Origin of the sequence: Providencia sp. 21OH12SH02B-Prov, from assembly GCF_027362595.1 — a bacterium.
Classification (GTDB): domain Bacteria; phylum Pseudomonadota; class Gammaproteobacteria; order Enterobacterales; family Enterobacteriaceae; genus Providencia; species Providencia zhejiangensis.
In genome coordinates, this window is record NZ_CP114796.1 from 4,037,009 (window position 1) to 4,094,679 (window position 57,671).

The window sequence follows — 57,671 nt, forward strand, 5'->3', positions numbered from 1 at the left end:
TGTTTTCTCTTCATTACAAATTCGCCGTGGCGTTCGCGTTTTGCTGGACAATGCCACCGCGACAATCAACCCAGGTCAAAAAGTTGGGTTAGTGGGTAAAAACGGCTGTGGAAAATCAACCCTGCTTGCATTGCTAAAAGGCGAATTACAAGCAGAAGCAGGTTCGGCTACCTTCCCAAATACATGGGCGCTCGCTTGGGTTAACCAAGAAACCCCCGCCCTCGATCAGCCTGCACTTGAGTATGTGATAGATGGTGATCGCGAATTTCGTACTCTCGAACAACAACTGCAATTGGCCAATGACAAGAATGATGGCCATAAAATAGCCGCCTTACATGGTCAACTTGATGCAATTAATGCTTGGAGTATCCGTTCACGCGCTGCAAGTCTGTTACATGGCCTTGGTTTCAATCAACACCAATTACAAGAACCGGTAAAATCATTTTCAGGTGGCTGGCGCATGCGCCTTAACCTTGCGCAAGCATTGCTATGCCGTTCTGATTTATTATTACTGGATGAACCAACGAACCACCTTGATTTAGATGCCGTCATCTGGTTAGAGAAATGGCTGAAAAGCTATCCTGGCACATTAATATTAATTTCTCATGACCGAGATTTCCTCGATCCGATCATTGATAAAGTATTGCATATTGAGCAAGAAAGTATGTTCGAATATACCGGCAACTATTCTTCCTTTGAACGGCAACGCGCCACCAAACTGGCTCAGCAACAATCTTTATATGAGAGTCAGCAAGCTAAAGCAGCCCACCTACAAAGCTATATCGATCGCTTTAGGGCACAGGCAACCAAAGCGAAACAAGCTCAAAGCCGTATTAAAATGTTAGAGCGGATGGAAATGGTGGCACCGGCCCATGTCGACAATCCCTTTCATTTTTCCTTCCGTAAGCCTGAAAGCTTGCCAAATCCATTACTGAAAATGGAAAAAGTCAGTGCCGGTTATGGTGATACCATCATCTTAAAATCGATTAAATTGAATCTGGTTCCCGGTTCGCGTATTGGTTTGTTAGGCCGCAACGGTGCGGGTAAATCGACACTGATTAAACTACTTGCTGGAGACTTACAGCCATTACAAGGCACTGTTTCGTTAGCTAAAGGTATTAAATTAGGCTATTTCGCGCAGCATCAGTTAGAGTATTTGCATGCTGACGAATCCCCTTTGCAACATCTCGCAAGACTGGCACCACAAGAAACCGAGCAGCAATTACGTGATTATTTAGGTGGGTTTGGTTTTAAAGGGGATCAAGTGACTGACCCAAGTGGCCGTTTTTCTGGCGGCGAAAAAGCCCGTTTGGTACTCGCCTTAATTGTTTGGCAACGACCTAATTTGTTACTGCTTGATGAGCCCACGAACCACCTAGATTTAGATATGCGTCAAGCGCTGACAGAAGCATTGATTGATTTCGAAGGGGCCTTGGTTGTGGTATCTCATGATAGGCACTTATTACGTTCCACAACCGATGACTTATATTTAGTGCATGATGGTTTGGTTGAACCTTTTGATGGTGATTTAGAGGATTACCAACAATGGCTAGCCGAACAAAATAAAATGGAGTTACAGCAGGCTCGCGATCAACAAGAAAAAGAACGCCCAGCGAACACAACGACAGTCACTGCGCAAGATAGAAAAGATCAAAAACGCCGCGAAGCCGAGTTTCGCCAGCAGACTCAACCTATTCGTAAAAAGTTGGTGGAGTTGGAAAAGAAAATGGAGAAGCACGCTAGCGCCTTAGCCGAACTGGAAGCGATGCTTTCTGATGCCTCCATCTATGAGCATGCTCGCAAGAATGAGCTATCAGAATGTTTGAAAAGCCAAACCGAGCAAAAAAATGCGTTAGAAGAGGTGGAAATGGCATGGATGGAACTGCAAGAGCAGCTCGAAGCCATGACCACTGAATTCGAATCCAACGCGTAGCCGATTGATTTATCTCTTCCAAAGAACCGTAGTGGGAACAAATAGGTGTTGAATAAACAGACATTCACCTCGTTGTTCCCTCGGTTCTCTAAAGATAGCGCGTTAATATTCGCGCTCCCCTATTTCACTTATTGCTCTCGTGCTGTCACACACATCACATGATATCGGCCATCAATAACTTCCGTGCCTTCAGTTTCATGCTCAAAACCAGGGAACGCACTATCCCATGCCTGTAAACCTTGTAAATAACGAATATGGGGGCTATTTTCATCACCAAAGTTTTCCCCCGATAAAAGCATTGGGATACCGGGTGGATAAGGAATAATCGAGTTAGCGGCCACTCTACCGACTAATTGATCAACCGGAACCGCTTCAACACGATTCGCCACAATTTCTTGATAAGCATCTCGCGGGCTCATCATCACCTGAGGTAAATGCGAATACGCCTGATTGAGTAATCCGCCTGGGTTATTTTTCTGTAAATAAGCAAACATATTATCCCCTAGGTCACGTAACCCCATTTCACCATAAATTTCAGGGGCAGACTGCACAACCTCAGGGAGCACCTTTTTCAACGCGGTATTACTATCATAGTGACGCTTAAAGGAAAGCAGGGTATTCACTAATGTTCCCCACTTCCCTTTGGTGATCCCCATCGAAAAGAGAAACATGATTTGAAAGTCAGTAGTGCGTGTCGGCACAATGCCATAATGATTGAGCCACGCGGTCACCAGTGCAGCAGGCACCCCTGTATCCAATAAGTTACCATCATCCCCCATCCCAGGAGAGAGAATACTCACTTTAATAGGGTCTAACATGGCCCAATTATCAGGAATATCATTAAAGCCGTGCCATTTATCCTCTGGATGCATGACCCAACAGCTTTGCTCTTTCATGAGTAGTTCAACAGGGGCATCTTCAAAGGCATATCGTTTACCCGTGGCAGGGTCTTTCACCATTTCCTGATTCCAAGGCTTAAAGAACCATTCCCCATCATTGATAAATTCTTTATACAAATAAGCCAAAGACTGCCTAAAATCGATAGATTCACGGATCACCTCATCGGTCAGTGACCGCCCGCTATTACCATCCATCATATCCGCGGCGATATCATTGGATGCACAAATCGCGTATAGCGGTGAGGTGGTTGAGTGCATTAAATAGGCTTGATTGAAACGATTAAAATCAATCGCGTTACGACCATTACGTACGTGAATAAAAGAGGCTTGTGATAAGGCATTCAGTAACTTATGCGTAGAATGCGTGGCAAAAATAGTGGGCTGGTTTTCTGTTCTTTCTTCATCACGCATTGCGAAATGGTCACGATAAATAGGGTTAAAACGCGCATAGCCATACCAAGCTTCGTCAAAATGAATACGGTCTAAAGAGCCATCCAGCAAGTCTTGTACCTTACGTGCGTTATAACAAACGCCATCATATGTACAATTGGTCACAACACTATAAGCCGGTTTCTGTTTAACTTTCGCCTTCGTAAGCGGGTTATGCGCGATTTTAAATTTAATCGCATCTGGCGTCATTTCTTTGGGATAAATTGGCCCAATAATGCCATAACGATTGCGACTCGGGATCATATAGACGGGTTTCGCCCCCGTTAATATTAATCCTTGCTCAATAGATTTATGACAATTACGGTCAATCACCACGACATCTTCATCCGTCATGCAGGCTTGCATAATTGTTCGGTTAGAGCCGGAGGTGCCCACAACCACAGAATAAGACTGGTCAGCACCAAACACACGAGCTGCATTCTTTTCACACTCGCCGAATGCCCCTGTATGGTCAAGTAACGATCCGACAGCCACGCGCTCTATTCCGATATCTGTACGGAAAAGATTTTCCCCAAAAAAATCATGATAAATACGCCCTGCTGGCGTTTTGGTAAACCCTACACCGCCTTGGTGACCCGGCGCTGCCCATGAGTATTCATGCACATCGCTGTACTTGATTAGGCTTTTCATTAACGGTGGGAGCAATTGAGAGCGATAGCGTTGAATAGCCGCCAGTACTCGGCCTGCAATGAAGTCGGCTGAATCTTCTAAGATCCAAGCAAATTCATCAACTTGCTCCATCATATTACGATCAAAAGCAACCAGCGCTTCTTCACGATCACTGAGCAAGAAGACGGGAACATCTTCTTGCCTACGATGTAATTGGGTAATTAAGCGATGCGCTTGAACCTGTTCATCACGGTCAGACATATCTCGACCGTACAATAAGCAATCAATACTGGTATTTGAGCGGATATAAGCGAGGCCGTCTTCAAAGTCGCGAATGATGACTGTTTCGACATGTTCATCATTGAGTTCACTGGCAAGTCTTGCTACTGCATGGCTAATGACGGAGTCGTCATCCGTTAGCTCCGTATAAACAATTAATGCCCTCATTAATAATGCCCTTATTATATTGCGTCATATTATTTATTCATTATATTAGTCTTAACTCAAATAAGGGCATTTTGCAAAGAACAAGCAAGTGACTTATTGATAAAAAACAATTTTACCTTTACTCGTCTAATTTATTGATCATGACTCGCGCATTCATTACCAACATTTTCGCTCGTGCTTCACGTTTTTGGAGCAAAGCCATAAACAGTAGATCTGTCAGCGTATTTTGAGCCGTTCTCGATGAAATTGATGAGCTACGCCATTCGTTTTCTTCCGCAATACTTTCCAGTACATAATCTGACAATTGTGCTAAAGGAGAAAGCCTACTACGCGTAATTGCCACCACATTAGCGCCTTGTTTACGGGCAATGCTGGCAGCAGTCAGCATATCTTTACGCTTACCTGTAAACGAAATCACAATTTGAGTATCCTGCGGGGTCAAGGTCAGTGCGGCTGCAATTTGCACATGGTGATCCGATTCTACCAAGGTGGTGATACCAATCTTTTGTAATTTGTAACTTAAGTCTTTGGCCGTTAAGCCTGATCCCCCAATACCCACAATCTGTACACGTTGTGATTTATCAATGCTATCCACAATTTTTTCAAACATTTTAAAATCGAGATGACGCGTTGTTTCGGTGATGGAATAGTTTTTTTCCAGAGCCAACTTTTGTGCGACAACCATTAGGTTATCGCTCTGAGTGATACGATTATGCAACGCCACATGGGGGTTCGCTTCATCAAGTTGTTGACGACCAATAATTTCACTGAGTGCTAATTTGAGTGCCGGATATCCCTTCACGCCGACCTTTTGGCTAAATTTAACAATAGCAGATTGACTCACATTCAACGTTTCCGCCAGTTGCTGAGAAGATAAGCTAAGTACGCGCTCGGGTTTTTCGAGGATGTACTGAGCGATCTTACGTTGATTTTCAGCAAGCCTTGGCAGCAAACACGTGATGGTATCCAGTAAAGTCATCCTTATTCCTTATTCATTGCCTATGATTAAAAATAAATTATTCCTCGTAGAAAAATAGCATTACTTAGCATTAATCCCTTAAATTCAATAAGTAACCAATCATCTCTATCTAAATCATACAGAAATATTCTTTCATATTGACAATTCAGAATAGAGAGCACCGTGATCATTATCACATCACTGGAATAAATAATTCCTTAATATCCTTCCATTAACCGAAGTAGGAGTAATTTATTATGACCATTGACTTAAGCAAAATGGTAACGGAAAGTCGTAACGCAGCGAGCACCCATATCGATCAGTTGTCTACTCTTGATATGTTGCAAGTCATCAATAATGAAGATAAGCAAGTACCCTTTGCTGTCGAAAAAGTACTGCCACAAATAGCACAACTTGTCGACAAAGTCGCCCAAGCATTTCTCAATGGCGGTAGATTGATTTATTCAGGTGCAGGCACATCAGGTCGCCTCGGTATTTTGGATGCGAGTGAATGCCCTCCTACCTATGGCACTCCCCATGAACAAGTGATTGGTTTAATCGCTGGCGGTCACCAAGCCATTTTCCGTGCTGTTGAAAATGCGGAAGATAAACCAGAGCTGGGAGAGCAAGATCTGATTAACATCCAATTTAATCACAAAGATGTACTTGTCGGTATTGCCGCTAGTGGCCGTACACCTTATGTACTCGGTGCGCTGGCCTACGCACACACAGTCGGCGCTGTGACAGCTTCCATTAGCTGTAACCCAAATAGTCCGGTCGCCAATGCAGCCGATATCGCTATTACACCTATTGTCGGACCAGAAGTCGTGACAGGTTCTTCACGCATGAAGGCAGGAACAGCACAGAAATTAGTGCTCAACATGATCACGACGGGTGCAATGATCCGTATTGGTAAAGTCTTCGGCAATTTAATGGTCGATGTTGAAGCAACCAATGCCAAGTTAGTTGAGAGACAAGTCAGAATCGTCATGGAAGCGACTGAATGTGACAGGGAAACCGCAGAATCCGCGTTACAACAATGTCAAAGACACTGCAAAACAGCAATTTTGATGATCTTATCTGGGCTAAATGCACATGAAGCACGTCAATTGCTATCAGACAATAATGGGTTTATTCGTACGGCGCTCAACGTCGCAAAGTCCGTTTAATAAACGGAAACTGATAGGGTAAATGGCATGGCTAAAATCACAAAAGAAATGATGCAGGAGATCCTGCAAAAGGTCGGCGGCAGTGCAAATATTAAGCAAGCGGGAAACTGTATGACTCGCTTGCGTTTAACACTCAACAATGACCAACTTGTCGATAAAACAGCAATTAAACAAATCGCTGGCGTCCTTGGCGTCATCGAAAGTGATGAGCAATTACAAATTGTTCTAGGGCCAGGTAAAGCTCAAACTGCTGCTGACCTAATGAATCAAATACTCGAAAGTGGTGAGCAGGTCGTTGACGAAAAAACAGATCCTTCATTAGCAACGAACCTAAGTGCACTTGCCTCATCGAATAAGCAACAGATGAAGCAGAAACAAACAAGTGCAGTGCATCGTTTTTTATCTAAGTTTGCCACCATTTTTACTCCCCTTATTCCTGGGTTTATTGCTGCCGGTCTACTACTCGGTTTCGCAACATTAGCGACTCAAACCTTCTATCCGGAAGGGTTACCTAAAACCCCAGAGCAACAGACATTTGGCGTGCACTTAATTCTTTATATGTCGGTGTTCAGCAAAGGGTTATTTAGCTTTTTAAGTATTTTAATTGGCTATAATGCCCAAAAAGCCTTCGGTGGTAGTGGAGTCAATGGCGCGATTATTGCCGCACTCTTTGTATTGGGTTATGACCCCAATGCAACCACTGGGGTGTTTTCAGGAATGACCAACTTTTTTGGTTGGGATATAGACCCTAGAGGCAGCATTATCGGTGTGTTAATCGCCTGTATTTTTGGTGCATGGGTTGAAAAACAGGTACGTAAAATTATTCCTGCTAACCTTGATATGATTTTAACTTCCACCATTACCTTACTGATTGTTGGTGCGGCGGCTTATGTGGTCATCATGCCATTAGGTAGCTGGTTATTCAGTGGTATGTCATGGCTATTTATGCACCTCAATGGTAATCCATTTGGAACCGCCGTATTAGCAGGTTTATTCTTGATCGCCGTGATGTTTGGGGTACACCAAGGATTTGTTCCCGTCTATTTTGCCTTAGTGGATGCCCAAGGCTTCAACTCATTATTCCCAATTTTGGCCATGGCGGGTGCTGGGCAAGTGGGTGCCGCTCTCGCACTCTATGCAAAAGCGAAAAAAGATTCGGTTTTACGTAATCAAATTCGCGGTGCCATCATTCCGGGCTTCCTTGGTATTGGAGAACCCCTGATCTATGGCGTCACCTTACCACGCGTGAAGCCTTTCGTGACGGCCTGTTTAGGGGGGGCTGCGGGTGGTTTCTTTATTGGTTTAATTGCTTGGATGGGCTTACCTGTCGGACTGAACACGGTGTTTGGCCCATCAGGTTTAGTTGCCATTCCGCTCATGACCTCTGCCCAAGGTGTGTTTGCAGGTATGTCGGTTTATGTCGGTGGCATTGCCGTCGCTTATGTGTGCGGATTTATTTTCACTTACTTCTTTGGTAGCAAAAATATCGATTTGGATTAAATGATAGGGGGAGCCACAATGATTAGGCTCCCCCCTTCATAAAGGTTTTTTGCCGTTTACCGCACATTTTTATTCAAGCCAAATCAAGAGGACGCAAGCTGCCGTTAATAGTCCCATCACTATATTAAAAATAAACCACGCACGACGGCTTCTTAAAAAATGGCCAATGAAGACTCCGCCAGCCATCCAAATTACCCCTGCCACTAAATTAACCATGACCACGGCAATACTCATTATAATAATCGATTGAGTAAACAGTTCTCCGGGGAGACTATAACTACCGACAGCACCGAGCCCCATCATCCAAGCTTTTGGATTTAAAAATTGTAACAACCCACCTTGATACCATTTGATGTTTTTGGCAACGGTACTCTCTGTTTTCAATGGTGAATAGCTGGCGGTTGCGGTTTTCCATGCCAACCACAATAAATATATACTACCAACGATTTTCATGCCGATATGTAATGCGGGATAAAGCAATAAAAGCGCTGCAACACCAAACGCGGAAAGGTAAAGTATAGACTGCATACCCAACATGATCCCCAATAATAAGGGAACACTGCGACGGAAACCATAATTGGCAGTGCTTGATGTTAACAACATGTTGTTAGGACCGGGTGTTATTGCTGCAATAAATAGAAACGTAAAAAGTGAAAAAACTAGTCCTAGACTCATTTATAATCAATCCTAACGATTAAGTGCACTTGCATCACAAAAAAATAACAGTATGTTATGTGCCCCACAAGGGTATTACTAAATTAAATAAGGCTATGTCAGAAAACTTTCGACCAATCAACTGGGCTAAGAATCCACACCTTCAAACATTATTGCCAAGGATCTTTCGACGTACACCGAAAATTAAGCCTATTTGGCAACGACTTGAGTTACCTGACGGTGACTTTATCGACCTTGCTTGGAGTGAAGCCCCTGAGCTGGCACGCGATAAACCGCGTTTAGTGATATTTCATGGCTTAGAAGGTAGTTTTAAAAGCCCTTATGCTCATGGCATGTTAGAAAGCGCCCAGAATCACGGTTGGTTAGGGGTGATCATGCATTTCCGAGGTTGTAGTGGTGAACCGAATCGTCAAAAGCGGATTTATCACTCAGGTGAAACCAGTGATGCGCGGTATTTTTTGCATTGGCTAAAACAGACTTGGGGAAATGTTCCAACCGCTGCTGTTGGCTATTCTCTTGGTGGTAATATGCTTGCTTGCTATTTAGCGGAAAGTGGTGATGAGGCAGACCTTGATGCAGGGGTTGTCGTATCTGCTCCTTTGATGCTAGAACCTTGTTCGATTCGCATGGAAAAGGGGTTTTCCCAATTCTATCAACGTTATTTACTGAATGGATTGAAACGTAATGCCACACGCAAACTGGTGCGTTACCCAGGTTCATTACCCCTAAATTTAGCGCAACTGAAGCAACTAAAACGTATTCGTGAGTTCGATGATGTGATCACGGCTAGGATCCATGGTTTCGAAAATGCGACAGATTATTATCAAAAATGCAGTGCGTTACCAAGGTTACCCCGTATTACCAAACCGACATTAATCATTCATGCCAAAGATGACCCTTTTATGGCACCTGATGTCGTGCCTGATTTAGCACATTTACCCGCGAATATCGAATATCAAATGACTGAACATGGTGGACATGTTGGTTTTGTTAGCGGTTCCTTTAGGAAACCAGAAATGTGGTTAGAAAAACGTATTCCTCAATGGTTAACAGCATATTTAAGTAAATAAACGTCATGATTATTCCTTGGAAAGATTTAGACCCTGACACTTTAGAAAACCTGATCGAAGCTTATGTCTTACGTGAAGGAACAGATTATGGTGAACATGAAAAGTCGTTACAACAAAAGGTAGACGACGTAAAACGGCTGTTAGTTTCAGGAGAAATTGTGCTAGTCTGGTCAGAATTACATGAATCTGTTAATTTTATGCCAAAAAGTCAGTTTCGCCCGTAAACCCGTTTCGCTCATGATTTTAATAAGCATGGACGCAAACGCAGCACAGGGAGTCCATGATGTCAAAAAAGCACCCAATTATTGCAATTACTGGTTCTAGTGGTGCCGGAACCACCTCCACAAGCTTAGCATTTCGTAAAATATTCCATCAGTTAAATATCCAAGCGGCAACATTAGAAGGGGATAGTTTCCACCGTTATACGCGTCCAGAAATGGATATGGCGATTCGCAAAGCAAGAGAACAAGGCCGCCACATCAGCTATTTTGGTCCCGAAGCGAATGATTTTTCATTGTTAGAACAGACCTTATTAGATTACAGCTTACAGGGTGGAGGTCAATCACGTAAATACCTTCATACCTATGATGAAGCTGTACCCTATGGGCTTCAGCCTGGCACATTCACACCGTGGGAACCCTTACCTGCAAATAGTGATGTTTTATTCTATGAAGGCTTGCATGGCGGTGTCGTCACGCCTGAAAACGATGTCGCACAGTACGTCGATTTATTAGTGGGTGTGGTTCCAATCGTTAACCTTGAATGGATCCAAAAATTGATCCGCGATACAACAGAACGGGGGCATTCACGAGAAGCCGTCATGGATTCCGTCGTACGTTCAATGGGTGACTATATTAATTATATTACCCCTCAATTTTCACGTACCCATATTAATTTCCAACGTGTACCGACTGTCGATACATCCAATCCATTTTCCGCTAAAGCGATTCCTTCACAAGATGAAAGTTTCATTGTCATTCGTTTTAGGGGGCTAGAACAGATCGACTTCCCTTATTTATTGGCGATGTTAAATGGTTCTTTTATATCCGCAATGAACACTATCGTTGTACCAGGTGGAAAATTAGGATTAGCGATGGAGTTAATCATGACACCGTTGGTCGAAAAACTCATAAAAAGAAAACATGATTAATAATAAATGATGCTTATTATTATTTAAAATAAGCATCATAAATTAAAAAATTTATATAATTAATAAATAAATTATTGGTTTTTGATTTCAAAACTGTGGGTAACAGTGACGGCTTTTTCTAACATTAATGAGACCGAGCAATATTTTTCAGCAGAAAGCTGAACAGCGCGTTCAACCGTTTTTTCCGTTAAATCCGTTCCCGTTACAATAAAGTGCAAATTAATATGGGTAAAATAACGAGGTGCTTCATCCCTACGCTGTGACGTTAATTTAACTTCACAACCCCTCACGTCATTACGGCCTTTTTGTAAAATAGAAACAACATCAACAGCACTACAACCGCCCGCAGCCATCAAGACCATTTCCATTGGGCTAGGCGCTTTATCACCGGAATTACCGTCCATCATAACTTGATGACCTGAAGCCGATTCGCCTAAAAAAGAGAGCCCTTCAACCCATTTAACTCTTGCTTCCATATTTTATTCCCCTAGGAAAAAGTTTATCTAAAAGATTACATTGTTACATAAACCCTTTCAATCAAATAGGCGCTTTATGATGCTGAATCGATAAAAACAAGACTTTCTGAGTTTAATATGTTACAAACAAAGTTCCACCTGATAGGGTTAAGATCAAAACTCAAGGTTTCAATTGATTATATTATAGTGTTGGTATTAACTTGCTCTATAATGCGAATTAATATGCTAAGCTAGTGACTTTAAAAAACCAGCTATTCTGGTGACGATTAACCGAATGGCTGTATTAACATACAGAGGATAACGCTAATGGTTCTCGGCAAGCCACAAACAGACCCTACTCTTGAATGGTTTTTGTCACACTGCCATATTCATAAATATCCATCCAAGAGCACTCTGATCCATCAGGGTGAAAAAGCAGAAACCCTTTACTATATCGTTAAAGGCTCAGTGGCTGTTTTAATCAAAGATGAAGAAGGCAAAGAAATGATCCTCTCCTATTTAAATCAGGGAGACTTCATTGGTGAACTAGGGTTATTTGAAGAAGGGCAAGAACGTTCAGCTTGGGTCAGAGCAAAAAGTGCCTGCGAAGTCGCTGAAATTTCTTATAAAAAATTTCGTCAGCTTATTCAGGTTAACCCTGATATCCTTATGCGCCTTTCCGCGCAAATGGCAAGCCGCCTACAAACCACATCAGAAAAAGTCGGTAATCTGGCTTTCCTTGATGTCACAGGCCGTATTGCTCAAACGCTACTTAATTTAGCGAAACAACCCGATGCGATGACGCATCCAGATGGAATGCAAATTAAGATCACACGCCAAGAGATTGGCCAAATTGTCGGTTGTTCCCGCGAAACGGTTGGTCGCATCTTAAAAATGCTAGAAGACCAAAACCTTATCTCCGCGCATGGTAAAACTATCGTGGTGTACGGTACTCGATAAACCTATAATTCGTCTGACCTCAATTGCATAATGGCTTTATATCTTTGATATAGAGCCATTTTCCTTCGATATCACCACAAAACCAGCAAATAGCATAAGTATCGTTATTTTATATTATTCATATCCACTAAAAAATAAAATCTAGAATAATTAATATACTATTATTTAAAGGTTTTATTAAAATGAAAACAAGTCAACATCACCCATCCGTAAAATATATCAACCAAACAGTAGCGGCTCATGCAGAGATGCTCAAACGTGGCAATCTGACAACTGAAACAATCGCTGAATCATGTCGTATAAAAAGAAATAATCTAGAAGCAAAGTATAAGTTTCTTAACGAAATACATAGCACTAAGCCAACCTCAATCACCTTATCGACACCCGTAAAATACGATGATAACGCATGTCAGATACAGCAAACTAAAATCGATGCGGCAATCAATACCGCCAATATTCTCAATAAGAGCCAGCTCCCTTCTTTACCCTCATTATCGTTACCCTTTTCCTATTCATTAAAACCAAGCATGTCAAAAAATACGATTAAAACAAATGAGCGTCATATCTGTGATAACCAATCAACCTCCCCATTAAATGTGAAGAGACCGACGTCTGAATGTCATCTTCAACAAAAACTTGAGCAGTTGAAATCTAAATGTCATCACGTGTTAGATAAATTAGAGGCTAATCGCTATTCTGCTGAATCTCTAAAAGATCGCTCAATGCTCTACCTGAAAAAATCAGAACTCAATGCAAGCCTTATTAGTACAAACTATTCAGAACTGGATTTAGTTTGGTATATGGATAAAAAAGAACAAACTCAATCCGAGAAAGACACCATTATTAAACACTTCACTCAACCGAAACCAATTTCATATCAAAAAGTAAGTCGCATTCCTCTCAAAATAGCCACCACGACTAAGGAACTCAATCCACCGAAAAAGGAACAGTCAATTCATCAGACCGCTCATGTCATCTCTTCTCATTCTCAAGGCACTGGACGCGTCATTATAAATGGGCAAGTTAAAAGAGGTCTGACTGGAATAGCATTATCCCCTTGCGTTTCTGAGACTCACAACAAGGCAGATCCCCAACAAATACAAAATAAGGGAAACCGCATTAATCACACAAAAAATATAAGCACGCAAAGTTCTCGTAAAATAAAAAAAACGATTACTCCAAATAATGCTCAAAATGCTCCTGTTATTATTCGAAAAACATTTGCGACATTAGAGGAACAGCAGGCGTCAGTAGAAAGGTTATACAAAAAAAGATAATGATCTAATCTACTCATCAATGGTTAAAAACTCAAAGAGGTTAATACCTCTTTGAGTAAAAGACATTTATTTATTTTTTAATACGTTTTCAATCACTGTTTCTAATTTTTTCATACCACTATTAATTTCTTCCTCAGAAATAATTAATGATGGAGTAAAGCGTAATACATTTGGCCCAGCATTGAGCATCATTAATCCCTCAATGGCACACGCCTGTAAAATCTCTTTCGAACGATGATTGAGTTGGTTTTTCAATTCTGCACCAATTAATAACCCTTTCCCTCTGATCTCAGCAAAAATATCATATTTTTCATTGAGCTTATTTAAGTGGGAAACAAATAGCTCATGTCGCTTGATGACACCATCCAGCACTTTTGGTGTATTGATAATATCAAACGCCGCATTACCGACAGCACAAGCTAACGGATTTCCACCATAAGTCGTACCGTGTGTACCAAGCCCCATTTCTTGCGCTATTTCATGGGTAGTCAGCATCGCACTAATAGGAAAACCGCCACCAAGAGCTTTCGCAGTGGTCAGAATATCGGGCGCCACACCATAATCCATATAAGAGAATAACTTACCAGTACGCCCCATACCACTTTGCACTTCATCAAAGACCAATAGAGCCTTATTATCATCGCATAACTGACGCACGCCTTGTATAAACGCTTGCGTTGCAGCAGTGACGCCCCCTTCCCCTTGTACAGGTTCCAATACGACCGCACATGTATTTTCATCAATGACCGCTTTGACCGCATCAAGGTCATTAAATGGCACATGAATAATATCAGCGGGTTTTGGTCCAAAGCCATCCGCATATTTGGCTTGCCCTCCAACTGATACGGTAAAAAAGGTACGACCATGAAAGGCTTGCTTAAAAGCGATGATCTTCGTTTTATATGGATTGTATTTAGTGATAGCGTAATGACGCGCTAATTTAAATGCGGCTTCATTGGCTTCAGCACCAGAGTTTGCAAAAAAGACACGTTCAGCAAAAGTGGCTTCAATTAGCTTTTGAGCCAATCTTAGCGCAGGCTCATTGGTAAAAATATTACTCACATGCCACAGCTTTTCGCTCTGTTCACGAACTGCATCAACTAAAGCAGGATGGCAATGACCGAGTGCTAACACCGCAATCCCACCAGCAAAGTCGATATACTCTTTACCTTGCTGGTCCCAAACTCGGCTACCTTCCCCACGAACAGGAATGAATTCTGCCGGAGAATAAATAGGTAACATCACCTCATCATAGGTCTGCCGATTTACTGCTTGTTGTTCTTTCATACCCCTCACCTGCTTTTGCTTAGTGCTTAAGTGAAAATATAAGCAATAAATATGAATAAAAAATCACAAAAGAGCAATAGCTAAGCGAGTGATGAAGTGAATTTTATTTTTTTGTTGAAATAAGCAAAATCTAGTATTTTAGGAAATTATTCAGTAGATCATGACCTTGCTCACTCAAAATACTTTCTGGGTGAAACTGAACACCTTCGATTGGTAGGGTTTTATGACGTATTCCCATAATTTCATCCACATCACCGTTATTCAGTGACCATGCGGACACATCAAAAGATGCTGGCAATGTTTCCGCGGCGATGACGAGGGAATGATAACGAGTTACCGTAAGCGGCCTATTTAACCCTTTAAAAACCCCTTGATGATTATGATGAATAGCAGAAGTCTTGCCGTGCATCACTTCTCTTGCTTTCACAACCGTGGCTCCAAAGGCTTGACCGATCGCTTGATGACCAAGGCAAATCCCTAAAATTGGAATTTTACCTGCAAAATATTTAATGGCTTCAAGAGAGATCCCTGCCTCATCAGGCGTGCAAGGTCCTGGTGAGATCACTAGGTGTGTAGGCGCTAATAATTCTATCTCTTCGATAGAAATTTCATCATTACGTTTAACGAGTACTTCTGCGCCTAATTCGCAAAAGTATTGATATAAGTTATAAGTAAATGAATCGTAATTATCAATAAGTAAAAGCATAGTAGCCTATCCGACTGATTTTTATCATTATATATTATATCCCCAGCATAGTTTACTACCATTAGCAATCAGAATACGAGCTAAAAAGCAGTGAAAAATAATAAGGGGCGGGTATCATAACACAGCCGAGGCAGGAAAATAGCCTATTTAAATCAAGTAATCCAATTTATCTAAACCATTTTCCATATAAAAATCATGGGATTATATTTACATACTGATAACAAATTATTCTTAATTAATAAAATAATAATTCTTAACTCTACAAGCATTCATTCGATTAAACGATTTCAGCTTTAGGGTATGACATCACATACCCTAAATCAGTTTATCGCTGAAAAACCAACTTACCCTGCACAAAAGTAGCCTGTATTTCTCCTGCGGTATCACAGAGTGTTAAATTCGCTTGCTTACCAGGCGCGATGGAACCCAAACGGTCAGCAATCCCTAACGCTTTTGCCGGATATAAACTGCCATGTAGCCATGCTTGTGCGAAAGATATATTGCAAGCTTGCTGTAGCGTGCTCACTCCCCGTTCTAAGGTCAAGGTACTCCCCGCGAGACTACCGCTTTCTGTTCGAACGACACCATTTTTCATCTGAACCGTCATTTCACCGAGAGAGTATTCACCATCTGGCATGCCGGCCGCACGCATTGCATCTGTAATCAACAACAAACGTTCCCCACAACAGCGGTAAACCACGTTGATTGCAGCTGGATGCACATGGTGACCATCACAGATTAATTCCACCTGACATTGGTCGTGAGTTAATGCAGCACCAACCATACCCGGCTCACGGTGGTGTAGACCATTCATTCCGTTGTAGCAATGGACAACCCCATCCGCACCTTGATTTAACCCTTGTTGCGTTAATGCATAATCTGCACTTGAATGACCAATCATGACACGCACTCCCTGTGACTTTAACCAAGGTATTAGCTCAAGTGACGTTGGATGCTCAGGGGCTAGCGCCACACATTTTAAACTACCTTCTGCAACCGCTATCCATCGCTGTAATAACGCTTTTTCCGGTTGATGTAATAAATGTTGTGGATGAGCCCCTTTATGTTGTGCCGTAAAAAATGGCCCTTCAAGATAGCTCCCTAAAATTTCGGCACCATCCACACCTTGTTTTTGGCTGTTTTTAACTTGAACCAATGCTCGTTCAATAGCGTTATGATGAGCAGTAACTGTTGTTGCCAAAAACGCACCAACACCTTTTGATGCTAAGAAACGAGAGATATTATTGAGTGATTCATGGGTCGCATCCATCACATCAGCACCCGCGCTTCCGTGAATATGGGTATCAATAAGTGCAGGTAATAATGTGAATGGCGACGGCTGTTCCGCAGACTGCGTATTCGGGATCACACGCTGGATACCCCCATGATCATCCAATATGACTAAAACATTATCCGCCCACCCCGAAGGCAATAATGCCCTACGAACATATATCTGCTTATTTGATTTAATCATCTTACATCCTATCAATGCCTCTTGTATGTATAAGTGAGTGCCACTTACATCATACCGGCACTCCCACAAATCGTAATTTTACTTTCAACAACTTTGCGCATGGCCTCTTTACCCGGTGTGATATATTTGCGAGGGTCGTTAGCATCTGGATGCTCGGCAAAATGCGCTTTGACAGCATCAGCAAAAGCAATTTTTAAATCTGTTGCCACGTTGACTTTACACACACCAAGCGAAATAGCCCGTTTAATCATGTTTTCAGGGATCCCTGAAGCCCCATGTAATACCAGAGGAATATCAACCTGCTGCTTAATCGCTGCTAGGCGCTCAAAATCAAGGTGAGGTTCGCCATGGTACAAACCATGCGCTGACCCTATCGCGACGGCTAAGGAATCAATGCCTGTCCGCGTGATATACTCTTTTGCTGCCATCGGATCAGTATAGAAGCTATCTTTACTGTCGACGACCAAATCATCTTCTTGCCCACCTAATCGTCCTAGCTCAGCTTCAACGCTAACATCATAGTTTTGACAATACCTCACCACTTTCTTGACCGTTTCGATGTTTTGCTCAAAAGCAAAGTGAGAACCATCAATCATCACAGAACGAATGCCTGCTCTGACTTTATGGCAAATATCGTCATACTCTTCATGATGATCAAGATGCAACGCAATAGGTAGACGATTCACCCGTGCCGCTTCACGACAAATTGAGACCATGTATTCCAAACCCGCATAAGTAAAAGTGCTTGGTGTGCCGGCAAGAATAACAGGGGATGACATCGCTGCTGCCGTTTCAACAACAACTTGAACCGTTTCTAGGTTATGGACATTAAAAGCCGGTACCGCATAACCACGGTATTGTGCTTTTTTCAGCATTTCACGGTTAGAAATTAAATACATATACTCTCCTTAAATGCCATCATCATTCACAACAGCGTCTTTTTCACGTTGTTGCTCATGCCACAAACTGGTTAAACCGCGGTGCCCACATTCCAATGCCATATCTCGAAATTCGGAGACTGACATACCGTCGCGCTCTAGCATCATTTCTGCTGCCATTTGCATATTGGTTCCGGTGATAACTTGATAATTTTCATTTTCTAGCGCCATCAATGACGCCTGCCGAAATGGAGATCCCCCTAATAAGTCAGTGAGAAAAACAACCCCCTCCCCTCGGTCACATTGCTGGCTCGCCTTTTTTAAGGCCTGCTGGAGCGTGTCGGTACACATACCTTCAGGAAAATCGATAGCAACACATTGTTCTTGCGGGCCTATCACCTGTTGTACTGCTTGTAATAGGCCACTCGCAAATCCCCCATGACCTGTAATCACTACACCTAACATTTGCCAACCCCTTATAAGAATCCAACTAATTTACCAAGCACGCCAAATACCACAGTGACACCAATGAGTTTCACGGGTGAAAAGCCCTTTTTCATTAGCCAGTAGACAAGCAATGTAAAACTGAGAGGCAATAAATTTGGCATCAGTTTGTCTAATACGTCTGTTTGTAGCGCCACTTTAGCTTCGCCGGCCGTCATGACTAACGGTGTAGAGAGATGCACATAAGAAGCCACGAGGGCACCGATCACCGTCATCCCAACAATGGAAGCTGCATGAGAAATATTCTTTGTGTGTGCTTTTAGCATGGCTATCGCTTTTGTTCCTGCTCGATAGCCGTAATGAGCCAATCCAAAACGTAACGCAAAATGCACGATGTTAAACATCAGCAGGAAAATGATGGGACCAAATAAACTTCCTTGCAGAGCGAGTGAGGCGCCAATACCGGCACAAATGGGCAATAACGTCAGCCAGAACAGCGCATCCCCAATGCCACCTAACGGCCCCATTAACGCTATTTTCACAGCGCGAATCGTCGAGATTTTCTCTTTACTGCGCTCCATCGCCAGCACTAAACCCGATAAAAATGTCACATCAAACGGGTGCACGTTGATAAATTCCATGTGCATTTTCATCGAATTCGATAAGTCTTCCGGCTTTTTATGAATTTTACGTAGTGCTGGGATCAGCGTATAAAGCCAGCCGCCCGCTTGCATACGTTCATAGTTAAAAGAAGCCTGTAGTAGTAATGAGCGCAGCGCCATAACGTTAATATCACGGTTAGTGAGCCCTGTTGCAGGTTCGCTATCAAGGTAATCATCACGCTCTACCTGACTCGTTGCCATCGCTTGAGCCATTCGTTGCTCCGCTTTTGCTGCCAGAGCTTCATCATTGTCATTAAATGCCATCATTCATCTCCTGAGCAACTTTCGGTGAGCTGCCGTTATCATTGTTGTCATTGCGAGTACGGTTGAAGAAATCAATCAGTGCGATTGCGAATGCCCCCAGCGCGACCGCGATAATAGGCATGTTTAAGAATGTCACTGAAATAAAACCAAGAATAAAATAGGCAACATAGGTCTTTTTCATCATGATTTTCATCAGTAATGAGAAACCAATCGCTGGCATCATTCCACCGGCTACGGCTAACCCATCCAAAAGCCATTGCGGCGCTTTTTGTACCATGGCACTTGCGGCATCAGCACCAAAGTAAATGGGTAAGAAAGCAACAATAAAGTAGAAAGAAAATAGAATAAGGATCCCAAAATAGTTCACCATCTCAATACCGCGCCAATTGAGCTTTTTCACCATTTCGTCGCATTTATGCATCATAGGCGAATAAAGTGTGAACAACAGTGTGATACAACCTTGTACGGCGATAGAAAATGGAACCGCAATACCGATAGCAACTTTAGGATCCGCCTGTGTCATGATGGCAAATGTTGTTCCAATAATGCCGCCAATAACGACGTTAGGTGGTTGAGCCCCAGCAAGTGGCACCATTCCCATCCAAACCAATTCCAATGTTCCGCCGACTAATAATCCAGTTTGAACATCTCCTAAAATCAATCCAACAATGGGGCCAATCACCACGGGTCGATGAAAGTGCGTCAAGCCATTAAATAAATCGACCCCAGCAATCCCCGCAATTAAAGCGATAAGTAGTGCGTCAGCCAGCATACTGACCTCCTTAGCTAATTAGCTTAGAGACGGCTTCACCCGCCTCATCCGGTACACGACGAATTTCACAAGTGATCCCTAATTTTTCTAATTCGCGAAAGGCATGAATATCGCTATCATCCACAGAGACCGTTTTATGAATTTGTTTTTTACCTTCAATGAAATGCATATTGCCAACATTGACAAATTTGATAGGAACACCGCCCTGAACTAGGGTGAGTACATCTTGAGGAGTTTTACAAACGATGAAAATCTTTTGACGATCCGCGGCCTTATGGATCACATCTATGGTTTTTTGCAGGGTAAAATAACGGGTTTGCACACCATCAGAAACCACCATGTCCATTAAAGATTGGGCGACAGGATCGACAGCGGCTTCATCATTTGCAACAACCACCAAATTGGCGCCAAGCGAATTCGTCCATGTCACACCAACTTGGCCATGAATCAAACGATTATCGATACGAGTCATCAATATATTTGGGGTAGACATACTCACTCCTATTATTATTTTGTTGATTTGTATGGGTATAGCTGAACACCTTTAACAACACGATTCACTTCACCAGTCGGGCAAGGGTTATCCGGTGATAAACCATGATGAAGAGAGGCTTCAAATGCCAAAAGTTGCAAAAAGACAAGGTAAGGAAATATCAACCAAATATCATTCAGTTGGCTATCAAGCTCGACGGCCTGTACTAAAGGCTGACTGCTCAGTGCCACAATATTCTTTGCTCGTTGGTCATGTTTCAGCTCATTTAGCAAATCTATATCATAGCGGCGGCAATACTCTTCAGCCGATAACATCACTATTACCAATGTTTCTTTATCAATCATAAATTTAGGACCATGGCGTACCCCCAATGTTGAGTCAAAGCGTGTTGCCACTTTCCCTGACGTTAGCTCTAACATTTTCAACGCCCCTTCTTCGGCTATGCCCGTAAAGCAACTTGAGCCAAGCACAACCAGACGACTAAAACTATCCTCTGTTATGCTTTGAATCATCGGTAACCATTGTGAAAGGCCTGTTTCTGCCAATGTGGCAATCTCTTCAACATGGTGAAGTGATTGTGTGAAGTCTTGAACACCAAAGAGTAATAAGGTTGCTAATGTCATACAGCTAAAGCTTGAGGTCATGGCAAAACTGCTGTCATGAGAGCCATCCGGCATGATTAAAGAACAAACATGCTTTTTCCCTTCCGCATAACGTGCTAGCGCGCCGTCGGGATTACAGGTCAACATCAAGTGATAGACATCGTCGAGTAGCTGATCGGCCAGTTCGATGACACCCACACTTTCAGGGCTATTACCCGAACGCGCATAAGAAACTAATAATGTCGGTTTATGTTTATCAAGGTAGTGCCAAGGGGTTGGGACGATATCGGTAGAGGCATATGCATGTACGTCTAACCCACAGTATTCGCGTAGCCAAGGTGCCATTGCTTTCCCTGCAAAAGCCGATGATCCTGCACCGCATAACACAATTTGTAAGTCTGGCTTGGCGAATAATTTGGCCAAAAAAGGCTGCCATTGTGCTGATTTTGCTGCCAACTCTCGATACAGTTCACGCCACAGTCGAGGCTGGTGTGTAATTTCTTGCGCGGTAAACAGAGCGCCATGCTGTTCTAACCAAGATGGTGAATATGACAATATGGTTTTCATGCCATCACTCCTTGTGATTGAGGCTCACACGCCTGTGCATATTGAAGGAGCACCCCTCGAACTTTATCCATAACCCAAGCTTTTGGGTCATTCTCTAAATCGCCGACTTTAACGGCTTCTGCCTGTTCAGGTAGGTATTGGCTTAACATTGAAATAGGAACGGGATTGCGCCTTAAATTGTCTAATAATTTAGCGACCGCGGTTTCCACTTCAGGTTCTGCCCAGTAATAACGAATACGGTCACTTAGGCTATATTGTCTGTCGATGTACTGCTGGTGAGCACTACCTTTGTAATAAGGGCGCCAACGCTCTGGCTGCTCATTCATAATTTGTTCGAGAGTGGCGTGTAAATGAGCGGCATCACGTTCACCATTCCATTCACGATCTAATTTATCGAGTGCAAATAATCCTTCACGCAGAGCAAACGTTAATGCCGGTCCGACTTTTAAGATTGCAAAGTGATCACGCACTAACTGACGATAAGCCTTTAATGCTTGGTAATCGGTAGAGTGGGCTTCATAAACGATATGAGGAACTGATTCGATAAATTGGCTAAGTGCCTTCGCTTTTTCGGGGTGATAATGTTCAACATTGTGATGGTCAAATTCGACGCCAGGTTGTACAACCAATGCAATCACTCGCGGCCACACATGAGCTAACCCATGCTCTTGCCACTTATTTTCATGGATAGACAATGTCGCTTTAGCCGCTTCAGGCGATGTCACCTGCAAGCCATCCATCGATTCTTTAGCACCGCCCGGTACAGGAACCTCTGTACCAATAACATAAACAGGCGCTTCACCACCATGATCTTGCCAGCTACGTTCCGCCACTTGGCATAGTCTTGCCGCACGAGAAGCGACCACTTCATCACTCAAAGGGATGGGATCATCCGCACAAGACATTGAGCAATCAAGGTGAATTTTACGAAAACCTGCCGCAACATAATCATAAATTAGCGTTTCTGAAAGTTGCATCGCCTCATCAGCACACCGATTTTGCCATGCATTTGGACCTAAATGATCGCCACCTAACCATACTCTCTCACGCGGGAATGCTAATTGATCCGCAATGTGCCAAACCATTTCACGAAAATCGCTAGGCAACATGCCAGTATAGCCACCAAACTGGTTAACTTGATTAGACGTTGCTTCAATTAACACGGAAGTATTTCGCTGTTTAGCAAAACGAATCGCACTTTCTAATACCCATGGATGTGCGGAACAGACAGAGTAAACCCCAACGTCCTCGCCCGATTTATGGCGATGGATCAGCTGTAATAGCGGCTGCATAATTTCTCCAAATAACTCAGATATGATTAAAAACGTTGCGTTTTTAATTAAGAATTAAAATAGATATGCCTTATTCATCAACAACAATGACTTCTACACCAAATGCCGTCAAAGCTTGGCGATAATGAAGTGGAATGCGGCTATCAGTAATAAGACGATGGATCAGTCTAGCTTCGCGTATTAAACAAAAACTCTTACGTCCAAATTTAGTTCCATCTGCCACGGCAATAATTTGATGAGCAACATCACACATCACACGGTTTAGATGTGCTTCTCCGCTATTCGGCGTCGTGATCCCTGCTTCAAGATCAAAGCCATCCACGCCAAGAAACAAAGTATCAAAACGATATTGCGATAACTGCTGTTCAGCAGCTGGCCCATAAAGAGAATAAGAATTTTTGCGCACGTGTCCGCCAAGAACCATAACATCTACGCTGTCGAAACCGGCCAGTTCGTATGCGATATTGAGAGCATTAGTCATCACGACTAAATCACGGTGCTGTTTTAGAAAAGGAACAATTTCGGCTGTGGTTGAACCTGAATCAATGATGAGAGAATCCCCATCATGAACAAACTCCGCCGCTTTTTTAGCGATACGAGTTTTAATTTCACGGTCCATGCGCCCCTTGACCTGTAACGGTCTATCGAAAGCAAATTTATGATTGACCATTGCTCCACCATAAGAGCGCAAGGCACACCCTTTTTTTTCCAGATAACGTAAATCATTACGAATAGTGACGCTAGAAACATTAAATTGTTTGCTTAACGCATCGACACGTACACTCCCTTCTTGGCACAACATATCCATGATGCATTCACGCCTTTTTACGGTATCTGTACTCATGCATATCACTCCTAAAAAACAGTACCTTGTTATCACGATTGACCATGCTAACAACATAGATGAATTACAGCAGAGTGAGCTAATCGAAAATGTGATCCTTGTTAAAGTTCATTTTTAGAACAAAAAACCACTAAAAACCTTTCGTTTCCATTCAAATCGAAAGACTGACCTTTCAATTGATTAATTTACTTTTCAACGAAAATGCCTAATAGAGGCCAATATTTAGGTTAGTGAATGTATTAACAACGAAACGCCCCGAAAGAACGTCAAACAAACCGTTTTCAAATCACGCAGTGATTAAGGTCACAAAATTGAATTTAGTTGCAATAGCTGGCGGGCTGATAAGCAGAAAAACATGGCGAAGGGAAAGGGAGAAAAACAATCAATCCTCATGGATTGGCAATGTCTCTGTGAATACATCACTCAATCAATGTCACGCATCGTAATCTCATTTGATATATTGGAAAGAATATAAGTGGGTAAATACTCACGACCTACCCACCCTATCCATTATGGCTTTTTGATCACTTCAGCAGAAATGATAGAGATTGGCTCAACGGGCACATTTTGGTATGGGCCAACGTTTTCGGTTTTCACTTTAGAAATTTTATCAACCACATCCATTCCTTTAACAACCTTACCAAAAACGGCATAACCAAAGTCACGCTGGCCATGGTCTAAGAAGGCATTATCAGCAACGTTGATAAAAAACTGGCTGGTCGCACTGTCTTTATTCGCTGTACGAGCCATCGAAATCGTTCCACGCAAATTACGTAGACCGTTGTCTGCTTCATTTTTAATGGGGCCACGTGTCTGCTTTTGCTGAAGATCTTTGTTAAAACCGCCGCCTTGAATCATAAAACCAGGAATAACACGGTGGAACGTGGTCCCGTTGTAATAACCTTCATTCACATATTGAAGGAAGTTTTCAGTGGTTACGGGTGCTTTTTTATCATTCAGTTCTAATTCAATGTTTCCCGCGGAAGTCACTAATTTGACATAGGTTTCACCCGCAGCTAATGCCAGAGAAGACGCGCTGATAGCACAGACCGCGAGTAAAGGCACAAAAATTCGTTTTAACATTCAAGATCCCTTTCGCTATAGCTTAATGACTTAATTATACTCTAAATAATTCAAGGTACAGCTAATACACCAAAAAATTGATGGCTAGACGTATAAGTGTGAGCCTGAAAGCATCATCAGCAATGCTGTAAACTTGGACTATGATGAGTGTAATTCACCAATTCTAGAGCGAAGCTAAATATATTGCTAAAGATTTACCTTTATTTACGTCAGATAATCTACAAACTCTCGACAATAGTTAAATTACTACAAATATGAGATAAAAATAGCAAATTTAAACGCATATCATCAATTGTATAGATTAATTTTGGCTTTGTTTGTCAGCCTTCAATAGCTATAATCCCTCAGCCTCAAAGGTCAACTCAGGGAGAACCACCTATGACAATCAAAAACCATAACTATCACATGACAAAATTTGTCATCAGTGCGCCCGATATCCGTCATCTACCAAAAGATACCGGTATCGAAGTTGCCTTTGCTGGCCGCTCCAATGCAGGAAAATCTAGCGCATTGAACGCGCTGACACAGCAAAAAAGCTTAGCCCGTACCAGTAAAACACCGGGACGCACTCAATTAATCAATCTATTTGAAGTCGAAGAAGGCATTCGTCTTGTTGACTTACCGGGCTACGGTTATGCCGAAGTGCCTGAAGAGATGAAGCGCAAGTGGCAAAAAGCACTCGGCGAATATCTGCAAAAAAGAGAATGCATTAAAGGCTTGGTGGTATTGATGGACATTCGCCACCCCCTGAAAGACCTAGATATGCAAATGATTGAGTGGTCTATCGCGATGGAAATTCCTGTTTTAGTGCTCCTCACGAAAGCTGATAAACTCGCGTCTGGTGCACGGAAAAAACAATTAATGGAAGTTCGTCAAACATTACAACCATTAGGGGGTGATGTGGAAGTCGAATATTTTTCCGCACTGAAAAAGATTGGTATTGATAAATTACGTATCAAACTCGATAGCTGGTACAGCACACCCGTTTAATCCATTTCCATCCTTGTGCGTCAATCGGCGCACAACGGCAAATATCATCAATTAGCTCAAATTTTGAATAAAAAAATGCTCCAGTCAAAATATTGACTGGAGCAGCTAATATTCAGCTAAATCCGATTACGTGAAGTAAAAGGTCTGAAAGATAGAACATCTTACCTCTGTACCCTACGCCGTATACTCTACTTGATTTTTTGCGCAAAAAAAAGCTTTTATGTAATTTTTTTTCAATGCTTACTACGATTCAGCGAATATAAAACCGCAATATGCGTTAAAAAACGTATTTTTATTACATATTTATGAGAGATAGGTCGCATTAATATGTAATGTAAATTTTTATTCCACTCAGCTAAAACACGTAGTTTTGCACAAATAACACACAAAAAAGGGAGTTCTCCGCCAAATAAAAACAGCAGGAAAAACCCAAAAAGATAAAGGATGTTTTATGGCATGACACTTTCAAATTGCGCAAAAGAAAACAGAGCAAACATCATCGGTGTCGAGCATCGAGCGAGATCAGGTTCACCTACAAAACAGTTTCAGGCAGTAATGCCCCACCATCAACGACAATCGTCTGTCCCGTAATATAGCCTGCGGCTTGCGAGGCTAAAAATACCATCGCAGCAGCAATATCCTCTGGTTCACCTAAACGGCCGAGAGGCACTGCCCTAGCTATATTTTGATTAAGTTGGTCATCCCCTAAATTGGCCATGGCAGGTGTACGGATCATTCCCGGTTCAACGCCATTTACCGTGATCCCAAAAGGCGCTAACTCCAATGCAGCTGACTTAATAAAACCATTAACCCCCGCTTTAGAGGCCGCATAATGCGTAAGTCCTGGATAAGCAACTCTAGGGCCAGTGACAGATGAGGTGATTAAAATACGTCCACCGCCCTGCCTTTGCATAATCGGTTGAGCCGCTTGAGCCAAATAAAAAGGCGCCATTAAATTAACACTGAGTGTCTGTTGTAATAACGCCTCATCTATTTGCATAAATTCTGTTAGCGGAAAATAGGCGGCATTGTGTACCACAACATCTAATCGATGATATTGGCACTCTATTTTGGCTATCAAAGCGGTGATTTGTTGCCGCTGTGCACAGTCACAACCTTCCGCTTGAACGTTAAACCCTTTTGCGACCAATGAAGCTGCGGCTGCTTGCGCCTTTTGTAACTGCAAATCAGCCATCATCACGCAAGCCCCTAATTGAGCAAAGGCTTCAACAATCGCTAAACCAATACCTTGAGCTCCACCAGTAACTAGCACGACCTGCCCTTGAAATGCAGTTGGAGAAAATAAGCGTTCCATGATTCATCCTTTAGCTCTGAAATAAGCCTGTCGCCATAAAAGATATTAGATTACATAAACGCTATATTGAGGGAAAAAAATGGACTGTGACAATCGTTCTTAGGTAGTAAATGCACATTATATTTGATAGTAAAATAATCTCATTTTGTACACTAACTTAATTAAGTTGGCTCACATAGTAAAACAGATACATTAAATTAAATTTTTAAATGTGATTTTTTATATTTACATTTTAATAGCTGATCTATAATTTAATTAAAATTTCTTTCTGACATCTCATTTAGACGAAACTGTAAAAAACGCATTAGGAATTAATACCAATGAATAAAATAATTAAATTATTTATTTTAATAAGCTCAATAATTATAGGTTTTAATTGTAACGCAGAGGATTTATTGGATATTTATAAAATAACGAAAGATAACAACCCCACATTAAAAAAAACAGAAAGTGAGCGTTATCAAGCCTATAAAAAAATAGATGAAGAGCGTAGCTCATTACTACCTCAATTAAAATTAAACGCGAATTCAAGCTATAAAAACAAGGATGAAACAGATAATAATAAAAATATTAAAAACTCCGCATTATCCCTACAAATGACACAAGCTATAATCGATAGTTCCCAGTGGAAATCACTATCTATTCAAGAAAAACAGGCCGCTATTTCAGATATTAACTATCAAATAAGCCAGCAAGATCTTCTTTTAGAAACGGCTATCTCTTACTTTAATATCTTAAAGTCTATTGATGCCCTCACTTACATAAAAGCCCATAAACTCGCGGTTTATCATCAGTTAGATCAAACCACACAACGCTTTAATGTAGGGCTAACGACCATCACTGACGTGCAAAATGCGAGAGCTAATTATGACAGCATCATTGCTCAAGAGGTTATAGGTTACAACGAATTGAAGAACTCAGTTGAAATATTAAGAAAAATTAGTGGCGTTCGATATACTCAATTAGCAAAACTCAATATTAATAAGTTACAACTCGCCAAACCCGATAATATCACCTTTCTACCTGAAAATGCTCGAATGAAAAACCTTAGCTTATTAAAATCTCGCCTGATACAAGAAATATCAAATGATAAGATATCCCTCGCCAAAAGCGGGCATTTACCTATAGTCACTTTAGAAGCTTCTACAGCCATCAATAACACTCGGCTAGACAAGAATAATATCGAAAACCAACATCGAATACATAACCATTCAGGGAAAAATAATGCAGCCCTCTCGTTAAATTTACCAATCTATCAAGGAAATACGGTTAATTCCCAAGTTAAGCAAGCTCAGTATGGTTTTCAGGCAGCAACAGAGCAGCTTGAAAGTGATTATCGCAACGTCACCCAGCAAGTTAGCTCTTCATACAATAATATATTGTCGTCGATAAGTAGTATTAAAGCCTATAAGCAACTAATCATTTCGACACAAAGCTCATTAGATGCCACAGAAGCGGGTTATCAAGTAGGAACGCGCACTATTGTCGATATGCTATCTGCCACTTCCGCCCTCTATCAGTCAAAAAAAAATTTATCGAATGCCCAATATGATTATTTAACCAACCAATTAAAAATGGAATATTTACAAGGCTCCTTAAACGAAAATAGCATTCAGCGTATCAATAAAATGCTAGGCAATGAAATATCCATTGATGAACCAACAAGGCAATAATTTATTTTAATTAAAACTTAATAAATTTCATTTTTATCACTCATCACGCTCTATGCCATTATTGCTTTTAAAGTCAAAATGAGCTCAAGGAAATCAACAGTGAAAGTAAATGAAATGTATTGCATTAAAAATGGAGAAGCGTTAATCATTTCGCCTTCACCACAAAAACGGAAAATAACCATTCCAAAATTAATGGCATCGAGTCGAGGGCAAAAAACAAAAGCTCATCACCGTCTAGATATTAATGGAAAGCAAGTTGCAATTGCTGAAGTTGATACTCGTTAGAATCAATATGGGGTTACTGCCATCAGTATATCATCTTGGTCTGAAATGATTGAGCCTAATACCCAAATGCAAATCATGGCTAATGAGAAAACATCCAAACATTCGTCTGTACTTAGTTATGTATTAGTATTAATAGAATAATATATAATTTCACAATAGATAATATAACTAAATAAAACTGAGTCGAATTAAGCATTCGACTCAGTTCAGACTCTCACTAGTGGGCTTCATCCCAGTTATCGCCAATACCGACATCAACCTTCAACGGTACATCAAGTTGCATACTTTGTTCCATCAACTCACGTATTTTGGCGGTCACACTATCAAGCGCTGACTCTTTGACTTCAAAAACCAATTCATCATGTACTTGCATGAGCATGTCAGCATGTGGTTTTTCGGTCTGTAACCAAGCATCCACCGCGATCATCGCTTTCTTGATGATATCGGCTGCCGTTCCTTGCATAGGTGCGTTGATCGCCTCACGTTCAGCCGCTTTTCGGCGCATACCATTGCTTGATTTAATATCCGCAAGATACAGACGACGTCCTTCTAGAGTTTCAACATAGCCTTGTTCAGAGGCTTGATGGCGTGTATTTTCCATATAACGCAACACGCCTGGGTAACGCTCAAAATAGAGGTCCATATAGCGTTGCGCTTCACCACGAGGGATCCCCAATTGGCGCGCTAATCCAAATGCGCTCATGCCATAAATCAAACCAAAGTTAATTGCTTTTGCGCTACGACGCTGATCACTCGTCACTTCATCCAAAGGCACACCAAATACTTCAGATGCCGTTGCACGGTGAATATCCTTACCTTCCGCAAATGCAGTTAACAACCCCTTATCTTGTGATAAGTGAGCCATAATTCGTAATTCGATTTGCGAATAGTCCGCCGCCACAACCTTATAGCCCTGACGTGCAATGAAAGCCTGTCGAATACGACGGCCTTCTTCCGTTCTAACAGGGATATTTTGCAAGTTAGGGTCACGAGACGATAAACGCCCTGTCGCTGTCACCGCTTGGTGATACGAGGTGTGTACCCGTTGAGTTTGCGGGCTGATCATCAACGGCAACTTATCTGTATAGGTTGACTTCAGTTTTGCAAGACTCCGATGTTCAAGTAACAACTTAGGCAATGCGTGATTCAGTGCTAACTCTTCAAGGACTTCTTCATTGGTGGAAGGTGCACCGCTTGGCGTTTTCTTCACAACAGGCAATTGCAGTTTCTCAAAGAGAATCGCTTGTAGTTGTTTTGGTGACGCAAGATTGAACTCTTCACCCGCAAGCTCAAAAGCCTCTTTCTCCAATTCCGCCAAACGTGCAGTGATCTCTTTCGATTGAGCCGCTAGCACCGCCGCATCGATTAATACCCCTTTACGCTCCATTCTGACAAGAACAGGCACTAAAGGCATTTCGATTTCACGGAAAACTTTATTCAACTTAGGCTCAGCTTCTAGCTGTGGATACAGAGCTTGATGGAGTAGCAAAGTCACATCGGCATCTTCTGCTGCGTAATTCGCCGCTTGTTCCAACGCAATTTGATTGAATGTCAGTTGCTTTTTGCCCTTTCCAGCGATTTCTTCGAAAGAGACGGTTTTATGGTTAAGATGGCGTTCCGCGAGGCTATCCATATCATGGCGCCCCATGCCCGCAACGCTGTTGAGTACATACGACTCCAACATCGTGTCGAATTCAATACCTTTAAGCTCAATATCGTAATTGAGTAACACCTCAGCGTCATATTTTAAGTTTTGCCCTACTTTCAAGATTTTTTCACTTTCCAGTATCGGCTTTAATACAGCCAAAACATCATTTAATGGCAGTTGAGCTGGTGCATCGAGATAATCATGACCTAAGGGTAGATAAGCCGCATAACCAGGTTCAATCGCAAAGGACATGCCGACTAAGTGAGCTTCTTGAGTATCTAAACTGTCGGTTTCAGTATCAAAAGCAAATAGAGATGCTGACGCTAATTTTTCTACCCAACGATCTAAATCTGCTTTTTCTAAGATCGTTTGGTAATTTTCCGCACTCAGTGTCGGAGCAGACATGACAGCTTCAATTTTCTTTTCTGTTTTACTTGCTGCTGCACTACTCTTCGCGCTTTTCCCCTCCATCCAAGTGCCATTTTCGACATCGGCTAACCAACGTTTAAATTCATAGCGGCTAAACAATTGATGAAGTTTTTCTGCATTTGGTTTGGTAATGGCAAGCTCTTCACAGCTTTTGTCTAACTCAACATCCGTTTTAATGGTTGCAAGTTGATAAGAGAGGAATGCAACTTCTCGATTTTCTTCCATTTTAGGGGCAAGTGTTTTTGAGCCTCTAAATCCAAGCGCCGCAATCTCATCTAAAGAATCATAAATCTTCTCTAAACTGCCGATCCCCTGTAATAAGGCAAGCGCTGTTTTTTCGCCAACCCCCGGAACCCCTGGGATGTTATCAGAAGAATCCCCCATTAAAGCCAAAAAGTCGATAATCAATTCAGGTGGTACACCATATTTATCAACCACTTCCTGTGGCCCTAATATCGTATTGGTCATGGTATTGATCAGCGTAATATTGGGTTCAACCAACTGCGCCATATCTTTATCACCAGTACTGATCAAGACAGGGATCCCTTTTTGACTCGCTTGTCTTGCAAGAGTACCAATCACGTCATCAGCTTCTACCCCAGAAACCACCAATAATGGTAACCCCATTGCTTCTACCATTTCGTGCAGTGGTGCTATTTGCTCACGCAAATCATCCGGCATGGGAGGACGGTGTGATTTATAACTTTCAAACAGTTCATCACGAAATGTTTTTCCCTTGGCATCAAAGACGACAGCCACATGGCTTGGCTGATATTGCATAATCAAGCTACGCAACATATTGAGCACACCATACATGGCGCCTGTCGGTTCGCCTGCACTGTTAGTCAGAGGTGGAAATGCATGATAAGCGCGGTATAGGTAAGATGAGCCATCTACCAATATAAGAGGATTTTCTGCTATCTGAGCCATAATCTGTCATCATCTTTTTGTCAGGAATGAATAATGAATAGGATGCCACAATGTGGGCTTAGATACACGTTGAGTTTCAATTTCACCGACGATCCTTGCGACAATGTTGCCATTACGATGACAGGAATTGAGTGATTATTTTCCCTTTATCGACGATGAAACCTAACAAAATAACCTGTGGATAACTCTGTGGGCAAAATAATGTTATGCCTTAGATTCAATAACTAAGAAAAGATCAAGTAGTTAAACAAGAAAATGAAATCAATAAGTTAGAGCAAAGTCCATTGATCTAGCGCAAAAATAGTGTATGCGAGACATTGTGGATATTGATAACGGTGCGTAAAGAATCGTGAAATGTGGCGGCAAGTCCCGCCGCCACAAGGATAGGCTATTTTTTGTTGATCAAATAGTTCACAACATTGGAGAACTCTTTTCCATAATCAGCCGCATTCTCTACCGCAATCCCGTTATTGCGGATTTGATATTTGCCATCAACAAACATCGCTGGGACTCCACGTAGCTTCAGATCTTGCGCAGCATTCTGCTGTTTAGACACCAGTGATTTGACGACAAAGCTGTTCAACGCAGCATCATATTCTTCACCACTCACACCAGCCTTAATGAAGGCGTTACGAATATCTTCTGGTGTATGAATAGATTGCGTTTTTTGGATACCTTCGAACAGAATAGGTGTCACTTTGTCTTCAACTTTTAATACCATCGCCACAGCCCAAGCTTGGGTCAGATTTGGACCTAACGGGCCTAAGAAATCAACATGATAGCGTTCCATTTTCACGCCTTCAGGCAGATTTTTTTCTACTGTCTGCGGTACTTTATAGACATTTTCAAACTGATAGCAATGTGGGCAATAAAAAGAGAAAAACTCTAATACCTGTGGCAGGTTTTGTACGGGTTGTTTGATCTCCGTATATTCTTTACCTTCAGAGTAATTTGCGGCAGCAGCCCCAAATGACATGGCAATACCAATTAAAGCCAACATGATTCTTTTCATATACTACGTTCTCCAAAAATAGTATTTATTTAATTAAAATTGAGAGTTCAACTGCAAAGGGGCTTCTTGCAATCGTTCAACTTGCAAAGCAAATTCGATTGATTGTTTTTGCCAGAAATCATCATCTTGTAACCATGAAAACGCCTTTGGAAAAGCAGGATCTTGCCAGCGACGAATGATCCATCCCAAATAATGCACCATTCGCATCGCTCTGAGTGGCTCGATCAATTTCAGCTCTTTGACATCAAAATCACAAAATTCATTATAGGCTTCCAGTAGCGTGTCCAACTGAATTAACTGTTCCTGACGAGAGCCATTTAACAGCATCCATAAGTCTTGCACCGCAGGGCCATTACGCGCATCATCAAAATCCACCAGCCAAGCCTCATCACGCCACAAAATATTGCCGGGGTGGCAATCCCCCTGTAAGCGTATTGCTGCCAATTCCGTTGGCCAAAGCCGTTTCGTCTGCTCTATCAATCTGTCGAGTGATTCAATGAATGCCGGTTTCCATCTTGGTGAAATCAATTCACTCTGAGCCATGATGTGCCTAGGTTGCTCGAGATACTCGGCAATGCCTAATGTAGGACGAAACGTGAAGTTGTTTTTCTTGCCCACTTGGTGGATCCGGCCTAATAAGCGTCCAACATCTTCAAGCTGAAATAAGTTATCAGTTTCATATTGACGCCCACCAATACTTGGAAAAACAGCAAACATGAAACCACCGAATTCCAATACGGTTTGCCCTGAAAATTCGATGGGAGCAGCAACAGCTAATTCAGCCTCTTGTAATTCAAGCGTAAAATCATGCTCTTCTTGAATTTGTGAGCGGTTCCAACGTTCTGGTCGATAAAACTTCACCACAAACCGTTTACGGTTTTCGTCCTGAAACTGGTAAACCCGATTTTCATAGCTATTAAGCTCAGTCAGGCCTGATTCAGGGTAGATACCCGCTTCCATGAGTGCATCAAGGATCAGGTCAGGAGAGATGCCACTAAAATGAAAATGAGAATGTTCAATATTATTCATGACGAATTAATCTTTTATGATACCACGAGCCCGCAGTAACGCGGTTTTGAAGTCTTCTTCATAATCTTTTTTCAAACCAGGTATAGCTTCATCACTGCTTTTATCACGCATTTTCAGATGATATATCAGCACATCATCCGTGAGGTCAGATAAAGGGCCTTTAAAACCCGCCTCATCTGCAAGTTTTTGCAGTAATTCCACTAAGTTCAGATCTGAATTGTCCTTCCATACAGGATGTAGAAGCTCAATAACTTCATTTAAACGATGGCATTTCATGTTTATTCCTTCATCACGAATATTGGGGCCAAATTACTTGCTATCATACAAGAGAAAAAGCGAATGGATGTCAATCTAAGTAAAGTTTAACTTTAATTCGCATGTACATTCGTTGATTTTATAGGAAAATGGAATAAATTTTAGCGAATACTATAACGAAATTTACTTTCATCTGTGTTGAAACCTTTTATTGAAGATAGTCAGGAAAATTGAATATGTTAGATAAGCAATCAATAACCGGTGTGATACTCGCTGGTGGGCTAGGCCGCCGTATGGGGGGGGTCGATAAAGGTTTAATATCACTTCGCGGTAAACCGCTTTATCAACATATTCTTGAACGCCTTCAGCCTCAGGTCGGAAAACTGGCGATCAATGCGAATCGTAACCAAGAATGCTACCAACAAAGTGGTTTTCCTGTTATTTCTGATCTCAATGCGGATTTCGCCGGACCATTAGCTGGCATGCAGGCTGGATTACATCATGCGACAACAGAATGGTTATTATTTGTTCCTTGTGATGTTCCTGATTTTCCGCTCACACTAGCTTCAACCCTGTTTCAATCAAAAGGCGATAGCCTCGCTTGTTATGCTAATGATACAGTACGTGATCATCCGACTTTTGCCTTACTCCATCGTTCTTTAGCACCTTCGTTGGATGAATATCTCGCAAAAGGGGAACGAAAATTAATGTTATTTATGCGGGAAGTTGCAGCAAAATGTGTAATTTTCCCTCCACAATCGGGCTCTTTTGCTAATTTAAACACACCAGAAGATAGCCACAACTGGGAACAGCAACAAAAAGAATCATGAACCAAAAATCTCTACCTCTACTGGGTATCACGGCCTACAGTGGTACTGGCAAAACAACGCTATTAAAAAAAGTGATCCCATTACTACGGCAACGTCACCTCCGTGTCGGCTTAGTCAAGCACACGCATCACGATATGGATGTTGATAAACCGGGTAAAGACAGTTATGAATTGCGTAAAGCAGGTGCCGACCAAACACTCGTCGCCAGCCAAAAACGTTGGGCGCTCATGACGGAAACGCCAGATAATGAAGAAGAATTAGACCTACATTACCTCGCGAGCCGTTTTGATCCACACTCACTGGATCTCATTTTAGTGGAAGGTTTTAAGCATGAGGCGATCAATAAGATCGCTCTGTTTAGAGCTGAGGTGGGTAAACCCCTCGATGGCTTAATTGATCAACATGTGATTGCTGTAGCAAGTAATCAAATTATTGATACTGTCTTACCGCAACTGGATATTAACAATCCTGAACAGATCGCTGACTACATTGTTTCTTGGTGGCAAAAAAGCCAATAAATTTAAGCGTATTATTAAAATAATATGCTTAATGTCTTATCAGCATGAACCATTAAATAACAAAGGCTGAACCTACACGTTCAGCCTTATCTCGTTGAATGACCTAAAACGGATGTTTTAACGCATTGTCACGAACTCTTCCGCCGCTGTTGGGTGGATAGCCACAGTATTATCGAAATCTTTCTTGGTTGCCCCCATCTTCAGCGCAACAGCGAATCCTTGCAAGATTTCATCCATACCAAATCCAATACCATGAATACCAACAATTTTTTCATCCGCCCCTGCACAAACTAATTTCATGCGGCATGGCTGACGATGGGAAGTCACTGCTGTATACATAGCGGTAAAGGACGACTTATAACATTTGACCTGATCAGCACCGTATTTCTCAATAGCTTCAGGCTCCGTTAAACCAACGGTTCCAATAGGTGGATGGCTAAATACAACGGTTGGAATATTACTATAGTCTAAATGCTCATCAGGTTTGTTATTAAACAAACGTTCTGAAAGGCGACGACCCGCGGCAACCGCGACTGGCGTTAATTCAACCGCGCCCGTGTTATCACCTACGGCATACACGCCAGCAACATTGGTATTTTGATATTTATCGACTTTGATGTAGCCTTTTTCATTCAGCTCAACACCTGTCGCTTCAATATTCAAGTTATCTGTCATTGGTTCACGCCCAATAGCCCAGATCAAGGCATCAACAGTGTGTTGTTTGCCATTTTCGAGTTTCAACGTCAGTGAGCCATCTGCATTTTTCACAACTTCTTTTGGCACTGACTCTGTATGCAAAGTGGGGCCTTCGGTATTCATGACTTCAACTAAAGTTTCAACGATCAGCGGGTCGAATGAGCGTAATGGAGCGTGTTTACGCACAAACAAGTGTGCTTCGCTACCAAGACCATTTAATACCCCAGCTAACTCAACCGCGATATAGCCCGCACCAACAACAGCAACACGTTTTGGCAACGCTTCTAACTCAAAGAAGCCATCTGAAGTCATGCCATATTCAGCACCAGGGATGGCAGGGATCACTGGACGACCACCTGTTGCAATCAAAATATGGTCTGCTGTATAAATTTCACCATCGACTTCAACGGTATGTGCGTCAACAAAACGAGCAAATCCCTTGATCACATCAACCTTATTATTGCCTAACACACGATCATAAGACTGGTGGATACGATCAATATAAGCAGTACGACTTGCAATTAATGTTTTCCAATCAAAACGATTAATTGTGGTGTCAAAACCATAGTCAGGGCCGTAAGCACGGATAGCTTCAGAAATTTGTGCGGCATGCCACATCACTTTTTTTGGAACACATCCTACGTTTACACAGGTTCCACCTAATTCTTTCGCTTCGATCAGGGCACACTTTTGTCCATACATCGCTGCACGGTTCATAGAAGCAATGCCGCCACTACCACCACCAATTGCAATATAGTCGTAATGTTTGCTCATAACTTGGTTATCCCATTTTGATTAATTAAAAAGCTATACTCGTTGACTTCTTCAAGTAGCAGCGCTACACGCTAAGATCGGCTATTGACGCCTAATGGCACTCATCACACAACTGACCCTATGCTTAGCCACTTGTTCACTGATCACCTAGCTACACGTCGAATTATTTAGCGTAAAACATGTCCGATTATGCTAATTATCCCTCTAAGTACAATAGTTTCAATAGGTAGGTATTACCTCTCAATGTAATAGCTTTTACCTATTCTGGTACGATCCATTCGACCAATGTATGCCCAGTTCCCTCTGGAACAAGTGTTTGATGCAACCAAGGCAGCACTTTTTTCATCTGCTGTTCTAGCTTCCAAGGGGGATTGATCACAATCATACCTGACGCGGTCATGCCTCGTTGATCGCTATCAGGACGCACCGCTAATTCAATTTGTAGAATTTTACGGATCCCAGTCGCCTCTAATTGGCTGATCATTCTTTTGATCTGTTGACGCAATACAACGGGATACCATATCGCATAAGTCCCCGTCGCAAAACGTTTATAGCCCTCAACAATGCCCTTCACTACCGCTTCATAATCTGATTTCAACTCATAGGGTGGATCCATCAACATAAATCCACGGCGGCTCGGAGGTGGCAATTTTGCTTTTAATTGCTGATAACCATCTTCTTTCGAGACTTGGGCACGATTGTCACGAGAAAACTCTGCACGCAATAAGGGATAATCTGTAGGGTGTAATTCAGTCAGTACGAGTTTGTCTTGCTCACGTAATAAGTATTTCGCTAATAGCGGTGAGCCGGGATAATAACGTAGTCGCCCATTGTCATTCATGCGACGCACGATATTCATATAAGGGAGTAATTCCTCTGGTAGGTCTGGTTGTTCCCAAATACGTGCGATCCCTTGCAGATACTCACCTGTTTTCTCTGCATGTTCTCCCGTCAATTGATAACGGCCAGCCCCTGAATGAGTATCCACATACAGGAAAGGTTTTTCTTTCTCTTTAAGAGATTCAATAATGAGGCTTTGAACAGTGTGCTTTAACACATCCGCATGATTGCCTGCGTGAAAACTATGGCGGTAACTTAGCATGACACTCTTATTTCCTGAGGACATTCAACACTAGCCACGTATGGCTACTATCAAATAGATTCTTTAAAGACAGCCTGTTGAATAAAAATAGACCGAATGATTTGTTCTGATTCTGCACCATTATAGCCAACTTTTTATCAAATTAGCACCATTCCTATTTTGACAAAATAGTGATGACGTCAATACAATAAAAAGCTATCCTAACTAAAATTTCAATATAATTAAGGACAGAAAATGCGTAAAACACTCATGACCACAATGACTACGGTATTAATTTTAGCAGGGACATCCGCAATGGCCGCGAGTCCAAATAATGGCTGCCAAATTAAAAAGCAGAAGATTGAAACGCAAATCGAATATGCTAAAAAGCACGGTAACACACATCGTATAGCTGGGCTACAAAGAGCGCTTGATAATGTTAATACCTACTGTACTCCTGAATCACTTTACCGTGATAGCCAAAAAAATGTCGCGGAAAAACAAGAAAAAGTGCAAGAAAGGGAAGCTGAATTACTCGAAGAAAAACAAAAAGGCGATAGCGGTAAAATTGCCAAACGCGAGCGTAAATTAAAAGAAGCTCAAGAAGAGCTAAAAGAAGCACAAGCGGAATTAGAAACCTATAAAACAGGTTTATAATACTGTGTAATCCTCTCATATTCTTTGTCTAATTGCGCCTTATTTTACAACAATATGACTCCCCTTAATGCCTACTTAATCGATAAAAATAGGCATTAAGGTGAAAAATTTTACCAGTTTGAGCTATAGTATGGTGAAAATTAAGCGAAATTAGACAAGATGTAGAAAGAGGAACGAATGTCGAATATGCAGGATAAAGAGCAAAAAGACGCTGGTAAATTAAAATCTTCACTAAATAAAAGTATCGATAATAGTAAAAAAGCGCTTACCTTTTCGATGAAGGTCGTGAATTTTATTTGTGCGATACCTTTTATTGCACACCTTATTCGCACCGCCCAACGGTTTACTGACCGCATGGGGAATCAGTTCGGTGCTGCTATTACCTATTTTTCGTTCCTCTCTTTAATTCCTGTATTGATGTTCACCTTTGCCGCTGCCGGTTTTGTGTTAGCCAGTAACCCTGAATTACTTGAACGTTTAGTGCGTGGTATCTCAGCCAATATCAGCGACCCAACCTTGGCAAATACTTTAGAAAGAACAATAGATACCGCAATTCGCCAACGTACCACCGTGGGTTTAACCGGTTTAGCGTTAGCCGTCTATTCTGGAGTCAATTGGGTGAATAATTTACGCTTGGCAATTTTAGCGCAATCCCGCCCAGTCTGGGAGCGTAATGAAGATGAACACGAAAAAATTTATTTCCGCTACTTACGTGATTTTCTCGCTTTAATTGGTTTACTGATCGCCTTAATCGTGACAATTACACTCACCTCTGTCGCGGGTTCAGCGCAAGCCACCATAGTAAGAACACTAGGTTTAGACAGCATCGAATGGTTAAGACCTGTTTGGACATTGATCGGCCTTACTATTTCAATTACAGCTAACTTCTTGCTCTTTTTATGGATCTTCTGGATTTTACCACGCATGCAGCATCGCCGTTCATCATTATTGAAAGGCACTTTACTGGCGGCAATTGGTTTTGAAGTGATTAAATCAGTGATGACATGGATTTTACCAAATTTGGCTTCATCACCGTCCGGAGCAGCTTTTGGTTCTGTTTTAGGCCTAATGGCATTTTTCTATTTCTTTGCCAGACTCACACTATTCTGTGCTGCATGGATAGCCACAGATGAGCCAAAAGACACGACAGATAAAGAAGCAGTAACCCCTTAACACCATGCGGGATGGCGAAAATAGCCATTATTGCCATCCCTCTGCCTTAAATATCGTTCAATTTTCCATCTCTGACACCAGTGTTTCTATCAACCTTTTTGCGGGCATCTCTCGTGCTTTCATTGCATTTTTCCCTGCCCAATGTGCGGCAAAACCCTCATTACCTATTTTGCTGGCTGCTGCATGCAACTGTTTTCCGATATCATAGGCGATGGGATAATCAGGTATGAGTGGGCACTCATCAACCTGTGTCATTTGTATGAACTGATTAACAATACCTCTGGCTGGTCGGCCTGAAATTGCCGCGGTTAAGGCCGTATTCTCCGCGTTTTTACTGTTTAAATTCCGCCGATAACCTTCATTCGCGGCTGATTCAGGACATAATATAAACGCAGTTCCCAATTGAGCGGCTACGGCTCCACGTTCCAAAACAGCGATAATATCTTGTCCACTCATTAATCCCCCCGCCGCAATAAGAGGAAGCCGAGTGTGTTGAGCCAACAATTCAACCAAAGCTAATGTGGTAATGCCTTCATCCTGAGCCTGAACATCAAACATACCTCGGTGCCCACCCGCTTCAATACCTTGTGCTACAATTGCATCAATACCGGCTTGTTCAATCAACTGCGCTTCTCTTAAATTAGTTGCTGTCGCTAGCGTGTAAATCCCTTGAGACTTGAGCTGACTAATAGCCTGTTTGTCAGGAATGTTGAAATGAAAACTGACCACCGCGGGCTTCATTTCGAGTAGCAAAGCCAACATATCAGGATCATCCAAGAATGAGGTATACACTTGGTTTAATTGCTTGGGGGGTAATGCATTGAATTTGCTGAATTGATCAGCAAAATAGTGGATCCAGGCTTGCTCTATTTCAGTGTTGCGTACCGGCGTTGCATGGCAAAATACATTTACATTGAAAGGCTTGGTTGTTAAGGCTTGAGTTTGAGCAATTAGCTGACGGGCTTGAGATAGCGAGCTTGCACCAAGTCCCAATGACCCTAAACCTCCTGCCTCAGAGACTGCCGCTGCTAATGCGGGTGTTGAAACACCCGCCATAGGTGCTTGAATTATCGGATATCGCAAGCCTAAACGCTGTAGAAATAATGTTGAATGAACCATTGTCTTTCCTTTATCACAAAGTAGGGTTACACTTATTATTCTTTTATTAAGAATAAATATAGCACCATATTCACAAAAAAAGAAAATGAACTCTGAATCGCTAAAAATATTTTGTATGGTTGCTGAGGAACTCAGCATTACACGGGCAGCGACTCGCTTAGGCAGAGTGCCATCGAACATTACCACTCGAATCCAGCAGCTTGAAACGGATTTGGGGGAACAGCTGTTTATTCGCCAAGGCAAACAGATGCAATTGTCGCAGGCAGGCTTACGCTTTTTGCAATATGCATACCGATTACTTGCCTTAGAACAAGAAGCACGTCATGTCACCAGTTTAGGTAAGGAAGGCGGTCAACTCAGAATAGGCAGTATGGAAAGTACAGCGGCATGTCGTTTGCCACAACCTTTAGCGACCTACCATAAACAATATCCTGAAACACAGCTTTGCTTAACCACAGGCACTACCCAAGCGTTAATAGATCAAATACGCACTGAAAAATTGGATTGTGCTTTTGTCGCTTTACCACCTGATTTGTATGACCTCACCCAATTCAATGAAATAGGGATACAAACAGAAAAATTATGGCAAGAACGACTTGTTCTCTTACTTCCTGAACAAGATAAAACCGCTAAGGCTGCTGAAGATATCCAAACTCGCTCACTGGCTACTTTTGCTCATGGCTGTAGCTACCGCTATCTTGCTGAGCAATGGTTAAACATTCCAAACCAACTAAATTGGCATATTCAGCAACTCAATTCCTACCATGCCATGGTCGCTTGTGTCAGTGCAGGAAGTAGTGTTGCCCTGCTACCTGAACAATTACTCGAATCCATGTCCCATGAGAAACTCGCGCTTGCAACGCTTGATGTTGCCTTATGCCATACTTATTTGATTTATCGCTCAGATTATCATGTGCCTGCATTCGCTGCCTTTAAAGCATTAATGTTAGCTAAATAAAACACAATAGAGCCTTTCTGAACACATGCTAAGCTGATTATTCCAGTATGTTATAACTAGACGAATACACTCAGGTCATCTCGGAATATCAGAGGCATTGGCATAAAAATGATAACAACAGACTCTATTCAGCAATTAGAAAATTTATCCTGCGGCGTTGTGCTGTACTATCACAATCAAGCAAAAGCCACTACCGGCACTTTTTGTGCGAGAGGTAGTGATTTGGCAGGCAATCCCCTAACCGTTGACACACCGTTACGTATTGCCAGTAATACAAAAACATTTACAGCAGCTGCGGTGCTTCGATTAGCCGAAATGGGAAAATTGTCGCTAGATGATGCGATATCACAACATATCGCCACCGAATTTAATCAATTACTTTGTCATCGTTATGCGACAGACCACATTAGCATTCGCCACTTACTCAATCATAGTAGTGGACTTTGTGATCATGCCGATGAACATTATCTCAAACGAGTACTCGCAAGACCTGACTACCAATGGACTCGACTGGAGCAAATGCAAATATACGCCCGTAAATCGTTTCCATTTGTCGCTCCTTCAGAAACATTCATCTATTCAGATACCGGTTATATTTTATTAGGTGATATTATCGAACGCATAACGGGTCAATCACTCGGTCATGCCGTGAGAACACTATTAAAGTTCCATAAAATCGGACTAGATAGCGCTTATTGGGAATGCCTTGAGCAACCGACAACGCAAGCGCCCCGTGCTCGCCAATATTTGAAAGATTTTGAAGGAACACATATTCATGCGTCTATGGACCTCTACGGCGGTGGCGGTCTCATTACCTCTTCTCGACAAATGGCTCGCTTTCTCGAAGCGCTATTTAATGGTGAGATATTTGATAACCCAGAGACACTCAATACGATGCTGAGCGTGGGGACCCATGAAGGTGCACAAGCGTATCGTTTAGGTCTAATGGCAAGTGTCGTCAATGGCGTAACGCTTTATTCGCATCTTGGCTTTTGGGGGTCTGCCGCCTATTACGCCCCTGAAAGCAAAATAAGTGCAGCAGGTTTTGTCGATGACAGAGAGTCTCGTGAAACGTTAATTCAGGTTATTGAAACATTACTGACACAACGCTAACAAACATACCATGTGATAAGTCAATAGCCCCTTATTAGGGGCTATCCGGAAACTCACTATTGTGTCGCTTTAGCGGGTTCAGTGGCTACCGTAGGCTCAGTTTCAACAGCCGAAGCCGGCTCTGCTTGTGGCCACAACACTTTGGTAAATTTCTGACGAATTTGTTCTGCATCCATCAGCTGTTTATCTTTTGGTTGAGTCAAAACAAACGCCGCTTCTTGAGACAATAAACGACGCACTTCCATATTTACTTGCTCAAGCGTTTGACCAGCAAGGAAAGATTGGCGTAAACGTTGATACTGCTCAGGTGCAATATCAACCACTCCATTTTGCTGAGAAATCAGACGCTGGCCGGCTAATACATCCGTACTGGTACGCGCATATGCGGCAAAGAGTTGTGATAACTGAACTTGCTTCTCATTGATCATTTCATTAAATAATTCAGGTGAAATGCCATTTTGGTCAACCGTTGAAAGCTCATTCAGCACGACATCAGCAACTGCCATCATTTTTTCAGGTGGCGCGTTAACGGTAAGTGTACAGCTTGCCTTTTGATACTGTACTCGGCAATCTAAATTAGAGGAGACCTCATCTTGACTAAACTTTTGATTAAAGGTTTTTTGCAAGGAACGATACAGTGCTTCACGCGCCAAATCACTACCCCAGTAACGCAATAGCACCGCAGAATCATTAATCGGTTGCCAGTCGATATCCCAAATCAATGACAAACTATCCTTCGATTGTTTATCTTGCAAAATATCAATGGATTGAGGCTTAACCTGTGATAAAACCGCTACTGAGACAGGCTCTGAGCGCTTGCCTTCTAAAGATGAAAACGTTTGTGTGATATAGTCAGACAGCATGCGAGCATCTACATGGCCTGCAACATAGAGTGTCATCACATCCGGTGTGTACCATTTTTGATAAAAAGCGTTCACACTTTCTAAATTCACATTATCACTAATCTTTTGGCCGGGATCATACCCCATCATCGCAGAACCTTTTAAACGAGCACGCCAGACTGGGTCTGTAGCATCAAGAGGTAATGTGGCAACAGGTGCATTTGTCACTGTTAACCCATTATGCAATGATGTTTCTGTATAGGTTGCGCCCGCAGCAGAAGTTGCCAACCAGTTTAGCGCTTGTTTAAGAAGTTCAGGCTTATTATGCGGTAAACTTAAACTGTAAATTGTGTAGTCATACGAAACAACCGCTGGGGGAATGGGTACATCAGGATCAGTCGCCTGACGCCAAAAATTTTGTAATGTCGCCGCTGGAAATGCTTCAGTTTGGTGTAGTAATGCCATTTTCGGGATTAAATAGCTATACCCCTTTTCACTCGCTTTTTCTGATAGTGAGCCAGCCTTGATGGCTAACCTAAGCTGAATTCGGTCATTTGGACGTTGTGGTGTTTGTAGCAGTTGCCAACTGAAGCCATTCTCAAGCTTTCCTTGTTGCCATGCTGGATCAGGCTGTAATGGTTCAGCACTCGCAAAGCCAGCGACTGACAATAGCACCACACTGAAGATATACCGAATTTTCGAACCCTGCATGTAGACCCCTATGTATTTTCTATCCTTGTATTTAACCGCAAAAAATGACTGACAAATTAACGAAAAGCGTTAATTATAGGGTTAAATGATATGGTTGGGTCGCATACAATATTAATGACACCAACTATTTACGATATTAGACCACAAAGCTCATCACATGTTCATGACTTAGTCTGAATTTTTCTTTGGCGGTTATAATTCTTCGCCAAAAGACCAATCTCGTCATCCTCATGATAATTTGGCACTGCGACATCGTGATTATCATCATCCTGTAATTCTAGCGCAATTTTGCGTAATGGCCTGACGATCATTCTACTGACACACCATGTCATTGCTATCGCGATAATTAAGACCAATAGCAAATAGGTTGTAATCATCAGCGCTAATGTATTAACCGCGAAACGATAGACCCGATTAGAATCAACTTGGAGTGTTAAATACCCCTGTGGTTTTGCTGTCAGAATGGTATTCCCATATGCGTACAAAGGTACTGTCATTTCTACTGGAATACCTGCAAATTTTATTGCCCAATCAGGAATTGGCCTAGCGGTTGCAAAATCTAAATTCATAACGGTTGCACCATCTACCGTCACAATGGCTTTCCCCATAATACCCGATGTTTTCAGGCTTACGAGTAACCTTTTAACCTCGTTCAAATCTGAACTGAGCAACGAATCCGTTAATGGTTTTTGGATCTGCACTACAGCATTGCTCAATTGGTCAAGATAGTCATTTTTTCTTTGATCAAGTAAGTAACTAAATTGAATTCCCAAAAAAAGGGCGAGTGAACTTAACGTGATCACAAAAAATACGATCATGCTTTTTAACGTTAGTGAACGCTGAACTCGGGCCTTCATTTTTCCGAAACCTTATTTATCAAGCTTCTTTTCAATTTAATATTCTTGCTGCTTAAATGGCTATGTTTTCAACAAGGACAAATGGCTTCTGACCGTTATCCTTTTGACCCAGTATATAGCAACCTATATACAGGCACGCTTCACCCATATTATCTTATAGCAACTGAATACAGATAGTTATTTAAGCTAAATAATGAAAGTTTAGGTACCGTTACCAGAAGATAAGTTTACGGGGTATAGGATATCGTTAGCCAAAACCCAGTATACTTGATTTTATCGGGAAAAGAGCAGTTAAAAATGAAAGTTTATGTAATTAGGACAAAGGGGCAGTTGGCATCGGTATCTATAACGGCATAACGCTGGATAACGGCAAAAAGAGCACACTTTTTGCCGTCTTAACCCCTTAACTCACTACTAACGTATTTTTTTCATCTTCTTCTACTGCAAAACACGCCACTAACTGACCATCATACTCTTTAAGTGAAGGCTGGAATTGCGTGCATTGCCCAAACGCTCTGCGGCAACGAGCAGCAAAAGCACATCCTGGCGGTGGATTCAATGGACTTGGTAATTCTCCAGTCAGCTTTATACGCTCACGGCGTGAACTTGGATTCAAGCGTGGCGTTGCGGATAGCAAGGCTTGCGTATAAGGGTGCAAAGGATTATTAAAAATTTGCTCTTTGGTTCCCTTTTCTACACAGCGCCCTAAGTACATCACCATGACTTCATCAGCAATATGCTCAACGACTGAAAGATCATGTGAAATAAACACATAAGAAAGCCCAAGCTCCTGCTGTAAATCCATCATTAAGTTAAGTACCTGAGCACGGACAGAAACATCCAGCGCAGAAACAGGTTCATCTGCAACAACAACATCAGGATCAAGCATTAACCCTCTTGCAATCGCAATACGCTGACGCTGCCCGCCCGAAAACATATGCGGGTAACGCTCATAATGCTCTGTTTTTAAACCGACTTTTGCCATCATTGATAAGACTTTTTCTCTACGTTGCTCTTTAGACAATGGCGTATTAATCAATAACGGCTCTTCCAATATTTGCCCAACTTTTTTACGTGGATTCAACGAGCCATAAGGATTTTGGAACACAATTTGAATTTTTTGACGGCGTAATTTTTCTGCTGTTTTATCTTTTACCAATAAATTTTGATCTTGATAATACAGCTCACCTTCCGTCGGTTGCTCAATCATGGTTAATAAACGACCTAGTGTCGATTTACCACAACCAGACTCCCCAACCACCGCAAGCGTTTTACCTTTTTCAAGTTCAAATGAAACGCCATCTAATGCTTTTACTAGCTTTTCAGCCGAAAATAGACCGCTTTTTGCGGAGTAATATTTTTTTAAATTGACGGCCTGTAGTAATGGTTTATTTTGCTTTTCGCTCATAATGTCGGCCTCCCCATATCATCCAAAGGCATGTGACATTTCACCTGCCTATCCCCAATAGAGCGCAGCTCAGGCTCCTCTATACGGCAACGTTCTGTCGCATATGGACAGCGAGGATTCAACAAGCAACCTTGTGGCCGATCATATTTGCCAGGAACAACGCCAGGTAAAGAAGCGAGCCGAGATTTATTCGTTGAAAACTCGGGTAATGCACGTAATAACGCTTGAGTATAAGGATGTCGTGGAGATTTAAAGATATCGGAAGCTTTTGCAGATTCAACAACTTGACCTGCATACATCACAATAATGTGGTGTGCCGCTTCCGCGACTAAGGCAAGGTCATGTGTAATCAAGACCAATGCCATATTTTCTTGCTGCTGTAATTCAAGCAACAATTCAATAATTTGAGCTTGAATGGTTACGTCAAGAGCAGTCGTGGGTTCATCTGCGATCAAGAGTTTTGGTCGACATGCAATAGCCATTGCGATCATCACACGCTGACTCATCCCACCGGACAGTTGGTGAGGATAAACGTCAAGCCGTGATTGCGGATCAGGGATCCCCACCATCGTCAGCAAGTCAATCGCACGTTGCTTACGTGTACTCTTGCTACCACCTTGGTGCACTTTCAGGGCTTCCATAATCTGATAACCCACAGTAAAGCAAGGGTTAAGACTCGTCATAGGATCCTGAAATATCATTGCGACATCTGCACCAACAATCTGTCTACGCTCTTTTTCTGGAATCGACAGTAAATCCCGTCCATCAAATTGCAATGCATTTGCCATCACTTTGCCGGGGTAGTCAATCAACCCCATAATTGCCAAGGAACTCACCGATTTCCCTGAACCGGATTCACCAACGATACCGACAACCTGACCTTTCTCAACGCGATAGCTAATGCGGTCAACGGCGCGGAACGGAGTAGCTTCATCACCGAAGTGTACCGAAAGTTGTTCTACATTTAACAATGCCATTAGATTACCTCATTACTGCTTGAGTTTTGGATCAAATGCATCACGTAAACCATCACCCATCAGGTTAAACGCTAATACAGTCAACAAAATTGCTAAACCTGGAAAGGTGACCACCCACCATGCACTTTGAGCGAATTGCAGCACATCCGATAACATTGTGCCCCACTCTGGTGTTGGTGGTTGCGCCCCCATACCAAGGAACCCTAAAGCAGCCATATCTAAAATAGCATTAGAAAAACCAAGCGACGCTTGAACAATTAACGGTGCCAAACAGTTAGGTAAAATATTGACAAACATCTGGCGGACAGCACCTGCCCCCGCAACACGAGAAGCCGTCACATAATCGCGATTAACTTCAACTAATACAGCAGCACGGGTCAATCGAATATAGTGTGGCAGTGCTACGAAGGTTAAAGCAATCGACGCATTCACAATAGACGGGCCAAAAATAGCGACCAACACAAGTGCCAGCAGTAAGCTTGGTAGTGCTAACATGATATCAACGACACGCATAATAATGGCATCGACCACACCACCGAAGTAACCCGCAATCACTCCAAGCGCCACCCCAGAAATTAACGACAGGACGACGACTAAGCAGCCGACCAGCAGAGATAAACGGGCGCCATACATCAAACGTGATAACAGGTCACGCCCGACATCATCCGTACCTAAAATAAATTGCCAACTTCCTCCATGTTCCCAAACAGGTGGAACCAATAAGAAGTCACGGAATTGTTCATCGGGTGCATGAGGTGCCAGCACCCCAGCAAAAATAGCAATTAAGATCATTAAGATGATATATATCATCCCAATAACAGCGCCTTTATTGCGTTTGAAATAATGCCAAAACTCTTGAAATGGTGTCATCGGCTTAAGGGCGCTGACAACCGTTGGCTCAGTAGATTGAGACATTTTAGCGCTCCTTATTTTTTATGGCGAATACGTGGGTTAACAATGCCATACAGCACATCAACCACTAGGTTAACAAAAATAATCAGTGTCGCGACTAACAGAACACCACCTTGAACAACGGGGTAATCGCGGCGTTGCAACCCTTCAATCAACCATCGACCTAGGCCGGGCCATGAGAAAATCGTCTCGGTGAGGATTGCCCCTGCTAGCATTACGCCAACTTGGAGGCCAATCACAGTCACAACAGGCAACAATGCATTACGCAATGCATGGATCAGAATAACGCGTGCGCGGCTAACGCCTTTTGCCCTAGCTGTACGAATATAGTCTTCACCAAGTACTTCTAACATTGAGGAACGAGTCATACGTACAATGACCGCTAACGGTATCGTCCCCAAGACAATCGATGGCAGTATTAAATGCTCAACAGCATCAATAAAGTTGCCTTCTTCTCCCCAAATAAACGTATCAATTAACATAAAGCCAGTAAGTGGATATGAATCATCAAGGAAAACACTATCACTCACACGTCCAGATACTGGGGTCAAATCCCAGTGCACAGACACGAGCATGATTAGCATGATGCCCCACCAAAAGATTGGCATGGAATAACCTGTCAGTGATAGACCAATCGCTGTGTGATCAAAAATAGAACCACGTTTAACCGCGGCTAATACACCAACAGGGATCCCGACAGAAACAGCAAAAATCATCGCACAAATAGCCAGTTCCATTGTGGCTTTAAAGCGAGGGAAGAACTCATCCCACACCTCGATACGGCTCTTCAATGAAATTCCCAAGTCGCCATGAAATATGCCGTTAATATAATGAAGATACTGTTTCCAAAGAGGCTGATCTAAGCCCAATTCAGCCATTAGGTAAGCATGCCGTTCAGGCGATAAGCCCCTTTCTCCTGCCATAATCATCACAGGATCACCTGGAATCATATGCACAAAAGCGAAAGTGAGTAATGTAATACCGATAAACGTTGGGATAACTAATCCCAAGCGTCGGAGGATAAATTGCAACATATCCCGAATCTCTTTAATAATGCCTTTGACGGCTCTAAGTCCGTTTGGCTAATCAGAAGGGTGCTATTTCTTCTGCCTGCTCACAAAGAACTAAGTTTTCTGTTTCCCTGAAATTCAGAGGCGAAAACGCCCTTCGTTATCAGAGGATGACGAAGGGCTGTGACAAATTAACAACGATTATTTTTCAATATCGACGTTTTCAAAGTGGTGTTTGCCGAGTGGATCGACAACATAGCCCTTCACTTCTTTACGTACTGGTTCAAATACTGTTGAATGCGCAATGATTAAGGCAGGAGCTTGTTCATTCATAACAACCTGTGCTTGTTTGTAGAGGTCAACACGTTTGTTATGATCCGCAGTCATACGAGCAGGTTGGATCAGGTCTTCAAAACCTTGATAACACCATTTCGAATAGTTAGAACCTTGTTCTTTTGCCGCGCAGCTAAACAGCGTTGCAAAGAAGTTATCTGGGTCACCATTATCACCGGTCCATCCCATCATCACCGTTTGTGGCTCACCATCTTTGGCGCGTTTGAGGTATTCGCCCCACTCATAGCTCACAACTTTCGATTTAACACCAATTTTTGCCCAGTCTGCTTGGATCATTTCAGCCATACGGCGCGCATTTGGGTTGTATGGACGTTGTACAGGCATTGCCCACAGATCAATCTCAAATCCATTAGGGAAACCTGCTTCAGCTAACAGTGCTTTCGCTTTTTCAGGATTATATTCATAATCCTTCACATCATCGTTGTAACTCCACATCGTTGGTGGAATTAAGTTTTTCGCTTTTTGGCCAGCGCCTTGGTAAACCGCATCAATGATGGCATCTTTATTAACCGCCATTGACAAAGCTTGGCGAACTTTTTGGTTATCTAATGGTTTCTTCTCAACGTTGAAAGAGAGATAACCCACGTTCAAACCTGGCTGTTCCATTAGCGTGATATTTTTGTCTTGCTTCATGCGCTCTAGGTCAGCCGGATTTGGATACGGCATCACTTGACATTCATTTTTTTGTAACTTCGCGTAACGGACAGAAGCGTCAGGTGTAATGGAGAAGACTAAACGATCGATTTTCGGTTTATTGCCCCAATACTCTTTGTTCGCTTTGTAAAGGATACGAGAGTCTTTCTGATACTGTTGTAACTGGAATGGACCTGTACCGATCGGGTTCAAGTCAACTTTTTGTGGTGTACCTGCTGCCAGCATTTGATCTGCATATTCAGCAGAAAGAATCGATGCGAAATCCATTGCCATATCGGCTAGGAATGGCGATTCAGGACGAGTCAATGTAATACGAACGGTATTGTCGTCGACTTTCTCAACTTTATCGATGATCTTATCCATATCCATTCCCATAAAGTATTCATAGCTACCGCCAGAAATTTTATGGTATGGATGATTTGGATCTTTTTGGCGCATAAAGGAATAAATCACATCATCCGCATTGAAATCACGACTCGGTTTAAAGTCCTTACTGGAATGCCATTTAACGCCTTTACGTAAGTGGAAAGTATAAACTTTACCATCTTCACTGACTTCCCAGCTCTCTGCTAATCCAGGCTCAATCTCTGTCGTGCCCAGTTTAAACTCAACAAGCCGATTATATAATGGAATTGAGCTAGCATCGTATGTTGTACCTGAAGTGAATAGCTGTGGATTAAAACCTTCAGGGGATCCTTCTGAACAATAGACCAATGTTTTTGCTTGCACAGAGGCAGAAACTGCAAGTGCTGAAAGTGTAAGCCCTACTGCCAATAAACCTGTCTTTTTGATTGAGAGCGCCATCTGTATGCTCCTGTGGTGTTCATGTGTTATTTGCTTAATGCCCTACCCATCATAGGAATGACAGATAAGGAATCTGTATTTTTTAGTTATTCATAGTGCAATTAATCAACTGTCACCCACTTCGTCAATAGTATGTCTCACTCCCTTCTCTACTAACTTATAACATTTTAGAAACATATATGGCGTGTTATTAGTCTATTGTATAGATGCTTAACCAATAACGCAGAAGTAATAACCACAAAAACAGTATAGAATAGCTTTTTATCACGGGGTGATTTATTTTTATATTTGTGATTAAGTGCTGAATTACTGAACGAAAATAGTGTAACTTCTTAGAGAGTGCGGCATAAAGTTCTGAAGCATTATCGGCTAATAATCTGCTTAGCTTATTATTGTTTTGCTTGTTTTTTATTCACATAAAAATGAGCGCGCCATGATAATTTAACAATTTGTTCATTAGTTAATAACTTCAAAAAATGAATAACCCTCTTGATTCTATTCTTCCTACCTATTTTCATCTATTTAAGTCATGAGCTAATAATCAAAACTGACTTTAACCCCAAAGTTCACGTCATTAACCTTTAGCGCATCGGGATACCAAAGTGGAGCCTCAATAAAGAGCTTATAATCCATCCTTGCAAACCGCCCTTTTAGCCCTATCTCTGTACCGATTAAATGGTTTTCTTGCCACAAATTGGCTCGATCTGTTGACCCCGTTGCATAATCTAGCGCGCCATACAACTCAACGCCAAACCATGGTGAAAACCACCCCCATTCATTTTTGAATTTGAATGTATTATCCCCTCCATTTTCAATGCCTAAGCTATTTGTAAACCCTCGAATACCCAAATTTCCTGAAAGGCTATTCAGTTCAAGTAACGGATCAAGTTTTGAATGGCTCAGTTGAACTTCAAGTTCATGCCGGTGATACATGGATTGCCCCATTAAATTGAATATGCGCTGATAGTCTATTGATAATAAGTAGATTCGGGCCTGTTCTAGACCAGTGACTTGTGCTCGTGTGGAACCAAACCAATCAACATCTTGTTTAACGCTAAATGAAAATACCGCATTACCTTGTACAAAATCGCGCTTATGGCTGAGACCCAGTAAGAGATAACTGCTAAAACGTCGCTGAGTTTCTAAACGATACTGTTCTAAGAAAATATCAAGTGTTTGAATTTGAGTGCCTATACTCGCGGAGGTGGAACCCGTCCGTGTTCGATGAAGAAGGTACTCTGCTTGTAATGACAGCAAACGACTTCTCGAATCATAACGGATTTCCATTGCTTCGTTAGATTGTAGATATTGGTTCATGCTGTTTTCTTGATAACCCGCATATAAGGTCCATAACCAATAGTGGTAGGGCACAGAATATAAGATAGACGCTGACTTTAATGTCTTCTCTGCGCGACTTCCTATATCGCTGTCTAATCGGCCAAAAAAGAAATCATTGAGTAACAGTGGATTGGCAAGCATAACGACGTTGCTAATTCTATGTTTTGGCAACTGCTGCGATGCTTTCGACTCTAATAATAATCTCCCTTTAAAAGCCCTTATCGCCTGACGTTGAATAACTAATTGATTCAAATTATTGTTTTGGTTATCTGAAATAATATGAATTTGATGTCGAATCAATTGGGTATTATGAAGATTAGCAAGCCCTTGGTTGATGGGGTGAAGATGAATCACTTCCCCTTTTTGCAAAGGGAATGCAGAAAATAACGAATGGCTCTCATGACCCGTTTCTTGATGCACGATACTGCCGAGTTTTCCCGGCACCAATTCAACGCGTAATACCCCCAATAACAACGCTTGTTTTGGGTAATGAATATAGGATGTGATATAACCCAGTTCCGTTAATTGTGCATTCAAAAAATCGGCATATAACAGTAACGCTTCATCATTCACACATTGCCCTTCTACCCTTCTTTTCCATTGGCTCAAGCGTTTCTGTGTAATTAATGGAAATGGCGATAATGTCGAGAAATGAACTTGGTGGATTGCCACACAGGCCATTACAGGTTGCTGCATAACAGATCGAACGGTTGGAGTCTGTTTAAGCAAATGCTGTGCTGACATAGAATACTTATCAGCATAACAAGATGTGCACCTCAACAACACAAACAGCCCAATAAGCAGTATAGGTATCTCTTTCATTGACAGTATCCTTGTCATAAAAATTCCGTATAGAGGTCATCTACGACTAGCTACTGCATAGCACATGACGATTGCGCCAACTAATGGTTAAGCAGACAGAGTACATCACTATAAGAACAGATTATGAACAAGAAAGACAACAAAGTTACTCCGAAAGATTGCGGTGAACCCGTCGGTGTAAAATAGCAAGGTTATTGCGATAATTTGTATTATCACGAGAGGACAGTTCGAAAAACGCATATGCGTCTATAAAGCAAAAAACCCCACCTCATTTGAGGTGGGGTTTTGGAATCTGGTCGGCGAGAGAGGATTCGAACCTCCGACCCACTGGTCCCAAACCAGTTGCGCTACCAAGCTGCGCTACTCGCCGAAAACGGTGTGAATCATACTGTTGCGAGCTCTCGCCGTCAACCCATTTTTCACTAAATTTGTTTGCATGATGATAAAACCATCAACTTGATGTGGTTTTTTAATCAATCCACCAATTTAGAGAGTCATAAGCGCTCACAAGTCTAACTTAATGAGCGCTTATCCGCATTGATGTGGTGATATGAACCATGCCTACCACCAACTCGTAACCACTTATTGCAGTAAAGAAATATCGGCTACTTTCAGGAACAGCTCACGCAATTGGCTCAGTAGAGTCAGACGGTTAATACGTACAGCCTCATCTTCGTCCATCACCATGACATCGACAAAGAATGCATCAACAACTTCACGTAGTGATGCTAACTCAACCAATGCATCTTGATAGTTACGCTCAGCGAACATTGGCTCTAGTTTTTCTTGTAATACAACAAGATGAGTAGCCAACTTCACTTCCTGTGGTGCTTTGAGCACAGATGCCAACACTTTATCAGCCCGTTTTTCATTCGACTTGCTCAAAATGTTAGACACACGTTTATTCGCTGCGGCCAATGCTTCCGCATCTTCTAATGTACGGAAGTGAGTTACCGCTTTTACTCGCGCATCAAAATCTGCGGGTGAGGTTGGGCGACGAGCCAACACAGCTTGAATAGTGTCAATGCTGTAGCCAAGCTCTTGATACCAAGAACGGAAGCGACCAAGCATAAATTCAACAACGTCATTAACCACATTCTTGTTCGTGAGCTTATCACCGTAAAGACGTACTGCTTCTTCTGTCATTTCAACCAGATCAAGCTGATAGCCTTTTTCTACGATAATACGCAAAACACCGAGTGCGGCACGACGTAATGCAAATGGATCTTTATCACCTTTCGGATGCTGCCCAATGCCGAAAATACCCGCTAAGGTATCCATTTTCTCTGCTAAGGCGAGTGCCGCAGAAACATCGGTAGAAGGGAGTTCATCACCGGCAAAGCGTGGTTGATATTGTTCTTTCAGTGCTAATGCGACATCTTCTGACTCACCATCGTGACGTGCATAATGCATACCCATTACGCCTTGAGTATCTGTAAACTCAAACACCATGTTAGTCATAAGGTCACATTTCGCCAATAAACCAGCACGTGTTGCATGATTGACATCAGCACCAATCTTAGCAGCAATCCAACCGGATAATGCTTCTAAGCGCTCGGTTTTATCACGTAATGTCCCTAGCTGTTGTTGGAACAGCACGGTCTCTAAACGCGGTAAGTTATCTTCAAGACGTTGTTTACGGTCGGTTTTAAAGAAGAACTCAGCATCTGCCAAACGAGGACGCACAACTTTCTCGTTACCTGAAATAATTTGTTGTGGGTCTGAAGACTCGATATTTGCCACGAAAATGAAATTCGGCATTAATTTGCCTTCATTATCATAAACAGGGAAATATTTTTGGTCCCCTTTCATGGTATACACCAATGCTTCAGCAGGCACTTCTAAGAACTTTTCTTCAAATTTTGCGGTCAGTACAACTGGCCATTCAACCAATGAAGCAACTTCTTCTAATAAACTATCTGTTAAATCCGCTTTACCCCCTAAAGCAAGTGCCGCTTTTTCAGCATCCGCTTTAATAACCGCTTTACGCTCGGCGTAGTCCGCAATAACCTTACCGCGCTCACGCAAGATCTCAGGATATTGGTCAGCACTGTCAATGGTAAACTCCGCTTCACCCATAAAACGGTGACCACGGATTGTACGACCACTTTTGATCCCCAGCACTTCCCCTTCAACAACATCGCTACCTAGCAATAATGTGACGGTATGAACAGGGCGAACAAAATGGGTTTCTTTATCCCCCCAACGCATCAGTTTAGGAATAGGTAATTTAGCCAAAGAGCGAGCCACCATATCCACTAATAATTCGCTCACGGCAACGCCTTTGACTTGAGCACGATAAAGGAGCCACTCGCCTTTATCTGTTTTTAAACGCTCAGCTTGGTCAACGGTAATACCACAACCACGCGCCCAACCTTCAGCGGCTTTAGTTGGCTGACCTGCTGCATCGAAAGCCGCAGAAATCGCTGGACCACGCTTTTCAACTTCACGGTCAGGTGAAGCATTGGCCAGATCTGCGACCTTTAACGCTAAACGGCGAGGAGCTGCAAACCAGCTAATCTTACCGTGTGCAATATCTGCACTATCCAATTCTGTCGTAAAGTTTGCCGCAAATGATTCAGCTAATGAACGAAGAGCCTTCGGCGGTAACTCTTCTGTGCCGATTTCCACTAGGAAAGTCTGTTGAGTCATGACAGCCTCTTAATTCTTGTGACACATAGGGAATCCGAGCGCCTCGCGAGAAGCATAATAAGCTTCGGCGACCCCTTTTGTCAGGGTACGGATACGTAAAATATAACGTTGACGCTCTGTCACTGAGATTGCTTTACGTGCATCCAGTAAGTTGAACGTATGAGCCGCTTTTAGAATGCGCTCATAAGCAGGAAGCGGTAGTGGCGTTTCCAATGACAGAAGGTGCTGAGCTTCTTTTTCATACTCTTCAAAGCATTTGAAAAGAAAGTCCACGTTGGCATATTCAAAGTTATAAGTTGACTGTTCAACTTCATTCTGGTGATAGATATCACCATAGGTTGTTTTGCCTAGCGGGCCATCACACCAAACGAGATCATAAACACTATCAACCCCTTGAATGTACATGGCAAGGCGTTCAAGACCATAAGTAATTTCGCCCGTAACAGGCTTACACTCGAGACCGCCAACTTGTTGGAAGTAAGTAAATTGCGTGACTTCCATCCCGTTTAGCCACACTTCCCAACCAAGGCCCCATGCACCTAATGTTGGGTTTTCCCAGTTATCTTCAACAAACCGAATATCATGAACTGTTGGGTCAATTCCTAACTCTTTCAAAGAGCCGAGATAAAGCTCTTGAATATTGTCAGGCGAAGGTTTGATGATCACCTGAAATTGATAGTAATGCTGAAGACGGTTTGGGTTTTCGCCATAACGGCCATCGGTTGGACGACGGGAAGGCTGAACATAAGCCGCTGCAATTGGCTCAGGCCCTAACGCGCGCAAGCACGTCATTGGATGAGATGTTCCGGCGCCGACTTCCATGTCCAATGGTTGAACAATGGTACAGCCTTGACGCGCCCAGTAATCCTGTAGTGTCAGGATAAGACCTTGGAAGGTTTTGGTATCAAACTTTTGCATGTTAGAT

General features: G+C 42.2%; 51 protein-coding genes and 1 tRNA gene (1 of these 52 cut by a window edge). 17 read left to right on the top strand and 35 right to left on the bottom strand.

The window, feature by feature from the left end; all coding sequences use genetic code 11:
* Positions 1–1,933: the 3' portion of an ABC transporter ATP-binding protein gene (locus tag O7C57_RS18570; RefSeq protein ID WP_269723430.1), read on the top strand. It extends 5 nt beyond the left edge of the window; only the last 1,933 of its 1,938 coding nucleotides appear in the window; its start codon lies beyond the left edge, outside the window; it ends in the stop codon at positions 1,931–1,933.
* Positions 1,934–2,061: 128 nt separating this feature from the next.
* Here O7C57_RS18570 and adiA read toward each other — a convergent pair whose 3' ends face one another.
* Both adiA and O7C57_RS18580 read right to left on the bottom strand, forming a co-directional pair.
* Complete coding sequence (gene adiA, locus O7C57_RS18575; RefSeq protein ID WP_163860555.1) at positions 2,062–4,338, bottom strand: arginine decarboxylase; 2,277 nt, start codon at positions 4,336–4,338, stop codon at positions 2,062–2,064.
* Positions 4,339–4,456: 118 nt separating this feature from the next.
* Complete coding sequence (locus tag O7C57_RS18580) at positions 4,457–5,317, bottom strand: MurR/RpiR family transcriptional regulator (protein ID WP_154623254.1); 861 nt, start codon at positions 5,315–5,317, stop codon at positions 4,457–4,459.
* Between the two features lie 236 nt (positions 5,318–5,553).
* Between O7C57_RS18580 and murQ the strand changes: the two genes are divergently transcribed.
* Together murQ and murP are read left to right on the top strand one after the other, a co-directional pair.
* Positions 5,554–6,465 (top strand): N-acetylmuramic acid 6-phosphate etherase, encoded by a 912-nt coding sequence (gene murQ, locus O7C57_RS18585; RefSeq protein ID WP_269723431.1) that lies wholly within the window; start codon positions 5,554–5,556, stop codon positions 6,463–6,465.
* Positions 6,466–6,492: 27 nt separating this feature from the next.
* Complete coding sequence (gene murP, locus O7C57_RS18590) at positions 6,493–7,965, top strand: PTS N-acetylmuramic acid transporter subunit IIBC (protein ID WP_163860554.1); 1,473 nt, start codon at positions 6,493–6,495, stop codon at positions 7,963–7,965.
* Between the two features lie 69 nt (positions 7,966–8,034).
* On the opposite strand, the gene O7C57_RS18595 is transcribed toward murP, so the two are convergent.
* On the bottom strand, positions 8,035–8,640 hold the full coding sequence (locus O7C57_RS18595) for a LysE family translocator (RefSeq protein ID WP_154623251.1): 606 nt from the start codon (positions 8,638–8,640) through the stop codon (positions 8,035–8,037).
* A 95-nt stretch (positions 8,641–8,735) separates the two neighbouring features.
* On the opposite strand from O7C57_RS18595, the gene O7C57_RS18600 reads away from it, so the two are divergent.
* The 3 genes from O7C57_RS18600 to O7C57_RS18610 are packed head-to-tail and all read left to right on the top strand — an operon-like array spanning position 8,736 to position 10,860.
* Positions 8,736–9,710: a hydrolase gene (locus O7C57_RS18600; RefSeq protein WP_163860553.1), complete on the top strand. Its 975-nt coding sequence runs from the start codon at positions 8,736–8,738 to the stop codon at positions 9,708–9,710.
* A 5-nt stretch (positions 9,711–9,715) separates the two neighbouring features.
* Positions 9,716–9,934, top strand: coding sequence for a YheU family protein (locus tag O7C57_RS18605; RefSeq protein ID WP_154623249.1), 219 nt, complete (start codon positions 9,716–9,718; stop codon positions 9,932–9,934).
* Positions 9,935–9,993: 59 nt separating this feature from the next.
* Positions 9,994–10,860, top strand: a complete 867-nt coding sequence (locus tag O7C57_RS18610) for a phosphoribulokinase (RefSeq protein WP_269724005.1) — start codon at positions 9,994–9,996, stop codon at positions 10,858–10,860.
* Positions 10,861–10,931: 71 nt separating this feature from the next.
* Here the strand turns inward: O7C57_RS18610 and O7C57_RS18615 are convergent, their stop codons facing one another.
* Entirely contained in the window at positions 10,932–11,336 is a 405-nt protein-coding gene (locus O7C57_RS18615) for an OsmC family protein (protein WP_154635684.1), read from the bottom strand.
* Positions 11,337–11,642: 306 nt separating this feature from the next.
* Here O7C57_RS18615 and crp point away from each other — a divergent pair, with 306 nt between their 5' ends.
* Both crp and O7C57_RS18625 read left to right on the top strand, forming a co-directional pair.
* A complete protein-coding gene (gene crp / locus O7C57_RS18620) occupies positions 11,643–12,275 on the top strand; it encodes a cAMP-activated global transcriptional regulator CRP (protein WP_004923862.1) in 633 nt (210 codons plus the stop codon).
* Between the two features lie 182 nt (positions 12,276–12,457).
* A complete protein-coding gene (locus tag O7C57_RS18625; protein WP_269723432.1) occupies positions 12,458–13,552 on the top strand; it encodes a hypothetical protein in 1,095 nt (364 codons plus the stop codon).
* Positions 13,553–13,618: 66 nt separating this feature from the next.
* Here O7C57_RS18625 and O7C57_RS18630 read toward each other — a convergent pair whose 3' ends face one another.
* From O7C57_RS18630 to ppiA, 12 genes are all read right to left on the bottom strand, one after another.
* On the bottom strand, positions 13,619–14,839 hold the full coding sequence (locus tag O7C57_RS18630; protein ID WP_154622467.1) for an aspartate aminotransferase family protein: 1,221 nt from the start codon (positions 14,837–14,839) through the stop codon (positions 13,619–13,621).
* 130 nt (positions 14,840–14,969) lie between these two features.
* On the bottom strand, positions 14,970–15,545 hold the full coding sequence (locus O7C57_RS18635) for an aminodeoxychorismate synthase component II (protein WP_154622466.1): 576 nt from the start codon (positions 15,543–15,545) through the stop codon (positions 14,970–14,972).
* A 325-nt stretch (positions 15,546–15,870) separates the two neighbouring features.
* Positions 15,871–17,019, bottom strand: coding sequence for an N-acetylglucosamine-6-phosphate deacetylase (gene nagA, locus O7C57_RS18640; protein ID WP_163860552.1), 1,149 nt, complete (start codon positions 17,017–17,019; stop codon positions 15,871–15,873).
* Positions 17,020–17,063: 44 nt separating this feature from the next.
* Positions 17,064–17,918, bottom strand: a complete 855-nt coding sequence (locus O7C57_RS18645; RefSeq protein WP_196713869.1) for a tagatose bisphosphate family class II aldolase — start codon at positions 17,916–17,918, stop codon at positions 17,064–17,066.
* A gap of 9 nt (positions 17,919–17,927) precedes the next feature.
* The gene (gene agaF / locus O7C57_RS18650) at positions 17,928–18,362 is read right to left on the bottom strand and encodes a PTS galactosamine/N-acetylgalactosamine transporter subunit IIA (protein WP_154622079.1); all 435 of its coding nucleotides are present in this window, start codon (positions 18,360–18,362) and stop codon (positions 17,928–17,930) included.
* Positions 18,363–18,373: 11 nt separating this feature from the next.
* Entirely contained in the window at positions 18,374–19,267 is an 894-nt protein-coding gene (locus O7C57_RS18655; protein WP_154622088.1) for a PTS system mannose/fructose/sorbose family transporter subunit IID, read from the bottom strand.
* Entirely contained in the window at positions 19,257–20,039 is a 783-nt protein-coding gene (agaW, locus tag O7C57_RS18660; RefSeq protein WP_154622080.1) for a PTS N-acetylgalactosamine transporter subunit IIC, read from the bottom strand. Before agaW ends, O7C57_RS18655 begins: the two co-directional genes overlap by 11 nt.
* Before the next feature lie 10 nt (positions 20,040–20,049).
* Positions 20,050–20,532, bottom strand: coding sequence for a PTS N-acetylgalactosamine transporter subunit IIB (gene agaV, locus O7C57_RS18665; protein ID WP_154622081.1), 483 nt, complete (start codon positions 20,530–20,532; stop codon positions 20,050–20,052).
* A gap of 14 nt (positions 20,533–20,546) precedes the next feature.
* A complete protein-coding gene (locus O7C57_RS18670) occupies positions 20,547–21,701 on the bottom strand; it encodes an SIS domain-containing protein (RefSeq protein ID WP_269723433.1) in 1,155 nt (384 codons plus the stop codon).
* Positions 21,698–22,993 carry a D-tagatose-bisphosphate aldolase, class II, non-catalytic subunit gene (locus tag O7C57_RS18675; RefSeq protein WP_269723434.1) on the bottom strand — a complete coding sequence of 432 codons (1,296 nt, stop codon included), beginning with the start codon at positions 22,991–22,993 and terminating at the stop codon, positions 21,698–21,700. The genes O7C57_RS18670 and O7C57_RS18675 overlap by 4 nt, the downstream gene beginning before the upstream one ends.
* 70 nt (positions 22,994–23,063) lie before the next feature.
* Positions 23,064–23,837, bottom strand: a complete 774-nt coding sequence (gene agaR, locus O7C57_RS18680) for a transcriptional repressor AgaR (RefSeq protein WP_154622084.1) — start codon at positions 23,835–23,837, stop codon at positions 23,064–23,066.
* A 510-nt stretch (positions 23,838–24,347) separates the two neighbouring features.
* The gene (gene ppiA / locus O7C57_RS18685; protein ID WP_154622085.1) at positions 24,348–24,920 is read right to left on the bottom strand and encodes a peptidylprolyl isomerase A; all 573 of its coding nucleotides are present in this window, start codon (positions 24,918–24,920) and stop codon (positions 24,348–24,350) included.
* Positions 24,921–25,298: 378 nt separating this feature from the next.
* On the opposite strand from ppiA, the gene yihA reads away from it, so the two are divergent.
* The gene (yihA, locus tag O7C57_RS18690; RefSeq protein WP_154622086.1) at positions 25,299–25,910 is read left to right on the top strand and encodes a ribosome biogenesis GTP-binding protein YihA/YsxC; all 612 of its coding nucleotides are present in this window, start codon (positions 25,299–25,301) and stop codon (positions 25,908–25,910) included.
* A gap of 532 nt (positions 25,911–26,442) precedes the next feature.
* On the opposite strand, the gene O7C57_RS18695 is transcribed toward yihA, so the two are convergent.
* The gene (locus tag O7C57_RS18695; RefSeq protein WP_249999698.1) at positions 26,443–27,225 is read right to left on the bottom strand and encodes an SDR family oxidoreductase; all 783 of its coding nucleotides are present in this window, start codon (positions 27,223–27,225) and stop codon (positions 26,443–26,445) included.
* A 320-nt stretch (positions 27,226–27,545) separates the two neighbouring features.
* Here O7C57_RS18695 and tolC point away from each other — a divergent pair, with 320 nt between their 5' ends.
* Together tolC and O7C57_RS18705 are read left to right on the top strand one after the other, a co-directional pair.
* Entirely contained in the window at positions 27,546–28,898 is a 1,353-nt protein-coding gene (gene tolC, locus O7C57_RS18700; RefSeq protein ID WP_269723435.1) for an outer membrane channel protein TolC, read from the top strand.
* A 99-nt stretch (positions 28,899–28,997) separates the two neighbouring features.
* Entirely contained in the window at positions 28,998–29,183 is a 186-nt protein-coding gene (locus O7C57_RS18705; protein ID WP_230085810.1) for a hypothetical protein, read from the top strand.
* 217 nt (positions 29,184–29,400) lie between these two features.
* Here O7C57_RS18705 and polA read toward each other — a convergent pair whose 3' ends face one another.
* From polA to O7C57_RS18725, 4 genes are all read right to left on the bottom strand, one after another.
* Positions 29,401–32,190 (bottom strand): DNA polymerase I, encoded by a 2,790-nt coding sequence (gene polA / locus O7C57_RS18710; RefSeq protein ID WP_247046719.1) that lies wholly within the window; start codon positions 32,188–32,190, stop codon positions 29,401–29,403.
* Between the two features lie 388 nt (positions 32,191–32,578).
* A complete protein-coding gene (gene dsbA, locus O7C57_RS18715; protein WP_154624382.1) occupies positions 32,579–33,202 on the bottom strand; it encodes a thiol:disulfide interchange protein DsbA in 624 nt (207 codons plus the stop codon).
* Between the two features lie 33 nt (positions 33,203–33,235).
* On the bottom strand, positions 33,236–34,231 hold the full coding sequence (locus O7C57_RS18720; RefSeq protein WP_249999695.1) for a serine/threonine protein kinase: 996 nt from the start codon (positions 34,229–34,231) through the stop codon (positions 33,236–33,238).
* 6 nt (positions 34,232–34,237) lie between these two features.
* Positions 34,238–34,507: a YihD family protein gene (locus tag O7C57_RS18725; protein WP_154624380.1), complete on the bottom strand. Its 270-nt coding sequence runs from the start codon at positions 34,505–34,507 to the stop codon at positions 34,238–34,240.
* A gap of 215 nt (positions 34,508–34,722) precedes the next feature.
* Between O7C57_RS18725 and mobA the strand changes: the two genes are divergently transcribed.
* Together mobA and mobB are read left to right on the top strand one after the other, a co-directional pair.
* Positions 34,723–35,316 carry a molybdenum cofactor guanylyltransferase MobA gene (gene mobA / locus O7C57_RS18730; protein WP_269723436.1) on the top strand — a complete coding sequence of 198 codons (594 nt, stop codon included), beginning with the start codon at positions 34,723–34,725 and terminating at the stop codon, positions 35,314–35,316.
* Positions 35,313–35,834 carry a molybdopterin-guanine dinucleotide biosynthesis protein MobB gene (mobB, locus tag O7C57_RS18735; protein WP_163860543.1) on the top strand — a complete coding sequence of 174 codons (522 nt, stop codon included), beginning with the start codon at positions 35,313–35,315 and terminating at the stop codon, positions 35,832–35,834. Before mobA ends, mobB begins: the two co-directional genes overlap by 4 nt.
* 117 nt (positions 35,835–35,951) lie before the next feature.
* Here mobB and gorA read toward each other — a convergent pair whose 3' ends face one another.
* Together gorA and O7C57_RS18745 are read right to left on the bottom strand one after the other, a co-directional pair.
* Positions 35,952–37,304 carry a glutathione-disulfide reductase gene (gorA, locus tag O7C57_RS18740; RefSeq protein ID WP_154624377.1) on the bottom strand — a complete coding sequence of 451 codons (1,353 nt, stop codon included), beginning with the start codon at positions 37,302–37,304 and terminating at the stop codon, positions 35,952–35,954.
* Between the two features lie 259 nt (positions 37,305–37,563).
* Positions 37,564–38,406 carry a 23S rRNA (adenine(2030)-N(6))-methyltransferase RlmJ gene (locus O7C57_RS18745; protein ID WP_154624376.1) on the bottom strand — a complete coding sequence of 281 codons (843 nt, stop codon included), beginning with the start codon at positions 38,404–38,406 and terminating at the stop codon, positions 37,564–37,566.
* A 234-nt stretch (positions 38,407–38,640) separates the two neighbouring features.
* Between O7C57_RS18745 and O7C57_RS18750 the strand changes: the two genes are divergently transcribed.
* Positions 38,641–39,042 carry a DUF1090 domain-containing protein gene (locus tag O7C57_RS18750; RefSeq protein WP_196713878.1) on the top strand — a complete coding sequence of 134 codons (402 nt, stop codon included), beginning with the start codon at positions 38,641–38,643 and terminating at the stop codon, positions 39,040–39,042.
* Between the two features lie 177 nt (positions 39,043–39,219).
* Positions 39,220–40,215, top strand: coding sequence for an inner membrane protein YhjD (yhjD, locus tag O7C57_RS18755; protein ID WP_154624374.1), 996 nt, complete (start codon positions 39,220–39,222; stop codon positions 40,213–40,215).
* 57 nt (positions 40,216–40,272) lie between these two features.
* Here the strand turns inward: yhjD and O7C57_RS18760 are convergent, their stop codons facing one another.
* A complete protein-coding gene (locus tag O7C57_RS18760; RefSeq protein WP_269723437.1) occupies positions 40,273–41,334 on the bottom strand; it encodes an NAD(P)H-dependent flavin oxidoreductase in 1,062 nt (353 codons plus the stop codon).
* Between the two features lie 85 nt (positions 41,335–41,419).
* On the opposite strand from O7C57_RS18760, the gene O7C57_RS18765 reads away from it, so the two are divergent.
* Both O7C57_RS18765 and O7C57_RS18770 read left to right on the top strand, forming a co-directional pair.
* Positions 41,420–42,292 (top strand): LysR family transcriptional regulator, encoded by an 873-nt coding sequence (locus tag O7C57_RS18765; RefSeq protein ID WP_269723438.1) that lies wholly within the window; start codon positions 41,420–41,422, stop codon positions 42,290–42,292.
* Positions 42,293–42,400: 108 nt separating this feature from the next.
* Positions 42,401–43,405: a serine hydrolase domain-containing protein gene (locus O7C57_RS18770; RefSeq protein ID WP_163860542.1), complete on the top strand. Its 1,005-nt coding sequence runs from the start codon at positions 42,401–42,403 to the stop codon at positions 43,403–43,405.
* A 56-nt stretch (positions 43,406–43,461) separates the two neighbouring features.
* On the opposite strand, the gene O7C57_RS18775 is transcribed toward O7C57_RS18770, so the two are convergent.
* The 11 genes from O7C57_RS18775 to glyQ all read right to left on the bottom strand — a co-directional run bounded on the left by O7C57_RS18775 (position 43,462) and on the right by glyQ (position 57,664).
* Positions 43,462–44,958 carry a M16 family metallopeptidase gene (locus tag O7C57_RS18775; protein WP_154624370.1) on the bottom strand — a complete coding sequence of 499 codons (1,497 nt, stop codon included), beginning with the start codon at positions 44,956–44,958 and terminating at the stop codon, positions 43,462–43,464.
* Between the two features lie 161 nt (positions 44,959–45,119).
* Positions 45,120–45,815 (bottom strand): HAMP domain-containing protein, encoded by a 696-nt coding sequence (locus O7C57_RS18780; RefSeq protein ID WP_269723439.1) that lies wholly within the window; start codon positions 45,813–45,815, stop codon positions 45,120–45,122.
* 403 nt (positions 45,816–46,218) lie between these two features.
* Positions 46,219–47,223 (bottom strand): dipeptide ABC transporter ATP-binding subunit DppF, encoded by a 1,005-nt coding sequence (gene dppF, locus O7C57_RS18785; protein WP_154624368.1) that lies wholly within the window; start codon positions 47,221–47,223, stop codon positions 46,219–46,221.
* The gene (gene dppD, locus O7C57_RS18790; protein WP_154624367.1) at positions 47,220–48,200 is read right to left on the bottom strand and encodes a dipeptide ABC transporter ATP-binding protein; all 981 of its coding nucleotides are present in this window, start codon (positions 48,198–48,200) and stop codon (positions 47,220–47,222) included. Before dppD ends, dppF begins: the two co-directional genes overlap by 4 nt.
* 12 nt (positions 48,201–48,212) lie before the next feature.
* Positions 48,213–49,115, bottom strand: coding sequence for a dipeptide ABC transporter permease DppC (dppC, locus tag O7C57_RS18795; protein ID WP_269723440.1), 903 nt, complete (start codon positions 49,113–49,115; stop codon positions 48,213–48,215).
* An 11-nt stretch (positions 49,116–49,126) separates the two neighbouring features.
* A complete protein-coding gene (gene dppB, locus O7C57_RS18800; protein ID WP_154624365.1) occupies positions 49,127–50,146 on the bottom strand; it encodes a dipeptide ABC transporter permease DppB in 1,020 nt (339 codons plus the stop codon).
* A gap of 177 nt (positions 50,147–50,323) precedes the next feature.
* Positions 50,324–51,934, bottom strand: a complete 1,611-nt coding sequence (gene dppA, locus O7C57_RS18805; RefSeq protein WP_154624364.1) for a dipeptide ABC transporter periplasmic-binding protein DppA — start codon at positions 51,932–51,934, stop codon at positions 50,324–50,326.
* A 534-nt stretch (positions 51,935–52,468) separates the two neighbouring features.
* A complete protein-coding gene (locus O7C57_RS18810) occupies positions 52,469–54,094 on the bottom strand; it encodes a ShlB/FhaC/HecB family hemolysin secretion/activation protein (RefSeq protein WP_269723441.1) in 1,626 nt (541 codons plus the stop codon).
* A 293-nt stretch (positions 54,095–54,387) separates the two neighbouring features.
* Positions 54,388–54,464 (bottom strand) — tRNA-Pro (locus O7C57_RS18815).
* 212 nt (positions 54,465–54,676) lie between these two features.
* Positions 54,677–56,746: a glycine--tRNA ligase subunit beta gene (glyS, locus tag O7C57_RS18820; protein ID WP_269723442.1), complete on the bottom strand. Its 2,070-nt coding sequence runs from the start codon at positions 56,744–56,746 to the stop codon at positions 54,677–54,679.
* A 9-nt stretch (positions 56,747–56,755) separates the two neighbouring features.
* A complete protein-coding gene (gene glyQ / locus O7C57_RS18825) occupies positions 56,756–57,664 on the bottom strand; it encodes a glycine--tRNA ligase subunit alpha (RefSeq protein WP_154624361.1) in 909 nt (302 codons plus the stop codon).
* Between the last annotated feature and the right edge of the window lie 7 nt (positions 57,665–57,671).

Coding starts and splice junctions, on each gene's coding strand:
- nagA (WP_163860552.1), bottom strand. CDS start 17,019: ATGATTAAATCAAATAAGCAGATATATGTTCGTAGGGCATTATTGCCT.
- adiA (WP_163860555.1), bottom strand. CDS start 4,338: ATGAGGGCATTAATTGTTTATACGGAGCTAACGGATGACGACTCCGTC.
- tolC (WP_269723435.1), top strand. CDS start 27,546: ATGAATAAAATAATTAAATTATTTATTTTAATAAGCTCAATAATTATA.
- O7C57_RS18600 (WP_163860553.1), top strand. CDS start 8,736: ATGTCAGAAAACTTTCGACCAATCAACTGGGCTAAGAATCCACACCTT.
- O7C57_RS18775 (WP_154624370.1), bottom strand. CDS start 44,958: ATGCAGGGTTCGAAAATTCGGTATATCTTCAGTGTGGTGCTATTGTCA.
- dppC (WP_269723440.1), bottom strand. CDS start 49,115: ATGTCTCAATCTACTGAGCCAACGGTTGTCAGCGCCCTTAAGCCGATG.
- O7C57_RS18720 (WP_249999695.1), bottom strand. CDS start 34,231: ATGAATAATATTGAACATTCTCATTTTCATTTTAGTGGCATCTCTCCT.
- O7C57_RS18695 (WP_249999698.1), bottom strand. CDS start 27,225: ATGGAACGCTTATTTTCTCCAACTGCATTTCAAGGGCAGGTCGTGCTA.
- O7C57_RS18645 (WP_196713869.1), bottom strand. CDS start 17,918: ATGTATTTAATTTCTAACCGTGAAATGCTGAAAAAAGCACAATACCGT.
- O7C57_RS18670 (WP_269723433.1), bottom strand. CDS start 21,701: ATGAAAACCATATTGTCATATTCACCATCTTGGTTAGAACAGCATGGC.
- yihA (WP_154622086.1), top strand. CDS start 25,299: ATGACAATCAAAAACCATAACTATCACATGACAAAATTTGTCATCAGT.
- O7C57_RS18675 (WP_269723434.1), bottom strand. CDS start 22,993: ATGCAGCCGCTATTACAGCTGATCCATCGCCATAAATCGGGCGAGGAC.
- O7C57_RS18780 (WP_269723439.1), bottom strand. CDS start 45,815: ATGAAGGCCCGAGTTCAGCGTTCACTAACGTTAAAAAGCATGATCGTA.
- murQ (WP_269723431.1), top strand. CDS start 5,554: ATGACCATTGACTTAAGCAAAATGGTAACGGAAAGTCGTAACGCAGCG.
- O7C57_RS18770 (WP_163860542.1), top strand. CDS start 42,401: ATGATAACAACAGACTCTATTCAGCAATTAGAAAATTTATCCTGCGGC.
- O7C57_RS18595 (WP_154623251.1), bottom strand. CDS start 8,640: ATGAGTCTAGGACTAGTTTTTTCACTTTTTACGTTTCTATTTATTGCA.
- O7C57_RS18750 (WP_196713878.1), top strand. CDS start 38,641: ATGCGTAAAACACTCATGACCACAATGACTACGGTATTAATTTTAGCA.
- dppF (WP_154624368.1), bottom strand. CDS start 47,223: ATGAGCGAAAAGCAAAATAAACCATTACTACAGGCCGTCAATTTAAAA.
- glyQ (WP_154624361.1), bottom strand. CDS start 57,664: ATGCAAAAGTTTGATACCAAAACCTTCCAAGGTCTTATCCTGACACTA.
- O7C57_RS18615 (WP_154635684.1), bottom strand. CDS start 11,336: ATGGAAGCAAGAGTTAAATGGGTTGAAGGGCTCTCTTTTTTAGGCGAA.
- agaR (WP_154622084.1), bottom strand. CDS start 23,837: ATGAGTACAGATACCGTAAAAAGGCGTGAATGCATCATGGATATGTTG.
- O7C57_RS18810 (WP_269723441.1), bottom strand. CDS start 54,094: ATGAAAGAGATACCTATACTGCTTATTGGGCTGTTTGTGTTGTTGAGG.
- gorA (WP_154624377.1), bottom strand. CDS start 37,304: ATGAGCAAACATTACGACTATATTGCAATTGGTGGTGGTAGTGGCGGC.
- O7C57_RS18655 (WP_154622088.1), bottom strand. CDS start 19,267: ATGGCATTTAATGACAATGATGAAGCTCTGGCAGCAAAAGCGGAGCAA.
- O7C57_RS18635 (WP_154622466.1), bottom strand. CDS start 15,545: ATGCTTTTACTTATTGATAATTACGATTCATTTACTTATAACTTATAT.
- agaF (WP_154622079.1), bottom strand. CDS start 18,362: ATGTTAGGTGTAGTGATTACAGGTCATGGGGGATTTGCGAGTGGCCTA.
- O7C57_RS18580 (WP_154623254.1), bottom strand. CDS start 5,317: ATGACTTTACTGGATACCATCACGTGTTTGCTGCCAAGGCTTGCTGAA.
- yhjD (WP_154624374.1), top strand. CDS start 39,220: ATGTCGAATATGCAGGATAAAGAGCAAAAAGACGCTGGTAAATTAAAA.
- O7C57_RS18630 (WP_154622467.1), bottom strand. CDS start 14,839: ATGAAAGAACAACAAGCAGTAAATCGGCAGACCTATGATGAGGTGATG.
- murP (WP_163860554.1), top strand. CDS start 6,493: ATGGCTAAAATCACAAAAGAAATGATGCAGGAGATCCTGCAAAAGGTC.
- O7C57_RS18765 (WP_269723438.1), top strand. CDS start 41,420: ATGAACTCTGAATCGCTAAAAATATTTTGTATGGTTGCTGAGGAACTC.
- glyS (WP_269723442.1), bottom strand. CDS start 56,746: ATGACTCAACAGACTTTCCTAGTGGAAATCGGCACAGAAGAGTTACCG.
- dsbA (WP_154624382.1), bottom strand. CDS start 33,202: ATGAAAAGAATCATGTTGGCTTTAATTGGTATTGCCATGTCATTTGGG.
- O7C57_RS18625 (WP_269723432.1), top strand. CDS start 12,458: ATGAAAACAAGTCAACATCACCCATCCGTAAAATATATCAACCAAACA.
- crp (WP_004923862.1), top strand. CDS start 11,643: ATGGTTCTCGGCAAGCCACAAACAGACCCTACTCTTGAATGGTTTTTG.
- mobA (WP_269723436.1), top strand. CDS start 34,723: ATGTTAGATAAGCAATCAATAACCGGTGTGATACTCGCTGGTGGGCTA.
- polA (WP_247046719.1), bottom strand. CDS start 32,190: ATGGCTCAGATAGCAGAAAATCCTCTTATATTGGTAGATGGCTCATCT.
- mobB (WP_163860543.1), top strand. CDS start 35,313: ATGAACCAAAAATCTCTACCTCTACTGGGTATCACGGCCTACAGTGGT.
- O7C57_RS18760 (WP_269723437.1), bottom strand. CDS start 41,334: ATGGTTCATTCAACATTATTTCTACAGCGTTTAGGCTTGCGATATCCG.
- agaW (WP_154622080.1), bottom strand. CDS start 20,039: ATGCTGGCTGACGCACTACTTATCGCTTTAATTGCGGGGATTGCTGGG.
- ppiA (WP_154622085.1), bottom strand. CDS start 24,920: ATGTTAAAACGAATTTTTGTGCCTTTACTCGCGGTCTGTGCTATCAGC.
- dppB (WP_154624365.1), bottom strand. CDS start 50,146: ATGTTGCAATTTATCCTCCGACGCTTGGGATTAGTTATCCCAACGTTT.
- dppA (WP_154624364.1), bottom strand. CDS start 51,934: ATGGCGCTCTCAATCAAAAAGACAGGTTTATTGGCAGTAGGGCTTACA.
- O7C57_RS18605 (WP_154623249.1), top strand. CDS start 9,716: ATGATTATTCCTTGGAAAGATTTAGACCCTGACACTTTAGAAAACCTG.
- O7C57_RS18725 (WP_154624380.1), bottom strand. CDS start 34,507: ATGAAATGCCATCGTTTAAATGAAGTTATTGAGCTTCTACATCCTGTA.
- agaV (WP_154622081.1), bottom strand. CDS start 20,532: ATGTCTACCCCAAATATATTGATGACTCGTATCGATAATCGTTTGATT.
- dppD (WP_154624367.1), bottom strand. CDS start 48,200: ATGGCATTGTTAAATGTAGAACAACTTTCGGTACACTTCGGTGATGAA.
- O7C57_RS18745 (WP_154624376.1), bottom strand. CDS start 38,406: ATGCTAAGTTACCGCCATAGTTTTCACGCAGGCAATCATGCGGATGTG.
- O7C57_RS18610 (WP_269724005.1), top strand. CDS start 9,994: ATGTCAAAAAAGCACCCAATTATTGCAATTACTGGTTCTAGTGGTGCC.